Annotated in this window: 53 protein-coding genes and 1 riboswitch (1 of these 54 only partly in view); of the genes, 33 read left to right on the top strand and 20 right to left on the bottom strand. The window is 67.7% G+C overall.

From position 1 onward, the window contains the following. The 7 genes from DV704_RS08840 to DV704_RS08870 all read left to right on the top strand — a co-directional run. On the top strand, positions 1-320 hold a 320-nt coding region (locus tag DV704_RS08840), incomplete at its 5' end, for an RNA-guided endonuclease TnpB family protein (protein WP_147279602.1). A 362-nt stretch (positions 321-682) separates the two neighbouring features. After that, positions 683-2,329: a S8 family serine peptidase gene (locus tag DV704_RS08845; RefSeq protein WP_158539617.1), complete on the top strand. Its 1,647-nt coding sequence runs from the start codon at positions 683-685 to the stop codon at positions 2,327-2,329. Between the two features lie 93 nt (positions 2,330-2,422). After that, positions 2,423-3,394, top strand: coding sequence for a 1,2-phenylacetyl-CoA epoxidase subunit PaaA (paaA, locus tag DV704_RS08850; RefSeq protein WP_114799220.1), 972 nt, complete (start codon positions 2,423-2,425; stop codon positions 3,392-3,394). A gap of 2 nt (positions 3,395-3,396) precedes the next feature. Next, positions 3,397-3,969, top strand: coding sequence for a phenylacetic acid degradation protein (locus DV704_RS08855; RefSeq protein ID WP_114799309.1), 573 nt, complete (start codon positions 3,397-3,399; stop codon positions 3,967-3,969). Beyond that, the gene (gene paaC / locus DV704_RS08860) at positions 3,935-4,690 is read left to right on the top strand and encodes a 1,2-phenylacetyl-CoA epoxidase subunit PaaC (protein ID WP_114799221.1); all 756 of its coding nucleotides are present in this window, start codon (positions 3,935-3,937) and stop codon (positions 4,688-4,690) included. Before DV704_RS08855 ends, paaC begins: the two co-directional genes overlap by 35 nt. Positions 4,691-4,692: 2 nt before the next feature. Beyond that, entirely contained in the window at positions 4,693-5,175 is a 483-nt protein-coding gene (gene paaD / locus DV704_RS08865; protein ID WP_114799222.1) for a 1,2-phenylacetyl-CoA epoxidase subunit PaaD, read from the top strand. Positions 5,176-5,251: 76 nt separating this feature from the next. Continuing rightward, positions 5,252-5,836 carry a hypothetical protein gene (locus DV704_RS08870; protein ID WP_114799223.1) on the top strand — a complete coding sequence of 195 codons (585 nt, stop codon included), beginning with the start codon at positions 5,252-5,254 and terminating at the stop codon, positions 5,834-5,836. 1 nt (position 5,837) lies between these two features. On the opposite strand, the gene DV704_RS12410 is transcribed toward DV704_RS08870, so the two are convergent. From DV704_RS12410 to DV704_RS08890, 4 genes are all read right to left on the bottom strand, one after another. Then, on the bottom strand, positions 5,838-7,052 hold the full coding sequence (locus DV704_RS12410) for a hypothetical protein (protein WP_114799224.1): 1,215 nt from the start codon (positions 7,050-7,052) through the stop codon (positions 5,838-5,840). Between the two features lie 53 nt (positions 7,053-7,105). Further along, entirely contained in the window at positions 7,106-7,972 is an 867-nt protein-coding gene (locus DV704_RS08880) for a 3-hydroxyacyl-CoA dehydrogenase family protein (RefSeq protein ID WP_114799225.1), read from the bottom strand. Positions 7,973-7,981: 9 nt separating this feature from the next. Continuing rightward, positions 7,982-9,025 carry an SIS domain-containing protein gene (locus DV704_RS08885; protein WP_114799226.1) on the bottom strand — a complete coding sequence of 348 codons (1,044 nt, stop codon included), beginning with the start codon at positions 9,023-9,025 and terminating at the stop codon, positions 7,982-7,984. Positions 9,026-9,094: 69 nt separating this feature from the next. Next, positions 9,095-10,522: a DUF4127 family protein gene (locus DV704_RS08890; RefSeq protein WP_114799227.1), complete on the bottom strand. Its 1,428-nt coding sequence runs from the start codon at positions 10,520-10,522 to the stop codon at positions 9,095-9,097. 50 nt (positions 10,523-10,572) lie between these two features. Here DV704_RS08890 and DV704_RS08895 point away from each other — a divergent pair, with 50 nt between their 5' ends. Beyond that, the gene (locus DV704_RS08895; RefSeq protein ID WP_114799228.1) at positions 10,573-11,535 is read left to right on the top strand and encodes a quinone oxidoreductase; all 963 of its coding nucleotides are present in this window, start codon (positions 10,573-10,575) and stop codon (positions 11,533-11,535) included. Here the strand turns inward: DV704_RS08895 and DV704_RS08900 are convergent. After that, positions 11,532-12,956 (bottom strand): TRAP transporter large permease subunit, encoded by a 1,425-nt coding sequence (locus tag DV704_RS08900; RefSeq protein ID WP_114799229.1) that lies wholly within the window; start codon positions 12,954-12,956, stop codon positions 11,532-11,534. The genes DV704_RS08895 and DV704_RS08900 overlap by 4 nt on opposite strands. Next, on the bottom strand, positions 12,957-13,514 hold the full coding sequence (locus tag DV704_RS08905; protein ID WP_114799310.1) for a TRAP transporter small permease subunit: 558 nt from the start codon (positions 13,512-13,514) through the stop codon (positions 12,957-12,959). A 214-nt stretch (positions 13,515-13,728) separates the two neighbouring features. Between DV704_RS08905 and DV704_RS08910 the strand changes: the two genes are divergently transcribed. From DV704_RS08910 to DV704_RS08960, 11 genes are all read left to right on the top strand, one after another. Then, entirely contained in the window at positions 13,729-14,634 is a 906-nt protein-coding gene (locus tag DV704_RS08910; protein ID WP_114799230.1) for a DUF4032 domain-containing protein, read from the top strand. 103 nt (positions 14,635-14,737) lie between these two features. Beyond that, positions 14,738-15,718 (top strand): branched-chain amino acid ABC transporter permease, encoded by a 981-nt coding sequence (locus DV704_RS08915; protein ID WP_114799231.1) that lies wholly within the window; start codon positions 14,738-14,740, stop codon positions 15,716-15,718. Then, entirely contained in the window at positions 15,715-17,145 is a 1,431-nt protein-coding gene (locus DV704_RS08920) for a branched-chain amino acid ABC transporter permease (protein WP_114799232.1), read from the top strand. Before DV704_RS08915 ends, DV704_RS08920 begins: the two co-directional genes overlap by 4 nt. Further along, a complete protein-coding gene (locus tag DV704_RS08925) occupies positions 17,142-17,945 on the top strand; it encodes an ABC transporter ATP-binding protein (RefSeq protein WP_114799233.1) in 804 nt (267 codons plus the stop codon). The genes DV704_RS08920 and DV704_RS08925 overlap by 4 nt, the downstream gene beginning before the upstream one ends. Further along, positions 17,932-18,645, top strand: a complete 714-nt coding sequence (locus DV704_RS08930; protein WP_114799234.1) for an ABC transporter ATP-binding protein — start codon at positions 17,932-17,934, stop codon at positions 18,643-18,645. Before DV704_RS08925 ends, DV704_RS08930 begins: the two co-directional genes overlap by 14 nt. Before the next feature lie 17 nt (positions 18,646-18,662). After that, positions 18,663-19,004 (top strand): cupin domain-containing protein, encoded by a 342-nt coding sequence (locus DV704_RS08935; RefSeq protein WP_114799235.1) that lies wholly within the window; start codon positions 18,663-18,665, stop codon positions 19,002-19,004. Continuing rightward, positions 19,004-19,534, top strand: a complete 531-nt coding sequence (locus DV704_RS08940; protein ID WP_114799236.1) for a GNAT family N-acetyltransferase — start codon at positions 19,004-19,006, stop codon at positions 19,532-19,534. Before DV704_RS08935 ends, DV704_RS08940 begins: the two co-directional genes overlap by 1 nt. A 479-nt stretch (positions 19,535-20,013) precedes the next feature. Beyond that, on the top strand, positions 20,014-21,549 hold the full coding sequence (locus DV704_RS08945; protein WP_114799237.1) for a glutathione ABC transporter substrate-binding protein: 1,536 nt from the start codon (positions 20,014-20,016) through the stop codon (positions 21,547-21,549). Positions 21,550-21,624: 75 nt separating this feature from the next. Then, positions 21,625-22,545, top strand: a complete 921-nt coding sequence (gene nikB, locus DV704_RS08950) for a nickel ABC transporter permease (RefSeq protein ID WP_114799238.1) — start codon at positions 21,625-21,627, stop codon at positions 22,543-22,545. After that, positions 22,538-23,578 carry an ABC transporter permease gene (locus DV704_RS08955; RefSeq protein WP_114799239.1) on the top strand — a complete coding sequence of 347 codons (1,041 nt, stop codon included), beginning with the start codon at positions 22,538-22,540 and terminating at the stop codon, positions 23,576-23,578. Before nikB ends, DV704_RS08955 begins: the two co-directional genes overlap by 8 nt. A 52-nt stretch (positions 23,579-23,630) precedes the next feature. Continuing rightward, on the top strand, positions 23,631-24,683 hold the full coding sequence (locus tag DV704_RS08960) for a protease complex subunit PrcB family protein (protein WP_114799240.1): 1,053 nt from the start codon (positions 23,631-23,633) through the stop codon (positions 24,681-24,683). A 3-nt stretch (positions 24,684-24,686) separates the two neighbouring features. Here the strand turns inward: DV704_RS08960 and der are convergent, their stop codons facing one another. Beyond that, on the bottom strand, positions 24,687-26,027 hold the full coding sequence (gene der / locus DV704_RS08965) for a ribosome biogenesis GTPase Der (protein ID WP_114799311.1): 1,341 nt from the start codon (positions 26,025-26,027) through the stop codon (positions 24,687-24,689). Between the two features lie 66 nt (positions 26,028-26,093). Here der and DV704_RS08970 point away from each other — a divergent pair, with 66 nt between their 5' ends. Genes DV704_RS08970 through DV704_RS08980 form a run of 3 tightly spaced genes read left to right on the top strand, consistent with a single transcriptional unit; the run spans position 26,094 to position 28,770 of the window. Further along, positions 26,094-26,738: an SDR family NAD(P)-dependent oxidoreductase gene (locus DV704_RS08970; protein WP_233498311.1), complete on the top strand. Its 645-nt coding sequence runs from the start codon at positions 26,094-26,096 to the stop codon at positions 26,736-26,738. Positions 26,739-26,753: 15 nt separating this feature from the next. Beyond that, on the top strand, positions 26,754-27,596 hold the full coding sequence (locus DV704_RS08975; protein WP_233498312.1) for an ion transporter: 843 nt from the start codon (positions 26,754-26,756) through the stop codon (positions 27,594-27,596). Positions 27,597-27,612: 16 nt separating this feature from the next. Next, positions 27,613-28,770 (top strand): class I SAM-dependent rRNA methyltransferase, encoded by a 1,158-nt coding sequence (locus DV704_RS08980; RefSeq protein ID WP_114799242.1) that lies wholly within the window; start codon positions 27,613-27,615, stop codon positions 28,768-28,770. Between the two features lie 3 nt (positions 28,771-28,773). On the opposite strand, the gene DV704_RS08985 is transcribed toward DV704_RS08980, so the two are convergent. Continuing rightward, on the bottom strand, positions 28,774-30,006 hold the full coding sequence (locus DV704_RS08985) for a YeeE/YedE family protein (protein ID WP_114799243.1): 1,233 nt from the start codon (positions 30,004-30,006) through the stop codon (positions 28,774-28,776). Between the two features lie 160 nt (positions 30,007-30,166). Next, positions 30,167-30,299, top strand: a riboswitch (cobalamin riboswitch). 135 nt (positions 30,300-30,434) lie between these two features. Between DV704_RS08985 and metE the strand changes: the two genes are divergently transcribed. The 7 genes from metE to DV704_RS09020 all read left to right on the top strand — a co-directional run bounded on the left by metE (position 30,435) and on the right by DV704_RS09020 (position 39,126). Beyond that, positions 30,435-32,579: a 5-methyltetrahydropteroyltriglutamate--homocysteine S-methyltransferase gene (gene metE, locus DV704_RS08990; RefSeq protein ID WP_114799244.1), complete on the top strand. Its 2,145-nt coding sequence runs from the start codon at positions 30,435-30,437 to the stop codon at positions 32,577-32,579. Between the two features lie 175 nt (positions 32,580-32,754). Continuing rightward, complete coding sequence (locus tag DV704_RS08995; protein WP_199489969.1) at positions 32,755-34,050, top strand: ABC transporter substrate-binding protein; 1,296 nt, start codon at positions 32,755-32,757, stop codon at positions 34,048-34,050. Beyond that, positions 34,051-34,914: a branched-chain amino acid ABC transporter permease gene (locus DV704_RS09000; protein WP_114799245.1), complete on the top strand. Its 864-nt coding sequence runs from the start codon at positions 34,051-34,053 to the stop codon at positions 34,912-34,914. Further along, entirely contained in the window at positions 34,911-35,981 is a 1,071-nt protein-coding gene (locus DV704_RS09005) for a branched-chain amino acid ABC transporter permease (protein WP_114799246.1), read from the top strand. The genes DV704_RS09000 and DV704_RS09005 overlap by 4 nt, the downstream gene beginning before the upstream one ends. After that, positions 35,978-37,639, top strand: coding sequence for an AMP-binding protein (locus DV704_RS09010; RefSeq protein ID WP_114799247.1), 1,662 nt, complete (start codon positions 35,978-35,980; stop codon positions 37,637-37,639). The genes DV704_RS09005 and DV704_RS09010 overlap by 4 nt, the downstream gene beginning before the upstream one ends. After that, positions 37,626-38,390 carry an ABC transporter ATP-binding protein gene (locus tag DV704_RS09015; RefSeq protein ID WP_114799248.1) on the top strand — a complete coding sequence of 255 codons (765 nt, stop codon included), beginning with the start codon at positions 37,626-37,628 and terminating at the stop codon, positions 38,388-38,390. Before DV704_RS09010 ends, DV704_RS09015 begins: the two co-directional genes overlap by 14 nt. Continuing rightward, positions 38,383-39,126: an ABC transporter ATP-binding protein gene (locus tag DV704_RS09020; RefSeq protein WP_114799249.1), complete on the top strand. Its 744-nt coding sequence runs from the start codon at positions 38,383-38,385 to the stop codon at positions 39,124-39,126. The genes DV704_RS09015 and DV704_RS09020 overlap by 8 nt, the downstream gene beginning before the upstream one ends. Here DV704_RS09020 and DV704_RS09025 read toward each other — a convergent pair. The 10 genes from DV704_RS09025 to DV704_RS12490 are packed head-to-tail and all read right to left on the bottom strand — an operon-like array spanning position 39,123 to position 49,750. Further along, a complete protein-coding gene (locus DV704_RS09025; protein WP_114799250.1) occupies positions 39,123-40,682 on the bottom strand; it encodes a thiamine pyrophosphate-binding protein in 1,560 nt (519 codons plus the stop codon). The genes DV704_RS09020 and DV704_RS09025 overlap by 4 nt on opposite strands. A gap of 8 nt (positions 40,683-40,690) precedes the next feature. Further along, the gene (locus tag DV704_RS09030) at positions 40,691-41,428 is read right to left on the bottom strand and encodes an SDR family oxidoreductase (protein ID WP_114799251.1); all 738 of its coding nucleotides are present in this window, start codon (positions 41,426-41,428) and stop codon (positions 40,691-40,693) included. A 9-nt stretch (positions 41,429-41,437) separates the two neighbouring features. Continuing rightward, on the bottom strand, positions 41,438-42,196 hold the full coding sequence (locus tag DV704_RS09035) for an SDR family oxidoreductase (protein WP_114799252.1): 759 nt from the start codon (positions 42,194-42,196) through the stop codon (positions 41,438-41,440). A 1-nt stretch (position 42,197) separates the two neighbouring features. After that, the gene (locus tag DV704_RS09040; protein WP_114799253.1) at positions 42,198-42,644 is read right to left on the bottom strand and encodes a MaoC/PaaZ C-terminal domain-containing protein; all 447 of its coding nucleotides are present in this window, start codon (positions 42,642-42,644) and stop codon (positions 42,198-42,200) included. Next, on the bottom strand, positions 42,644-43,414 hold the full coding sequence (locus tag DV704_RS09045; RefSeq protein WP_114799254.1) for an SDR family NAD(P)-dependent oxidoreductase: 771 nt from the start codon (positions 43,412-43,414) through the stop codon (positions 42,644-42,646). Before DV704_RS09045 ends, DV704_RS09040 begins: the two co-directional genes overlap by 1 nt. Then, positions 43,414-44,664 (bottom strand): serine hydrolase, encoded by a 1,251-nt coding sequence (locus DV704_RS09050; RefSeq protein WP_114799255.1) that lies wholly within the window; start codon positions 44,662-44,664, stop codon positions 43,414-43,416. The genes DV704_RS09045 and DV704_RS09050 overlap by 1 nt, the downstream gene beginning before the upstream one ends. A 15-nt stretch (positions 44,665-44,679) precedes the next feature. Then, positions 44,680-45,816 carry an acyl-CoA dehydrogenase family protein gene (locus DV704_RS09055; protein WP_114799256.1) on the bottom strand — a complete coding sequence of 379 codons (1,137 nt, stop codon included), beginning with the start codon at positions 45,814-45,816 and terminating at the stop codon, positions 44,680-44,682. Continuing rightward, complete coding sequence (locus DV704_RS09060; protein WP_114799257.1) at positions 45,803-46,378, bottom strand: TetR/AcrR family transcriptional regulator; 576 nt, start codon at positions 46,376-46,378, stop codon at positions 45,803-45,805. The genes DV704_RS09055 and DV704_RS09060 overlap by 14 nt, the downstream gene beginning before the upstream one ends. A 51-nt stretch (positions 46,379-46,429) precedes the next feature. Next, positions 46,430-48,304 (bottom strand): TRAP transporter fused permease subunit, encoded by a 1,875-nt coding sequence (locus DV704_RS09065; protein ID WP_233498313.1) that lies wholly within the window; start codon positions 48,302-48,304, stop codon positions 46,430-46,432. A 27-nt stretch (positions 48,305-48,331) separates the two neighbouring features. After that, on the bottom strand, positions 48,332-49,750 hold the full coding sequence (locus tag DV704_RS12490) for a TAXI family TRAP transporter solute-binding subunit (RefSeq protein WP_369911145.1): 1,419 nt from the start codon (positions 49,748-49,750) through the stop codon (positions 48,332-48,334). Here DV704_RS12490 and DV704_RS09075 point away from each other — a divergent pair. Next, complete coding sequence (locus DV704_RS09075) at positions 49,740-50,426, top strand: gamma-glutamyl-gamma-aminobutyrate hydrolase family protein (RefSeq protein ID WP_114799260.1); 687 nt, start codon at positions 49,740-49,742, stop codon at positions 50,424-50,426. The two genes, DV704_RS12490 and DV704_RS09075, sit on opposite strands and share 11 nt — an antisense overlap. Here DV704_RS09075 and DV704_RS09080 read toward each other — a convergent pair. After that, positions 50,423-51,586, bottom strand: coding sequence for a diaminopimelate decarboxylase (locus tag DV704_RS09080; RefSeq protein ID WP_114799261.1), 1,164 nt, complete (start codon positions 51,584-51,586; stop codon positions 50,423-50,425). The genes DV704_RS09075 and DV704_RS09080 overlap by 4 nt on opposite strands. 23 nt (positions 51,587-51,609) lie before the next feature. Here DV704_RS09080 and nagA point away from each other — a divergent pair, with 23 nt between their 5' ends. Beyond that, positions 51,610-52,686, top strand: coding sequence for an N-acetylglucosamine-6-phosphate deacetylase (gene nagA, locus DV704_RS09085; protein WP_114799262.1), 1,077 nt, complete (start codon positions 51,610-51,612; stop codon positions 52,684-52,686). Between the two features lie 13 nt (positions 52,687-52,699). Here the strand turns inward: nagA and DV704_RS09090 are convergent, their stop codons facing one another. Continuing rightward, positions 52,700-53,437 (bottom strand): SDR family NAD(P)-dependent oxidoreductase, encoded by a 738-nt coding sequence (locus DV704_RS09090; protein WP_233498315.1) that lies wholly within the window; start codon positions 53,435-53,437, stop codon positions 52,700-52,702. 107 nt (positions 53,438-53,544) lie between these two features. On the opposite strand from DV704_RS09090, the gene DV704_RS09095 reads away from it, so the two are divergent. Next, positions 53,545-54,066 carry a M48 family metallopeptidase gene (locus DV704_RS09095; protein ID WP_114799263.1) on the top strand — a complete coding sequence of 174 codons (522 nt, stop codon included), beginning with the start codon at positions 53,545-53,547 and terminating at the stop codon, positions 54,064-54,066. A 35-nt stretch (positions 54,067-54,101) separates the two neighbouring features. Further along, on the top strand, positions 54,102-55,668 hold the 5' portion of the coding sequence (locus DV704_RS09100) for an acyl-CoA carboxylase subunit beta (RefSeq protein ID WP_114799264.1). Its footprint extends 92 nt past the window's final position; only the first 1,567 of its 1,659 coding nucleotides appear in the window; it begins with the start codon at positions 54,102-54,104; the stop codon falls past the right edge of the window.

Here is a 55,668-nt window from a genome sequence, read left to right on the forward strand (position 1 = left end):
CCCGCTCCCGCACCGCCAAGGGGGTGCTGGACGCGGGCTGGGGGCAGTTTCTTGCAATCCTCGCCTACAAAGCGGCAGAGGCTGGTAGGCGGGTAGTCAAGGTAGACCCAAAATACACCAGCCAGGATTGTCCGGTGTGCGGCTACAGAGAAAAACGCCCTCTCTGGGTGCGGGAGTACACCTGTCCCCAGTGCGGCGCCCACCAGCACCGGGATGTGGCTGCTGCCATCAACATCCTGGCCAGGTCGGGGCGTGCACCCGACCGCAGATGGGCTCGGACGGAGCCTGCGGGGATGGATACGGCAAGGGCCGTCCCGTGAGAACCGCGAAGCCCCGTTCTTCAGAACGGGGAGTCGTCACGTTTTTTGTCATCGCAAGGCTCGTTGCCCTCCTCCTGGGGAAAAGCTATAATCCAGGACAGCCTACAGCGAACTGCCGGGTTTGCCCTCAAGACCAGGCGGCTTGCGCAGCCTCTGTTAGGCTTGGCCCATATCCGCAAAGCTGGGAGGAGAGGATGCGCAGACTAGGGCACCTGGCCACCTTGGCATTGCTTGCTGCATGTAACGGGGGCGAGACGGGAGGCTCAATCTCGGGCCTGCTGGTTCTCCCCGGCGCGGCCCCAACCCCAAGCAGCCTAACCACACTCAACTCCGCTCAATCGGCGGGAGGGCCTCCGGAGGCGGTGCCCGGGGAGGTCATCGTCACTCTAGAGGAGGGCGTAAGCCTGCAGAGCGTTACGGCCCTGCGGGCTGCCGGGGTTGAGTTCCGCTTCGTTCGCCGGATAGCCGGCACCCGCATGGCCCTCTACCGGGCTGAGGGCCTCGACCAAAACCAGACCCTGGCCGCCGCCCAGCAGCTCAACCGGCAGGCCATGGTCGCCGAGGCCTTCCCCAACTGGATTCTCCGGGCCCAAAAAACCCCCAACGACCCCCTCTACCCCCTTCAGTGGCACTACCCGCTGATGAACCTGCCCGCAGCCTGGGACATCACCGACGGCTCGAGCCCCCCGGTCAACGTGGCGGTGGTGGATACTGGCATCATCGCCCACCCCGACTTTCAGGGGCGGCTTCTGCCGGGCTACGACTTCATCAGCAACCCCGCCGAGGCAGGGGATGGCGACGGCCGTGACAACGACCCCACCGACGAAGGGGGCGACTCGGGCTACCACGGGGCCCATGTGGCCGGCACCATCGGCGCTGCTACCAACAACGGCAGCGGGGTGGCCGGGGTGAGCTGGGGGGCCCGAATCGTTCCCGTGCGGGTGCTGGGGGTCACGGGTGGGGGCAGCTTTGCCGATATCCTCGAGGGTATCTACTGGGCGGTGGGGGGCACCGACCTGCCTCCAGGGGTGCCCCCGAACCCCAACCCGGCCCGGGTGGTCAACCTCAGCCTGGGTGGAGAGGCCGCCTGCCCCAACGAGGTTGGCCGGTATTTCCAGGATCTGGCCAACTTGGGCTTCATCCTGGTGGTGGCCGCGGGCAACGAGAACAAGAACGCGGCCAACTTCGTCCCGGCCAGCTGCCCCGGGGTGCTCACGGTTGGTGCGGTGGGGCCCCAGGGGCGGCGGGCCCCCTATTCTAACTACGGCACCCGCATCGACGTGATGGCCCCCGGCGGCGATACCAGCCAGAGCTTCACCGTGGGGGGCCAGACCTTCCCTGCTGGGGTGCTGAGCCCGGTGCTCGACGAGCGGGGCAACCCCTTCTACGCCTTCTACAACGGCACCTCGATGGCCGCCCCGCACGTGGCGGGCCTGGTAGCGCTCATGCTGGCCAGGGAGCCTGGCCTTGACTTCCAAACCATCCGCGACCGACTGCGAAACACTTCTCGCCCGCTCAGCGCCAGCGACTGCAACCGCCCAAGCGGGGACGAGTGCGGTGCTGGGCTGGTGGATGCCGCCCGGGCCCTGGGCGGCAGCGGAGGCGGGACGCCCAGCCCACCCCAGACCCGCTCCCTCACCACCTATGTGGTCGGCTTCTACTGCACCAACCAACAGGACTGCTTCCCCTACGACGAAAGGCGCAGCAGGCTCGAGGTCATCCAGACCTCCGCCAGCCGGATCCCCTTTACCCTAGCCAGCCTGGCCGCGGGGCCTTACCTGGTGGCCGCCTGGCAGGACACGAACGGCAACCAGGAGGTGGACAATGGAGAGCCCTTTGGCTTCACTGCGGACGCCAGCGGCAGGCCCAGGATCATCCCCCTGCGTGCCGGGGAAGCCCTAGCCGGCCTGGTCATCCGCATGCGGCCGGCGGAGGCGGCCCGCCTGGATCAGGCTAGGCCGGGAATCCCGGTGCAGCCTTTGGAGAAGCTGGTGCGGGATAGATTCTAGCCACCCACGGGGGTGCCCCCTTTGAAATTTGGGCACCCCCCTGCTAAGCTGTTAAAAACTAACGAGCGTTAGTTTGTCTCAGCAGGAGGCCACATGCCCGGCAGATACGGCGTACCCAGCGACCCCGATTACGAGGAACGGCTGGCCGAGTTCGAGGCCCGCATCCAGCGCGGCGAGAAGATTGAACCCGGCGACTGGATGCCCGAGGAGTACCGCCGCCAGCTCATCCGCATGATCTCCCAGCACGCCCACTCCGAGGTGGTGGGGATGCTCCCCGAAGGAGCCTGGATTACCCGCGCGCCCAGCCTGAAGCGCAAGATGATCCTCATCGCCAAGGTGCAGGACGAGGCCGGCCACGGCCAGTACCTCTACCACGCCGCCGAGACCCTGGGTATAAGCCGCGAGGCCATGCTGGAGGCCCTGCTCTCGGGGCGGGCCAAGTACTCCTCCATCTTCAACTACCCCACCCTGACCTGGGCCGATGTGGGCGTGATCGGTTGGCTGGTGGATGGGGCCGCCATCAAGAACCAGACCATGCTGGCGGCCTGCTCGTATGGCCCCTACAGCCGGGCCATGGTGCGCATCTGCGCCGAGGAAACCTTCCACCACAAGCAGGGCAAGGAGATGGTGCTCCTCTATGCCAAGGGCAGCCCCAAGCAGCGTCAGATGGTGCAGGACGCCATCAACCGCTGGTGGTGGCCTGCCCTGATGATGATGGGCCCCCACGACAAGGACAGCCCCAACACCGAGATTCTGGTGCGCTGGGGCATCAAGACCAAGACCAACGACCAGGTGCGCCAGGAGTTCATCAACGAGCATGCCCCGGAGATCCTGGACGCCGGACTCAGCATCCCCGACCCCCAGCTACGCTACGACGAGCGCACCGGCAACTGGCTTCACGGGCCCATCAACTGGGATGAGTTCTGGCAGGTGGTGGGGGGCAGCGGCCCCATGAACAAGGAGCGGCTGGAGGCCCGCCGCAAAGCCCACGCCGAGGGGGCCTGGGTGCGCGAGGCCCTGGCGGCCTACGCTGCCAGGCAGCTGAGAGCAACGGTGGCAGTATGAGCATGGACACCCAGTGGCCACGTTGGGAGGTCTTCAAGCAGGACACCCCCCAGAAGCCCCACCAGGCGGTGGGCTCGGTGCACGCGGCCGACCCCCTTCACGCCCTCCTCACGGCCCGCAACGTCTTCGTCCGCCGCCCCCAGGCGGTGAGCCTGTGGGTGGTGCGGGCCGAGGAGGTGTACGCCTGGACCAAGGAGGAGATTGCCGAGGGCCTGCCCCAGGCCCGGCTCGAGGGGAGCGCGGAGGTGTACCTGGTCTTTCGCAAGAGCAGCCACAAGCGCAGCATGACCTTCGTGGACTTCGTGGGGGAGGTGAGGGCCACTTCCCCCGAGGCCGCTTTGCAGCAGGCCCTCGAGCGCTTCACCGACGCCGAGGGCCTGGCCTGGTGGGTGGTGCCGGCCAGCCGGGTCTACAAAAGCGACGAGAGTCCCGAGACCCTGGAGAGCTGGTTTGCACCGGCCCAGGACAAGACCTACAAGCAGCAGCAGCACTACGCCACCGTGGGCAGCCACGTGAGCCAGCACAAGCGGAGGGTGAGGCATGGAAGCCCAGATGAAGAACGCGCTCATCGCTAAGCTCACCGCCCTGGCCGACGACGAACTCATCCTCGCCCACCGCAACAGCGAGTGGATAGGCCACGGGCCCATCCTGGAAGAGGACATCGCCCTGGCCAACATAGCCCAGGACGAGCTGGGGCACGCCCAGATCTGGTACGGCCTGCGCCAAGCCCTCGACGGAAGCGACCCCGACCGGCTGGTCTTTTTCCGCGACGCCTACGCCTACCGCAACTGCGCCCTGGTGGAGCTGCCCAAGGGCGACTGGGCCTTCACCATGCTCCGGCAGTACCTCTTCGACCTCTACGAGCTGCTCTGGCTCGAGGCCGCCCAGAAAAGCCGCTACACCCCCCTATCCGAGGCAGCGAGCAAGGTTCTCCGCGAGGAGCGCTTCCACCTGCAGCACACCAGGGCCTGGGTGGAGCGGTTGGGCCTGGGCACCGAAGAGTCCAACCAGCGCCTGCAAAGGGCCCTCGACTTCCAGTGGGGCTACGCCCAGCAGCTCTTCGTACCCCTCCCCGGCGAGGAGGTGCTGGTGGCCGAGGGCGTTGTGCCGGACCTCTTGCCCATCAAGGAGCGGTGGCTCGAGCAGGCCACCCGCCACCTGAGAAGCTCCGGCCTCGAGCTGCCCAAGCCCGGCTACCAGCCCAGCTCGCGCGAGCAGCACACCGAGCACCTGTGGAGCCTTCTGGCCGAGATGCAGTCCACCGCCCGCTGGGACCCCGAGGCCCAGGCCTGGTGAGTATGTGCCCACCGGTTAGCGCTGAACAACTCTGGGAAGCCCTGGCCCGGATTCCCGACCCCGAGATTCCGGTGGTGAACGTGGTGGAGATGGGCATTGTGCGGAAGGTGGAGGTGGAGGGCCCAAGAGCCACCATCACCATGACCCCCACCTTCTCGGGCTGCCCGGCCCTGCACCTGATCCGGCAGCAACTGGAAGAGGCTGCCCGCTCGCTGGGCTTCGGCGAGGTCGAGGTGAGAACCACCCTCTCACCCCCCTGGAGCACCGACTGGATTGCCCCCGAGGCCAAAGAACGCCTGCGCCGCTACGGCATCGCCCCCCCCGGGCCCGCGAAGGCCCTGGGGCTCGAGCCGCCCCCCACCCCCTGCCCGCGCTGCGGCTCGCTCAACACCACCCTCACCAGCCCCTTTGGTCCTACCCTCTGCAAGGCCATCTACGTCTGCAACACCTGCAAGGAACCCTTTGAGGCCTTCAAACCCGTCTAGCCACGTTCAAACATCACGGGCTACGGATGGGCCTCCCCCTATAATGAGAGCGCCTCAGATAAGGGGGTGATCCACTGTGAAGCGCAAAATACTTTGGGCCACATTGGCAGGGGTGGTTCTAGCTGGCTGCGGGCTCATTAGCAGCCCGCCCATCGAGAACCCCTTCGGGCTGGCGGGACAGCAGAGCCAGATTTCCCTCGGCCCAAGCAGCCAGGCCACGGGCACGCTTACCCTGAGCGCCACCTTCAACGACCAGCAGCTCAACCTGCCCACCACGCCCACCGGCTTCAACTACAACCTGGCCATCTCCAGCGTCTCCTTCACCGGCTGCCCCTCCACCCTGCCCGCAAGCGTCAGCGTCAGCATGAGCGTGACCGCCACGGTCTCGGACAACCCCGCCTCTGGACCGCGCTCGGCCACCGCCAGCGCCAGCAACGTGCAGTTCACCCTGACCCAGTCGGGCAGCAGCTACACGGTGGGCAGCATCACCGGCGGCACCCTCAGCTTCTCCAACCTGAACACCCTGCTCAGCATCCTGCAAACCGGCGGCCAGAACACGCTGAGCCTCAGCGGCACCGTGAACACCCAAAGCAACCCCGACCTGGCCGGCTGCACCATGACCATCACCTGGGGCGGGGGGCAGGGCATCCTCAGGTTCTAGGTCACCGCTGGGGCAGCTCGAAGTAGCGCCTGAGCACCTCGCGCACCTCAGGAGGCAGGGGCTCGGACTCTAGGTAGCGTTCCACCTGGCGCTGCACGTTCTCCGGGGGGCGGCCGGCCTGCCAGGGGCTGGGCAGGGGCATGGGCCGCCCCTCGGAGCTCTCGCCCCGGCGCAGGGGGGCGGTGCTAGTAGGGGTAGGGAGCCCCTCCCGCGCCGTCTGTTCCTGGTAACCCCCTTCCCCGCCCGGGCCCTGCCCCGGGGTTGGGCTTGGGCTGGGCCGGGTCCCACCGGTCCCCGGCTCTGGGCTCGGCGAGCCAGAGGGGGGGGTCCGATTCGCCCCGGGTTGAGGGGAGGGCTGGCCATTCGGCGCCAGGGCCGGCGGGCTCGTCTGCCCCTCCCCGGGCGAAGACAAGGGTTGGCCCCCGCTAGCTTCGGGGTCGGTGGTAGGGGCCCGGCCCGCCCCAGGCGGGGCGGAGGGGGGCTGCTCGCCCGGCGCTGAGGACGGCGGGCCCGCCTGCCCCTCCCCAGGCGAAGACGGGGATTGGCCCCCACCGGCCCCGGGCTCCGAGCCGGAGGGGGTCGACCCGGAGGGGGCGGACTGAGCGGGTTCAGAGGAAGGCTCGGCCGGGAAGGTCTGCTCGGGCGTGCCGGGCTGAGGAGCGTCCTCCAGGGAGGGTCCCTGCTCGACCTCGGAGGGGGCAGCCGGTTGGCTGGGGGTGGGAGGGGCTTGCCCGGGGGGCTGGCGCTCCGTGGGCGGGGGCTGGGAGCGGTCTGGAGACAGGGTCTCTGGCGGCCCCGTGACAGAAGAAGGTGTACCGGCCTCGGCCTGCGCCCGCCCCGGCGCTGGGGGCCAGGCCAGCGGGGGCAACACCCAGGCCACCCCCACCAGCAGCAGGTAGAGCAGGGCCATCCCCCAGGGAAAAGCTGGCAGGCGGGCTTCGCGCAGGCTGGCCTCGGCCTCGGCCTCCAACTGCGCCCGCCAGGGGTGGCGGGGGGGGGCCTCGAGGGCGCTGCGGTAGGCCAGGCCAAAGCGGCGGTCCAGCTCGGCCAGGGCCCGGGCCTCCTCGAGGCGGCTGGGGTAAAGCAGGCCCAGAGCCGAGAGGAGCCCCCAGGCCGGGTGCAGCCAGAGCACCAGAGGCAGCAGGAGCACAAAAAGCCCCAGGGCCAGCCCCAGGCGCACCCACCAGGCCCTTCGCGCAGCCCAGGCGCGATGCATGGCCTCAGCCTAGGCCAACCGGCACCCCGAGGGTAGGACCCAGCCCACCATGGCTAAATCCTGTTGCCCTTCTCGTCGTAGCGGTAGAAGCCCCGCCCGCTCTTGCGCCCCAGCAGCCCGGCCTCCACCATCCTGCGCAGCAGGGGTGAGGGGCGGTACTTGTCGCCCAAGCCCCGGTGCAATACCTCCATGATGGAAAGACAGGTGTCAAGGCCGATGAGATCGGCCAGAGCCAGGGGGCCCATGGGGTGGTTCATCCCTAGCTTCATCACCTGGTCGATGGCCTCCGGGGTGGCTACCCCCTCCATCACGCACTGGATGGCCTCGTTGATCATGGGCAGCAGGACCCGGTTGGAAACGAAGCCGGGGTAGTCGTTGACCTCCACCGGGGTCTTGCCCATCCGGCGGGCCACCCGCAGCACGGTCTGGGCGGTCTCGTCGTCGGTCAGGTGGCCCCGGATTACCTCCACCAGCTCCATCAGGGGCACCGGGTTCATGAAGTGCATCCCGATGAAGCGCTCGGGGCGCCGGGTGCCGGCGGCCAGGCGGGTGATGGGGATGGAGGAGGTGTTGGAGGCCAGAATGGCCCCGGGCTTGACCAGCCCATCGAGCTCGCGGAATAGCTCGAGCTTGGCGGGCTCGTGCTCCACGATGGCCTCCACCACCAGATCGCAATCCCCTAGGTCGGAAAGGTGCAGGGTGGTGCTGATACGGGCCAGGGCGGCGTCATGAGTTTCCTGGTCGAGCCGGCCCTTTTCCAGAAGCTTGCCCATGGAACGCCGGATGCTCGTCAGGGCTCGCTCGAGGTAGCCCTCCTCCAGGTCGCGCAACACCACCTCGTAGCCGGCCTGGGCCGCCACCTGGGCGATTCCTGAGCCCATCTGGCCGGCCCCCACCACGCCAATTTTTCGAACCTCCATGGCCGTATCCTAACGGGTTCGGGTAACCTTGGCCAAATACCGGGGCCGGTCGGGGTCCAGGCCGCGGGCCAGGGCCAGCCCGGCTGCGAAGGGGTAGAAGGCCTGAACGATGAGAAGCGGGTCCAGCGCGGGGTGAAGCCGCTGGGGCAGGGGCAAAGGGGTGTGGGCCAGCCCCAGCGCTTCGGGCTCGCTCGAGGCCACCAGCAGGTGCCCGCCCTTACCCCGCAAGGCCTCCAGCAGCGCCAGCATCCCCGGGAGCGGCCGGTCCTTAGGCGCCAGCACCAGCAGGGGAAACCCCGGCTCTACCAGGGCCACCGGGCCGTGCAGGAGCTCGGCCCCCGATAAAGCCTCCGCGTGGAAGAGGCAGGTCTCCTTGAGCTTGAGGGCCAGCTCCTGGGCCACCGCATAGGCGTAGCCCCGGCCCACCACCAGGCCGTTCTCGGCCTCCAGCAGGGGCTCGAGGCCGGCCTGCCAGTCGGCGGCCAGCGCCCGCTCCAGCGCCTCGGGCAGCCGGGCCAAGGCTTCCTTCAGGGCCTGGTCCTCGGCCCAGAAGGCCACGAGCTGGGCCAGGGTAGCCAGGGCCGAGAGGTAGCTCTTGGTGGCCGCCACCGCCTCCTCGGCGCCGGCCCAAAGAGGCAGGACCACCTCCGCCGCTTTGGCCAAAGGGGAGTCTTCCCGGTTCACCAAAGCCAGCGTCAGGGCCCCGTCGCGCCGGGCCTGGCGGGTAACCTCCAGGAGGTCGGGGCTCTCCCCCGACTGAGAAACGGCGACGAGCAAAGCCCGCAACACCGCGAGGGACTGGTGGTAAAGGGTGTAGACCGAGGGCGGCACCGAGGCACAGGCCCGGCCCAGCCGGGTCTCGACCAGGTATTTGCCGTACAAAGCCGCGTGGTCAGAGCTGCCCCGGGCTACGGTGAGGACAAAGGGCGGGGGATGACGGCGCAGAAAGGCGGCCAGGTGCTCCACCTCGCTCTGGTTCTCCCGCAAGGCCCGCTCCACCACCGCCGGGGCCTCCTGGGCTTCCCTAAGCATCTTCGTCTCGCTGGCCTTCATCGCGCCTAGATTTTCGCATCCCCCCCACCCCAGCGCCAGCCCGCCCCCCCAAAATTCCAGCCGGGTCGCTCAGCCCTCCCTGGCCAAGCGCAACGGGAAGGACACCCCATCCAGATAGGGCCCGGCGAGCCTGGGACGGCCCCATTCGAGCCGCACCCCGGGCAGGCTGGGGGCAAAGAAGCGCTGCCAAAGGTCCTGGGCCAAAGGCTCGAGCCGCTGGTCTATGAGCCGCTCGGCCGCCAGGACAAAACCGTCCGAACCCGGCTCCAAGACCCTGAGGTCGAGCGCCACCTGGGGGTGCACCTGGGCGGCATAAAGCCAGTCCTCCACCAGGCGGAGGAAGTTGAATTCGGCCAGCGGCACCGGATCATCGCCGAAGAGGGCACAGACCCCTGCGGCCAGGGCCACCCCCAGGCTACAGTCGGCGCTTCCCCAGGCCGCGTAGCCCGCCAGGACCGAGGGGTTGAGGGCCGAGAGCATGAGCTCCACCCAGGGCTTTTCGGCCTGGCCCAGATAGGCCACATCGGCCACCGCCACCATTCGCCCCGCAGCCTGGTCCACCACCAGCCGGTCCGCCAGCTCGGGCAGGTAGCGCTCTGGGGTATCCACCCCTTCGGGGTCGGGCTGCCGCATCCCCTGGCGCAGCCCGGGGGCATTCACCGCCAGCACCAGATCGGCCTCCTCCACCCCCTGGACCCGCACGCAGCCCGCCGCCCGCAAAAGCGGGGGCAGAAGCGCCCCCAGGGAGCGGTCCAGCTCGAGCAGCCTGGCCTCCTCGGCCTTTGGAAACGCGAAGCGCAGGAACACCCGGGTCCTGCGCCCGGCGTGGTTCACCAAAGCCCGGGCCAGCAGGAGCAAAGGGGCCACCCGGGCACCGGGGAACACATCGGCCTCACCCCAAAGCCCCAGCTCGCCCAGGCGGGCTGAGAGGCGGCGGGCCTCGCGGGCCGGCAGGCCGAAGGGGGTGGGCTGCTCCAGGGCAAAGGCCAGGTACTCCAAAACCCCTTGGTGGAGCAGCTCTAGGGCAGCCAGGTGCAGCCGGTGGTTCCGCTCGCGCTCCTCCTGCCAGCGCTGCACCACCTCTTTAGGCAGGTGAAGCCGCACCCGGTCGAGCTCGATCTGGGCTGGGCGGGTGTCCTGGCCCAGCGCCTCTGCACAGGCCAGGCGGTCGCTCCACTCGGAAAAGCGGCGCCACTCGCGGTAGTAGGGCTCCGAGGGCCCTACGCTCGGTCCAATCCGGCCGTAGGCCAGAATGCGCAGGTGGGGATGGGCGCGCTTCAGGTCGCGCAGAAGCTCGAGCCGAACCCCAGTACCCGAGCCAAGGGCCTCTATGGAGGCCAAAAGCACATCTGCCGCCGGTGCCTCCCGCCAAAGCCACTCGGACCGGGCCGTGGGTGGGGGCAGCCGCAGGACCAGCCCGGCCACCCGGGCCAGCCGCTGGGGCAGCTCGAGCAGCGCCGGCTGGGCCTCCTCGGGCAGGAGCAGCACGCGCCTCATCGCTCCACTCTACTACGCAGCCCCCCGGCCGACGCTATAAACTGCAAAGCATGAGGACCATCCGCGTTCACCAACCCGGCGGCCCCGAAGCCCTGGTGCTCGAAGACCTGCCCGTGCCCACCCCGGGCGAGGGCCAGGTGCTGGTGCGGCTCCAAGCGATTGGGGTCAACTACATCGACACCTACAAGCGCGCGGGTCTCTACAAGGTCCCCACCCCCTTCACACTAGGCGAGGAGGGGGCCGGGGTGGTGGAGGCTGTAGGTGCTGGGGTCACCAGCGTGGCCCCGGGCGACCTGGTGGTCTACTGCAACGTGCAGGGCAGCTACGCCGAGTACGCCCTCGTGCCGGCTGAAAAAGTGGTGAAGGTACCCCCGGGCCTTTCGGTCAAGACCGCCGTCGCCGGCATGCTCCAGGGCCTCACCGCCCACTACCTGGTCAAAAGCACCTACCCCCTCAAGGCAGGCGAGACCTGTCTGGTGCACGCGGGGGCTGGTGGGGTGGGGCTGCTCCTCATCCAGATGGCCAAGATGCTGGGGGCCCGGGTGATTGCTACGGCCTCGAGCGAGGAGAAAAGACGCCTGGCCCGGGAGGCCGGGGGCGATTTCGCCCTGCCCTACGAGAGCTTCGACCAGAAGGTGCGCGAGCTCACGGAGGGCCGGGGGGTGGACGTGGTCTACGACGGGGTGGGGCAGGCCACCTTCGAGGGCAGCCTGAACAGCCTAAGGGTGCGGGGCATGCTGGTGCTCTACGGCCAGAGCAGCGGCCCGGTACCCCCCTTCGACCCCCAGGTGCTCAACCAGAAGGGCGGGTTGTACCTCACCCGCCCCTCCCTCTGGCACTACACCCAGACCCGCGAGGAGCTCCTTTGGCGGGCCTCCGAGGTGATGGGCTGGGCCCTGGAGGGCCGGCTCAAGATCCGCATAGGGGCCGAGTTCCCCCTGGACCAGGCCGCCGAGGCCCACCGCGCCCTGCAGGGCCGGGCCACCACCGGCAAGGTGCTGCTCATCCCCTAACCGCCCGGCACCCCCCTGAGCGAGGGCAGCCAGCTGCTCAGACCGGGGAAGGCAACGGTGATGACCAAAACGATGAGCTGGACGAGGATGAAGGGGATAACCCCTTTGTAGATGTCGCTGGTCTTGACCTCTGGGGGTGCTACCCCGCGCAGGTAGAAGAGGGCAAAGCCGAAGGGCGGGGTGAGGAAGCTGGTCTGCAGGTTCATGGCCAGCACGATGCCGAACCAAAGTAGCTTCTGCTGCACGAAGCCCTCCACCGAGAGGTCGTACTGGCCGGCCATCTGCAAGGCCTCGGCCTGAGCAGTCCAGATCGCCGTGGCCGCCGGCAGAATGAGCGGAACCACGATGAAGCAAATCTCGAAGAAGTCGATAAAAAAGCCCAGGATAAAGACCAGCACCATCACAAAGATGAGGAAGCCCAGCTCCCCTCCAGGCAGGGCCACCAGAAGATCCTTGACCAGCTTGTCCCCCTCCAGCCCCCGGAAGATCAGGCCGAAGGCGTTGGCCCCGATCAGGATGAAGATGACCATGCTGGTGAAGCGGGCTGTCTCCACCACCGCCTCGCGGAAGACCCTCCAGGTGAGCCGCCGGTAGAAGGCGGCCATAAGGAGGGCCCCTACCGAGCCCACCGCCCCGGCCTCGGTGGGGGTAGCGATGCCAAAGAAGATGCTCCCCAGCACGAAAAGAATGAGCAGCACCGGCGGCACCAGCGCCACAAAGGCCCGCCGGGCCATCTCCCAGCCCTTGTAGGGCCGGGCCTCTGGGGGCAGGGCCGGGGCCAACTGGGGCCGCACCAGCGCCACCAGCCCCACCAAAAGCATCAGCCCCCCCGAGAGGATCAGCCCCGGAATCAGCGCCCCCAAGAAGAGGTCCCCCACGCTCACCCCAAGCTGGTCACCCAGCACCACCAGCACGATGCTGGGGGGGATGATCTGGCCCAAGGTCCCCGAGGCCGCGATGACCCCGGTGGCAAGCGGCTTGCTGTAGCCGTACTTGAGCATCACCGGGAGGGAGATGAGCCCCATCGCCACCACGGTGGCCGCCACCACCCCGGTGGTGGCCGCGAGCAGGGTGCCCACCAGCACCACCGCAATGGCCACCCCTCCACGCACCGGGCCGAAGAGCTGGCCCACCGTGTCGAGGAGCTGCTCGGCCAGCTTGGACTTCTCCAAAATCAGCCCCAGGAAGATGAAGTAGGGGATGGCCAGAAGGGTGTAGTTGGACATGATGCCGAAGATGCGCTGGGGCAGGCTACCCACGAAGCGCAGGTCGAACTCCCCTATGGCGATCCCCACAACCCCAAAGATCAGGGCCACCCCCCCCAGGGCAAAGGCCACCGGGTAGCCGGTAAAAATCAGGGCCAGGGCCGCGATGAACATCGCCCCGCCCAGAAGTTCAACCCCACCCCCTGTCAGGACCATCTAGGCCACCTCCCCTTCTGGCTCGTAGGGCGGGCGGGGCAGGTATCCGCGCAGATAGGCCAGATTTTTTACAAACTCGGAGAAACCCTGCAAGGCCAGCAGAATGAAGGCCGGCAGCATGGCCAGCTTGAGGGGCCAGCGGGGCAGCCCCCCCGCATCCGGCGACATCTCCCGTATCTGCACGGAAAAGGACACGGGGGCCAGCGAAACGTAGAACAGCATCAGGGAAAATGGGACCAAAAAGAGAATCGAACCGAGCATATCGACCCAGGCCCGGCCCCGCTCCCCCAAGCGGGCGTAGACCACGTCCACCCGGATGTGGCCGTTGTGCTTGAGCACGTAGCCCACCATGAGCAAGAAGATGAGCGAGAAGAGGTACCACTGGAGCTCGAAGTAGGTGTTGGAGGCCAATCGGGTGCCCAGCGATTTGTCCAGGCTGCGGCCTATGGCGTTGTAGGCCCCCACCGCCACCATGGGCACCACCAGCCAGAGCACCACCCGGCCCACCCCCTCGTTGAGGGCGTCGATCCAGCGGGAGAGGGTCAGCAAGAACTTCACCACAGACCTCCTCGAGGTAAACCGCGCCGTCTGCGCACCATGCACTTCACCTCTCTTGGCAAACTCGAAATATCCTAACCACCTCTTCCGCCTACGTCAATCGGAAACACGGCTATGCCCAGCCTAACCAACGGGCTCCATCCCCAGCGTATAATGGCGGCGGGCCGCGGCGGCAAACGGCCTAACCCCGCAAAACCCGGCCTGGGGAGGAAGCATGAACCCTGACCGCCAAGCCCAGTTTGAGGCCGAGGCCCTGTCGCGCCGGGTGCTCGTTCACGACATCCTGCGGCGGCTGCGCGGCCAGCCCAACGACCTGCTGCCCTATAGCGTCATCGCCTCGCTCAGGCCCAGAGGCGAGTCCTACCGGGGCCTGCAGACCATCGAGGTGGACAAGATTGTGGGCAGCGTGGACCGATACGGGGATTTCGACGCCGAGTTCCTGCCCAAGGAACCCCACACCCTAGACCGCTGGGCCCAGCTTCGGCAGGCCCAGCTTCAGGGGGCTGAGTTCCCGCCCATAGACGTCTACAAGGTGGGCGAGGCCTACTTTGTCAAGGACGGCAACCACCGCACCGCCCTGGCCAAGGCCCTGGGCCAGCGCTACATAGACGCCTACGTGATCGAGCTCGAGGTACCGGTGGAGCTGGCCCCAGGCGACACGCTCAAAGATGTCATCCTGAAGGGCGAGTACGCCCGCTTCCTGGAGCAGACCCGCCTCCCCCAGCTCCGCCCCGGCCACGAACCCATTCTCTTCAGCAAACCTGGCCGATACGATGTCTTGCTGGAGCATATCCGAACCCACCAGTACTTCATGGGCCTCGACCAGAAGCGCTCGGTGAGCTGGGAGGAGGCTGTGGCCGACTGGTACGACCAGCTCTACCTCCCCACCATCCTGGAAATCCGGGAAAGCGGGGTGCTCAAGGACTTCCCCGGCCGCACCGAGGCCGATCTGTACCTCTGGATCTCCGACCACCGCTACTTTCTCTCCAAGGCCCTGGGCCACGATGTGGGCCCCGAAGAGGCCCTTCGCTCGGCTCAGCGCCAGGCCCACAACCCCCTCCGCCGGTGGCTCGAGCGGCTCTCGAGCTGGCTGCTGCCCAAGAGCCTTCAGCCGCAGTAGGGGAGGATGCCCCGCCCCGTTGTCAGCCCCCAGGTGAGCCCGTATACTCTTGCAAACTAGATAAGGGTACGCCAGCGTACCCTCTCCGTCAGGGAGGTTGTGCTTGGGGTTTTCCGAACTGCTCATCATCCTGCCGCAGACCGTGCTGGAAGGGCTGCTGCTGGGTTTCGTGTACGCCATGGTGGCCCTGGGCTACACCATGGTCTACGGGGTGCTGGGCCTCATCAACTTCGCCCACTCCGAGGTCTTCATGATCGGAGCGGTGATCGGGCTCGAGGTCTTCCGCTTCTGGGGCAACCCCCAGGCCCCGGTCATCGCCAACCCGTTTTTGCTCCTCCTGGTGGCCCTCCTCTTTGCCGCCATCGGCTCGGGCATCATGGCGGTGCTGGTGGAACGCTTCGCCTACCGACCCCTGAGGAAGCGGGGCAGCAAAAACATCCTGGTGCCCCTTATTACGGCCATCGGGGTCTCGTTCTTGCTGCAGGACCTGACCCGCATCTACGCCGCCCTCCGCCACAACGAGTTCAACATGCAGTACCGCACCTACGATGCCCTAAACACGGTAATCGAGCTGCCCCTGCAGACCACCATCCAGGTCAAGGGGCTCATCATCATCGTGGTCTCGGTGATCATGCTCCTCGCCCTCACCTACCTGGTCAACCGCACCCGGCTGGGCAAGGCCATCCGCGCAGTCTCGCAGGACATGCAGACAGCCTCCTTGATGGGCATCAACCCCGATGTCATCATCTCCCGTACCTTCCTGATCGGAGGGGCGCTGGGGGGGGTGGCGGGCGTGCTCTTCGGTCTGCTCTACACCAACGTCACCCCCTACTCGGGTGTGCTCCCCGGGCTCAAGGCCTTCACCTCGGCGGTGCTGGGCGGCATCGGCAACATTCCCGGGGCCATGGTGGGGGGGCTCATCCTGGGGCAGCTCGAGACCATCTCTGGCACCTACCTGCCCTTCCTCACCAACGGCAACTTCGGCACCGAGTACAAGGACGTCTTCGCCTTTTTGACCCTGGTTTTGCTGCTCCTCTTCAGGCCCCAGGGCATCTTCGGCCAGAATGTGAGTGAGAAGGTATGAACGGCCTAGCCCTCCCCTTCACCCTGGCCTTTACCGCCCTCTCCATCCTCGGGGCCGTCCTGGCACCGGAGAACAGCCTGGTGAACCTGGCCCTTCTGGCCTCGGTGGCCCTGGCGAGCCTGGGGAGAATCCCCACCGCCTGGCGCTCGGGCCTGCTCGCGGTGCTCACCCTAACCCTCACGCTTCTGCTGCGCCTCAACCCCAGCGACAAGCTGGCCTTCTACGGCCTGCTCGGCGTGCTTGTGGCCTGCTTTTTGCTCCCCAATCTTTCCACCCTGGTGCGGGTGGCCCTCGGCGCGGCCATCCTCTTCATCGCCGTGCCCATCGCCGGGCTCACCAACTCCTTTCTGTTCGAGCTGGGCATCCAGATCGGCATCTTCGCCGCCTTGGCCCTGGGTCTCAACGTGGTGGTGGGGCAGGCCGGGCTTCTTGACCTGGGCTTCGCCGCCTTCTTCGCCATCGGGGCCTACACCTGGGGCATCTTCGGTTCTCCCCAGGCCGCCCAGTTCATCCAGGGCTACCCCCCCGGCGGCCTACCGGGCAACTACCTCTACCTCTTCATGGCCCTGGCCATCATCACCGCGGCCATCACCGGCGTCCTGATCGGCCTGCCAGCCCTGCGGCTCAGGGGCGACTACCTGGCCATCGTCACCCTGGGGCTGGGCGAGGTGGTGCGGATTCTGGCCAACAACCTGGACAAACCCGTCAACATCACCAACGGCCCCCAGGGCATCACCCCCGTCAACCGGCCGGAGGTGGGCTTTCTGACCGAGTTCTTGCAGTGGATCGGGGCCGACAGGATCTACGGCAAGCCCATCGACAGCTACATCACCTACGCCTTTTTCTTCTACCTGCTGGTGCTGATGGTCATCGGGGTGGTGATCCTGGTCAACATCCGGCTGGCCAATTCCCGCTTTGGCCGGGCCTGGGTGGCCATCCGCGAGGACGAAATCGCCGCCAAAGCCATGGGCATTCCCCTGCTGCCCACCAAACTTCTGGCCTTTGCCACCGGTGCGGCCTTCTCCGGCATCATGGGCGCGGTCTTCGCCGCCAAGCAAACCTTCGTCAGCCCTGAGTCCTTCACCCTGCAGGCCTCCATCAACATCCTGGCCTTCGTAATCCTGGGAGGAATGGGCTCCATCAGCGGAGCGGTGGTAGGGGCGGCTGCGGTGACAGTCCTCAACATCGGCATCCTGAAGGACTTCTCTGACCTGTTGAACACCTGGCGCCAGACCGGGGTCACCATCCTGGGCTACAACATGGCCAACCTGCCGCCGCAGCTCAACCCGGCCAAGTACGAGCGGCTGGTCTACGGCCTCATCCTGATCCTGATGATGATCTTCCGGCCCGAGGGCCTCGTCCCCGAGCAGCGACACCGGGTCGAAATGCAGGAGGCCCGCCAGGAGGCCAGGGAGGGAACAAGATGAGCGAGCTGGCCCTAGAAGTGCAGGGGGCCACCAAGAAGTTCGGCGGGCTGGTGGCGGTGAACAACGTGAGCCTGGAGGTGCGCGCCCGGGAGATTTTCTCCGTGATTGGCCCCAACGGAGCAGGCAAGACCACCTTTTTCAACCTGCTCACCGGCATCTACAAACCCGACGCCGGGCGGGTCCTCTTCTTCGGGCAGGACATCACCGGCCGTTCCCCCGACTGGGTGGCCCGCAACGGCATCGGCCGCACCTTCCAGAACATCCGGCTCTTCAAGGCCATGACCGTGCTGGAAAACGTGCTGGTGGGCCACCACACCCACACCCACCAGAGCTACCTGGACGTGCTCCTCCACACCCCGCGCTTTTTCGCCTCGGAGCGGAAGGCCAAGCAGCGGGCCATGGAGCTTCTGGCCTATATGAACCTAGACAAGCGGGCCGAGGAGCTGGCCTCTTCCCTCTCCTACGGAGAGCAGCGGCGGCTGGAGATCGCCCGGGCGCTGGCCCTGGAGCCCAGGCTGCTCTTCCTGGATGAGCCCGCCGCGGGGATGAACGAGCAGGAGACCGAGGACCTGAAGATGCGGGTGCGCAGGCTGCGCGACGACCTGGGACTGACCATCGTGCTTATCGAACACGACATGGCCATGGTGATGAGCATCTCGGACCGAATCGCGGTGCTCGAGTACGGCGCCAAAATCGCCGAGGGGCTGCCGCACGAAATCCGCAGCAACCCCCGGGTCATCGAGGCCTACCTGGGCCGGGGGGCCGCCGGCCAGGCGGGAGGAACCCATGCCCCTGCTTGAGGTCAAGGAGATCCACACCTACTACGGCCATATCCACGCCCTCAAGGGCATCTCGCTCACGGTGGAGGAGGGCGAGATTGTGACCCTGATTGGGGCCAACGGGGCGGGCAAGAGCACCACCCTGCGCACCATCAGCGGGCTGAACAAACCCCGCAAGGGAGAGGTGCTTTACCAGGGCCAGCCCATCCACAAGCTTCCGGCCGACCGCATCGTGGCCATGGGCCTGGGGCACGTGCCCGAGGGGCGGCGCATCTTTCCCCGCATGAGCGTGGAGGAGAACCTGGACATGGGGGGCTTCCTGATCCGCGACCCCAAGGTCTTGCAGGCCCGCAAGGAGCAGGTCTTCGCCCTCTTCCCCCGCCTGGCCGAGCGACGCCACCAGAAGGGCGGCACCCTCTCAGGGGGCGAACAGCAGATGCTGGCGATTGGCCGCGCGCTGATGCAGGACCCCAAGCTGCTGCTGATGGACGAGCCCTCGATGGGCCTGGCCCCGGTGCTGGTGGATTTCATCTTTGAAATCATCCAGCAGCTCAACCAGCAGGGCAAGACCATTCTGCTGGTGGAGCAGAACGCCCGGCTGGCACTGCAAATTGCCCACCGGGGCTACGTGCTTCAGACCGGCACCCTCACCCTGAGCGGCCCGGCCAAAGAGCTGGCCGCCCGGCCCGAGATTCAGGAAGCCTACCTGGGTGGCCGCTAGGGCGGTAGAATCCGGGCATGAAACCCAGATTCGCCCACAGCGCTGCCCTGCCGGGCTTTGAGACCCCTGCGGCCTTTTTGCGCCCTTTTGCCGGGGAGGCGCTGATGCTGGTGCGGGCCGAGGCCAAGGCCGGGAGCGCCCTACCCGCGCATGCCCATCCCCACGAGCAGATTACCCTGGTCTTTTCAGGACGGATGCGGCTTAGGCTGGGGACGGAGTGGCTCGAGCTGGGCCCGGGGGATATCGCCTATGTGCCCCCCAACCTCGAGCACGAGGCCCTGTTCCTGGAGGACACCGTGGCCTTCGACGCCTTCCATCCCTTGCGGGAAGACTTCCTGGCAAAGCTGGCCTCCTCCTGATGCGGCTCGAGGTCACCACCTACTACCTGGAGATGACCTCCCCCATGGCCCTCCGGCCCAAGCGGGAGGCCCCGGAGGGATTTTTGCTGATGAAGGCCGAGATTCCCAGCGCGGAGTTCCAGCGCTTTCTCTACCGCAGCGTGGGGGGGCCGTGGTACTGGTACGAAAAGGCCCACTGGGGCTACGAGGAGTGGCTGGCCTACGCCCAAAATCCCCGGCTCCACACCTGGGTGGCCTACCTGAGGGGCACCCCGGCCGGGTACTTCCAGCTCGAGCTCCAGCCCGAGGCCAACGTGGAGATCGTCTACTTCGGCCTCCTGCCGCAGTTCTGCGGGATGGGCCTAGGCGGGCACCTGCTTACCCGCGCGCTGGAGGAGGCCTGGCGGCTTGGGGCCGGGCGGGTCTGGGTGCACACCTGCTCGCTCGATAGCCCGGCCGCGCTGGCCAACTACCAGGCCCGGGGCATGCGGCTTTACCACAGCGAAACCCGCCTCCTAGAACTCCCCGACGAGAAGCTGGGCCCCTGGTAGCCAGGCCAGAAATCAAACCCCGCCCGCGAGGCTTTGCGGCGTACAAATCCGTGGGAGCGTCAAAGACTCCCTAGACCTAAACCGAGTCGCCACCAGTTTCGGAGCCAGCCCTTTGGCGGCAGGTGCAGAGTGTGTTGATGACCGGACGCCCCAGGCCGGTTGCGCCGACCTCTTCCCCTACCCGGGCGACCCTGTAGGTCCACCGGCACGGTCGGGACGGTCAATGTCTGGTGTGCCGAATCTGGTAGAGATGGTGTGGCCAGCCGCACCGCTGGGGTTGAGCTTTCGTGAACCTCGTGGAACACCTCGACAAACTTCCCCGTCGTCACCCCTCCACCCCAGAATGTAATCTAGATTGCAAGAGGCGGCGACCCAATTTCCGTATTGTGGACGCACCAAGAAGCACCCTGGACCTTTGGTCGGAGGTCTCCTGGTACCCTGTGACCAAAGGAGGCCATGGGTGCTGCGAAAGGAGGCTTATGCGAAAGCTGCTCGCCCTTCTACTCCTGGGCCTGTCGGTGGCGCTCGCCCAGGGCCGTACCCTGGTCATCGCCCAGGGCACCGACCCCACCACCCTCGATGCCCCCCTGGCCACCGACTCGCCCTCGGCCACGGTGGTCAACCACGTGGTGGAGACCCTTTTCGAGTACACCCCCGACGGCAAGATTCAACCCCTCCTGGTCGAGCGCTACAGCTTTAGCCCGGACCGCAGGGTGCTCACCCTTTTCCTGCGCAAGGGCATCAAATTCCACGACGGCACCGACTTCAACGCCGAGGCGGTGAAGTTCAACCTGGAACGCCTCATCTCACCGGAGCTGGCCTCGGCCTTCGCCTTTTTGCTCCGGGGGCGGGTCTCGGCTTTTGAGGTGGTGGACAGCCACACCCTGCGGCTGCGCATGCCCGAGCCCTTCGCCCCGGTACTGGCCCACCTGACCCACAGCTCCACCGGCATCCAAAGCCCCGCGGCCATCCGTCGGCTGGGCGCAGGGTACCGCGACAACCCCGTGGGCACCGGCCCCTACAAGTTCGACCGCTGGCAGAAGGGGCAGTTCGTGGAGCTGGTGCGCAACGACGAGTACTGGGGGAAGAAGCCGGCCATCGAGCGGCTACGCTTCCTGGCAGTGCCCGAGGCCGCCACCCGTATGGCCCTGGTCGAGACCGGGCAGGCCCACGTGGCGGTGCGGGTACCCCCGCAGGACGTCCAGCGCTTGAACGCCCGGCCCGAGATCGAGGTGGTGACCACCCCCAGCGTGCGCACCATCTTCTTCTACTTCAACCACACCAAGAAGCCCTTCGATGACATCCGGGTGCGCCGGGCTATCAACCACGCCATCAACAAGGAAGAAATCGTGCGGTTCGTGCTCGGCGGGTTTGGCCGCCCCTCGGACGCCCCCATCAGCCCGGGCATCTTTGGCTACACCAGGGTGGGCACCTACGAGTACAACCCCGAGCTGGCCCGCCAGCTCCTGGCCCAGGCGGGGTATACCGCCCAAAACCCCCTGCGCATCACCATCCACAGCCCCAACGGCCGCTATTTGCAGGACATCCGGGTAACAGAGGCGGTGCAAAGCCAGCTCCGCGCGGTAGGGGTGCAGGCCCAGATCCAGACCCTCGAGTGGGGCGCCTACCTGGCCGCCACCAACCAGCCCCGCGAGCGCAACGAGATCCAGATGGCCATGCTGGGCTGGGGCACCGTGACCGGCGATGCCGACTACGGTCTCTACGGCCTCTTCCACAGCTCGCAGCAGGCCCCCAACGGCTTCAACCGCGGCTTCTACACCAACCCCAGGCTGGACCGCATCCTGGACCAGGCCCGGGTCGCCACCAACCCCCAGGCCCGCCAGCAGCTCTACCGCACCGCCATGCAGATCATCTACAACGACGTGCCCTGGGTCTTCCTGCACTCCGAGCAGCAGGTCACGGCCATCCGCCGTGAGGTGCAGGGCTTCGTGGTGCACCCCACCGAGCGCCTTATTGCCAGCGGGGCCAGCTTCCGCACCTCGGCTGAGCGCTAGACCTCAGGACCCACCCCGCCACTTTCGTGGCGGGGTTCAGCAGCGGGGTGGACCCCCGGCCTTGTTAGAGGCTTCATGAGCACATACATCGTCCGCCGACTTCTGGCCGTGCTGCCCACCCTGCTCGGGGTCCTTCTGGCCGTGTTCCTGATGGTGCGGCTGGCCCCCGGCGACCCAGCCCAGCTTCTGGCCGGGGAGTTCGCCACGCCTGAGGCCCTGGCCGAGATCCGCCAGCGCTTCGGCCTGGACCAACCCTGGCACGTGCAGCTCGGGCTGTACCTGGCCAAGGTGGTCCAGGGCGACCTGGGCGAGTCGGTACGCACGCGCAAGCCTGTTGCCTACGAGCTTTCCACCTACTTTCCCAACACCCTACAGCTAACCCTGGGGGCCATGACGGTGGCCCTCTTGGTGGGCATTCCCGCCGGCATCCTTGCGGCCATAAGACCCGGCACCGTCTTCGACCTCGTAGCCATGCTGGGGGCCCTCGTCGGGGTCTCCATGCCGGTCTTCTGGTTTGGGCTGATGGCCATCCTGATTTTCGCCGTCCAGCTCGGCTGGTTTCCGGTGGCCGGCACGGGCAGCCTTTGGCATCTGGTGCTACCAGCCGTCACCCTGAGCACCGGCACCACCGCCATCCTGGCCCGCATGACCCGCAGCGCCATGCTCGAGGTGCTCTCGCAGGACTACATCCGCACCGCCCGGGCCAAGGGGCTCGCCGGGCGGGTGGTAATCTTCAAGCACGCCCTGCGCAACGCCCTAATCCCGGTGGTCACCGTCGCCGGGCTGCAGTTCGGCACCCTCCTGGAAGGGGCGGTAATCACCGAGACGGTCTTCGCCTGGCCCGGCATCGGGCAGCTCCTGGTGGGCTCCATCCTGGCCCGCGACTACCCCGTGGTCCAGGGCGCGGTGCTTTTGATTGCGGTGGCCTTCATCCTCATCAACCTGGTGGTCGACCTGCTGTATGGGGCCATCGATCCCCGGATCCGCTATGACTGAGCCTCCCAAACGCACCACCCCTCGCTGGCGGCGGCGCCTGCTGCGAAGCCCCCTGGCCCTAGCAGGGCTTACCTTTATAGGGCTTTTTGTGCTGGTGGCGGCCTTCGCCCCCTTCATCGCCCCGTATAGCCCGGTGGAGCAGAACCTGCGCGGCACCTACGTGCCCCCCATGCGGGTGGAGTTTCGGGGGCCCAACGGGGAGCCAGGCCTTTGGGTGCGGGAGGTAAGCCGCACCCCCCTGGGGGAGCTCGAGGTGGGCAGCGAGCTCTACCCCCTGCGCTTTCTGGTGAGGGGTGAGCCCTGGGAGTGGTGGGGCGGCCTCCTCAAAAGCGACCTCCACCTCTTCGGGGTCGACGGCCCCATTAAGTTCTACCTGCTGGGGGCCGACGAGCAGGGGCGGGACATCCTGAGCCGGCTCTGCTACGGGGCCTGGATCTCGCTTTCCATCGGGCTGATTGCGGTGGCCATAGGTCTGCTGGTGGGGGTGCCGGTGGGGCTTTTCTCGGGCTACTACGGCGGCACCTTCGACCTCCTGGCGCAGCGGGTGGTAGAGGTGATGCTGTCGTTTCCCGGCATCCTTCTGGCTATTGTGCTCGTCGCCACGCTGGGCACCGGCCTCACCAACGTGATGATTGCGGTAGGCATCGCGGCCATCCCGGTCTACGCCCGGCTGGTGCGGGGCTCGGTGCTGGCTTTGCGCGACCGGGAGTTTGTGGAGGCCAGCCGGGCCCTGGGCAGCCGCGACCTGCGCATCCTCTTCCGCCACATCCTGCCCAACGCCCTCTCCCCCATCATCGTGCAGTCCAGCCTGCAGATGGCGGTGGCCATCCTGTTCGCTGCCGGACTGGGCTTCCTAGGGCTGGGGGCCAGACCCCCCGAGCCCGAGTGGGGCCTGATGCTGGCCCGGGGCCGGGAGTACCTGGCCACCGCCCCCCACGTGGCCACCTTTCCGGGGCTGGCCATCATGTTCGTGGCCCTGGGTTTCAACCTGCTGGGCGATGCTTTGCGGGATGCCCTTGACCCCCGCAGTTGAGCAAAGCTTTATCCGGGCCCCAGGCCGGCCCGGCTGGGGCTAAGATGGGTACATGAACGCGCGTTGGGGCCTCCTACCCCTGAGCCTCCTCATCCTGACGGGCTGCCTCCCCCAGCCAGGCGAGCGGACCTACAGGGTGAGCGAGGTCCAGCTCCTGTTCAGCGAGAACACCGAGCGGTGGGTCTACTTTTACGGCGAGCCCCAGGCCGTCCTCCTGGAAGGGCGCAGCCTGAGCCTGACCCCAGGCACCCACCCAAGCCCCCTCAGCGTGCCCGAGGCCCTGCTGGTGGGAGGCGAGCCGCTTTACCGCGAGATTGGCCCGGCCCTGCCCCGTACAGCCCGGCTCAACCGGGGCTTTCCCGGCGGGCAGCTCCTCCTGCGGGCCGAGCGCCGGGTGCAAAACGCCTGGCTTTTTGAGGGGGGCTGGCTGCGGCTGGCGGGGCCCTTCTCCGAAAACAGCCTCCAGAGCGTGGTTGCCCGGGCCGGCCGCCCCCAGTTTGAAAACCTGAGCCCAGCCGAGACCGAGGCCGTGCTGGCCGAGGTGCTGAACCGTCGGGGTGGGCGCCCGGTGGTGCTCTACGAGGTGGAAGCCCCCCTGCCCCCTCTCCGCCTTCAGCCTACACCCACCCAGGCCCGCACCACCGCCCTGGCGGTGCAGTATGGCCTCGAGAGCGAGCTCGTGCTTATGCCCCCTACCCCCCCCAGCCCCCGGGTAATGCTCCAGGGCAGCCTGGCCGCCTACGCCGAGCCCGGCCCTGCCGCCTACCTGGCCGCCAGCCCGGGCCAGATGCTCTCGCTTTGGCGGCTGGCCACCGGCAACCAGCTACCCCCGCCCCCCGTCCCCCCGGTGGACTTCAACCAGCACCGGGTGGCGGGGTTCTTCTGGGGCCAGAAGCCCACCGGGGGTTACAGCCTGCAGTACGTGGGCAGCCAGGCGGTGGGCAACACCCTGCGCATCACCCTGCGGCTTAGCAGCCCGGCCCCGGGGGCCATGGTGACCCAGGCCCTGACCAGCCCCTTCGTGCTCCTCGAGGTGCCCGGCCGCTTTACCCGGGTGGAGTTCCTGAGCACCGACGGGCAGGTGCTGGCCAGCGCGGGCAACTGAACCCTAGGTGGAGGCCCGTTCCCTGCGGCCCCGGAAGACCAGCCGGAAGGGGATCTCCCGCAGGCCCAGGTCCTCTCCGATGCGGTTGCGCAGGTACCCCTCGAAGGCCCGGGTCACGAACTCGGGGTAGTTGCAGAAGAAGACGAAGGTGGGCGGGGCCACCTCGGGCTGGGTGAGGAAGAAAAGCTTGAGGGGCTTGCCGCGAAAGTTGGGCAGCTGGGTGCCCAAGCTCCACACCGAAAGCCAGCGGTTGAGCTCGCTGGTCTCGAAACGCGTCCGGGCCAGCTCGAAAAGCCGGGCCGCCTCGGCAAGGAGCTTGTGCAGGTTTGCTTTGGTAACCGAGGAGACGTAAACCCGGGGCAGGTGCTGGATGTGGACCAGCTTAAGAGACAGCTCGGCCCGCAGGCGCTTGGCCTCCTCCCTGTCCTTGACCCGGTCCCACTTGGTGATGGCCACCACCACCGGTTTGCCGGCCTCCAGCGCCTCCTGGGCCAGCTTGAGCTCGTGGTCGCCCAGAGCCCAGGGGTCCACCACCAGCAGGACCACATCGGCCTCCCGTATAGCCTGGTGGGCGCGCAGGATGGCCTGCTCCTCCACCCCGCTCTCGGGCCGCTTGCGAATTCCGGCAGTGTCCACCAGCAAGAAGCGGGTGCCCCCGTAGTCGAAGGCCACGTCAACGGCATCGCGGGTGGTGCCGGGGATATCGGAGACAATCACCCGCTCCTCTCCTAAAATGGCGTTCAGCAAGCTCGACTTCCCGGCATTGGGGCGGCCCACGATAGCCAGCCGGATGGGCACCACCTCGGGCTCGCTCTCCTCCTGCCGCACGGGCAGGTGGGCCCAGACGCGCTCGATGAGCTCCTCAATCCCCCGGCCGTGGGCCGCGCTGGTGGGCAGGGCCTCGCCGAAGCCCAAAGCGTAGAGCTCGCCCAAGTAGGCCTCGTGCTTGGGGTCGTCCACCTTGGTGGCCACCAGGAGCACCGGTTTTCCCTGGCGGCGTAGGAAGTCGGCCACCTCGAGGTCGGCCGGGGCAAGGTCGGCCCGCCCATCCACCACGAAGAGCACCAGGTCGGCCTCCTGAATGGCCTTTTCAACCTTCTGCCGGATTTTTTCCTCCCACCCATCCCCCGACCAAAGCCCGCCGGTGTCCACCAGCTTGAAACGGCCCTGCTCGCTTTCCACCACGCCCTCCTTGAGGTCGCGGGTAACGCCCGGGACGTTGGCCACCACGGAGAACTGGCTCCCTGCCCAAAGGGCCCGGGTGGGCTGGCGAAGGCCCAGCAGCCGGTTGAAAAGGCTCGACTTGCCCACGTTGGGGCGGCCTACGATTACCACGCGATGCATACCCCTTACCCGCTGCCGTGCCATTTGAACGGCAAAACAGCATTCCTGATGTTACCATGCACCCTTGTGGGGGTGTGCCTGATCGTGGGCGTGGGGCGGGGCCTGGGGCTCAGCCTGGCCCGGCGTTTCGGCCAGGGAGGGTACGCCCTGGCGCTGGTGGCCCGCCGGGCGGAGAGGCTGGAAAGTTATGCCGGGGCTTTGGAGCTGGACGGCTACACCGCTCGAGCCTACGCGGCCGATGCCGCCTCTGCTGGCGAACTCACCCGGGCCGTGCGCCAGGCGGAAAGGCAGCTAGGCCCGGTGGAGGTGCTCATCTACAACGCCGCGGCCTCGAGGGAGGGAAGCTTGGCTGAGCTGGCACCAGAAGCGCTCGAAGCCACCCTGCGGGTCAACCTGCTCGGGGCCCTCACCGCAGCCCAGCTCGTCCTCCCGGGCATGCGCGCCCGCCAGCGCGGCACCCTGCTCTTCACCGGCGAGGGCCTGGCCCTCAACCCCGAGCCCCACCAGGGGGCCCGGGCCATCGGCAAAGCGGCGCTGCGGACCATGGTGGGGGTGCTGAGCAAGGAGCTCTACCGGGAGGGCATCCACGTAGCCACCGTGACCATCGCCCCCCATGCCCCCATCGACCCCGACCGAATTGCCGAGCAGTTCTGGGCGCTGCACAGCCAGCCACCCGGTCGCTGGCAAACCGAGGCAATCTACCGGGGCTAGGTTAATCTAAAACCTGTGCGGGAGCCCAATTTCCTCAAGCGACTGGTGGAGTCGGCCCCCTTCAACCGGGTGGTCACAGCCCTCATCCTCCTGGCCGCAGCCCTGGTGGGCCTCGAGACCTACCCCGAGCTGCTGGATCACCCTGCCCTAACCACCCTGAACCAGCTCGTGCTGGGGCTTTTCGCCCTGGAGGTCCTGCTGCGCTTTGGGGCCGAGTGGCCCCGGCCAGCCCGCTTCTTCCAAAACGGCTGGAACCTCTTCGACCTGGGAATTGTGACCCTGAGCCTGCTGCCGGACCTGGGCGGCTATGCGGTGGCGGCGCGCATGCTGCGCCTGCTGCGGGTGCTTCGGCTCATCCGCACCCTGCCCGACCTGCAGGTCATCCTGGGCGCCCTGTTGCGCAGCATCCCCTCCATTGGCTACGTGCTGGTGCTGATGCTCCTGTTGCTCTACCTCTACGCCGTGGCCGGGGTGTTCCTCTTTGGCCGCAACGACCCCTTCCACTTCGGCAACCTGCACACCGCGCTGCTCACCCTCTTCAGCATCCTGACCCTGGAGGGCTGGGTAGAGGTCTTCCGGGCGCAGTACTTCGGCTGCCAGCGCTTCACCCTGCCCGAGCCCGCCCTCTGCACCGAGCCCCAGGCCCAGCCCTTGGTGGCCACCATCTACATGCTCTCCTTTGTGCTTCTAGGCACCCTGATCTTCCTCAACCTGCTGGTGGGCATCGTGGTAAACAGCATGGACGAGATGCGCAAAACCCTGCAGAAGCAAAGCTCCACCCAAAACAACGCCATAGAGCTGCTAGAGGCGAAGTTGCGGGAAGCGCAGGCCCTGCTGGAGCGGATTAAGCAGGGTTAGACCCTATGCTGGAAAGGTGCAGAGGGTTGTCGCCAAACCAGGCAAGGAGAAAAAGGTGCGCAACTTCTACCCCGGCCTCTTCGCCGACGAGCTGGCCGAGGCGCCCCCAAACCCCGGGGTGGTGCGGGTGTGCTCGAGCCAGGGCGAGCCCCTGGGCACGGGCTACTACGACCCCCAGAGCCGGGTAGCGGTGCGGGTCTACCGCTTTGAGGAGGGTCCCCTCGACCGCGCCTTCTTTTTCGGCCGCTTCCAGCGGGCCCAAAAGCGGCGGGCCGGGCTTGGCCCCTGCCACCGGCTGGTGCACGCCGAGGCCGACGGCCTGCCCGGGCTGGTGGTGGACCGCTTCGGTGGGGTGCTGGTGGTCCAGGTGCGCAACCGGGCCATGGAGGCCCTGCGCGGGGTGTGGCTCCCCGCCCTGATCGAGGCTACCCAGCCCGGGGGCATCTACGAGCGCTCGGATGTGGAGGCCAGGCGGCTGGAGGGGCTGGAGGAGCGGGTCGGGGTGCTCTATGGGGTGGTGCCGCCGGTGCTCGAGGTGGAGGAGGACGGGCTTCTCTTCCCCATTCCCCTGGCGCTGGCCCAGAAGACCGGCTTTTACCTGGACCAGCGGGAGAACCGGCAGCGGCTGGAGGCTATGGTGCGGCCCGGGGAGCGGGTGCTGGACGTCTACAGCTATGTGGGGGGGTTCGCCCTGCGGGCCGCCCGCCAAGGGGCCTATGCCCTGGCGGTGGACAAGGACCTGGAAGCACTCGGGGTGCTGGACCGCACAGCCGCCCGCCACGGCCTGCGGGTGGACATCCACCAGGGCGAGGCCCTGACGGTGCTAAAGCGGCTACTGGCGCAGAAAACTCCTCCCTTCCACCACGTACTGCTCGACCCCCCCACCCTGGTCAAGCGGCCCGAGGAGCTGCCCCGGGCCAAGCGCCACCTGGTCGAGGTCCTGCGCCTCGCCCTGAGGCTCTTGGCACAGGAGGGGTGGCTCTGGCTCTCTAGCTGCTCTTACTACATCGGCCCCGAGGAGCTGCTCGAGGTGGCCCGCCGCGCCGCCGCCGACGAGGGCCGCCGCCTGCGGGTGCACGCCCTCACCCACAACCCCCCCGACCACCCCTGGAGCCTGCACGTACCGGAGTCACTTTACCTCAAGACCCTGATCCTCCAGGACGACCCCCTATAGACCCTAGCACACCGCATCGGTGGGCTTGGGGTTCGCCAGACCAAACCAGGGGCGCAGCCAAAGGCCCACCCCGGTGCCCAGCAGGGCCATGCCGAGCCATACCCAGCCATGCAGGCTGAAGGAGGCCACCCCACCAATGTAGGCCCCGATGTTGCAGCCGTAGGACAGGCGGGCCCCATAACCCATCAGCAGTCCACCCACCACGGCGGCCAGCACCACCCTGCCGCCCAGGCGGGGATTCTTACCGAACAGCCCCGCCAGCGAGGCGCTCAAAAAGGCCCCCAGCAAAATGCCCAGGTTGGTGAGGGTCGTGGGATGGCCCAGCGGGGTGAGCGCCAGGGGCGACTGACCGTTCCAGTAGGTCCAGAAGGCCGGCTCGGCCAGGCCCAGGGCCTCCACCGCCTGCGAACCCCAAAGCGTAAGCCCGGCCGTTACCCCCCAGGGCCGCCCGCTCACGTAAAGCACCGCCGCGTTCAAAAGGGCCAGCACCAAGGCTGCTACCCACAAGGGCCAGCTTCCCCGCAGCACCCGGGCCCACCCCACGGCCCCCTCAGGGGCCTTCAGGGGCGGGGGCTGCCGCCTGCGAATTACCCACTCGGCCAGAAGAGCCAGGCCCCCCACCAAAGCCAGGGTCAGGGCCAGCGCCCCCCCAAGGCCCAGGTGCTCAGCCAGGGAGATGGGCGGAAGGCTGCCCGTTGCACCAGGCCCCATCGCCCAAAACTCCCAGTTCCAAGCCCCTATCACCGAGCCGGCTATAAAGCTGACCAGGGCGATAAAACCCACCAGGCTGCCGCTGCCGGTGGCATATAGCGTTCCTGAGGCACAGCCTCCGGCCAGTTGCATGCCTATGCCGAACAAAAAGGCCCCTATAAGCAGCCCTGGCCCAATGGGGGCCAGGTACCCCGCCAGCGGCTGGCCCCCAAGCCCCTGGCCCAGGGCAAAGAGCAGGGCAAAAAGCGAGGCTGTGACCGCCAAAAGCAGCATGTGGGCCTGCAAAGCCCGCCCCTGCCCCACGCTCAAAAGCTGGCGGAAAGCCGAGCTGAACCCAAAGCGGGCATGAAACAGGGTGAAGCCAAGCCCCACCCCCAAAAGCAGCAACAACCCCTGAACCGGTGGTAGCTGGCTCAACCCCCAGCCCAGCCCCAGCAGCCCTAGGGCCACCAGGCCGTACTGCGGCCGAAGTCCCGCTTGCCCCGGTAAAGTGCGTACCTCTCCGCTTCTGCGCAACAAAGACATACCCTAAAGCCCTCCTGGCCACTTTCCGCCCCGCGCGAGGCGGCAGTGGAAGACAGGCTAGCATAAATGACAAACTTTGTAAACTTATGGCCTTCTCTTGACCCCCACCCCAACCCGTGATAGCTTCCCTCGCAGGACACACCGCGTGTCCTGGCTGCTTTGCCAGGTCGACAGGCCTGGACGCTTCCGCTAGGAGGCGTTGGGGGAAGACCGGTGCGAGTCCGGCGCTGTCCCGCAACGGTAACCGGCCCCGTCCGGAAGCCCGAGTACCCACCCAGCAGCCCTCCCCCCAAGCCCTCGAGGTAAGGGCAAAGGTGGTGATGCCTGTGGACCCCTAGGAAGACACCGTAAAATCTGCGGCCCGCACCCGGGCTGCTTGGCTGGCGTTTCGGCGTAGTTGGTTCTCTTTTCTTAGAGGAACGAGGAAGATGCAGGTAAGAAGCCTAGCCTTTGGTCTGCCCCGCCTGGGCCCAGAAAGGGAGTACAAGGGACTTTTAGAGGGCTACTGGTCCGGGAAGAAAAGCCGAGAAGAGCTGAAAAAGGGCCTGGAGAGCCTGGAGGCCCGCCGTCTGGAAGCCTACCGCGCCCATGTGGACCTCTACCCCGTGGGGGAGATGAGCCTCTACGACCCCCTCCTGGACCTGGCAGTGATGACGGGGATTTACCCCATAGACCCCGGGGACCCAGAGGCCTACTATGCCCTGGCCCGGGGCAGGGAGGCCCTTCCCCTCAGGAAGTGGTTTGGCACCAACTACCACTACCTTTCCCCCCGCCTCCCTGAAAGGCCCAGCTACCGGCCCCACTGGAACAAATCCCTGGAGGCCTACCGCCGCCACCCAGAGGGCCTGCCCCACCTCCTTGGGCCCTACACCCTCCTGCGCCTGGCCCAAAATCCCCCAGAGGACCCCAGGACCCACCTGGAGGCCCTGGCCCAGGCTTACGCCCACTTCCTGGCGGAGCTCCGGGAGGCGGGCGCCCCCATGGCCCTTCTGGAGGAGCCTGCCTTGGGCTTAGACGGGGCCGAGGCCCATCTGGCCCACCTGGAGGGGGCTTACCGCCGCATGTTGGAAGCCTTGCCCCTGGTCCTCCTCACCCCCTACCTTTCCCCCAGGGCGGCCCTTGGGGAAAGGCTCTACGCCCTGCCCTGGAGGGGGGTGAGCCTGGACCCAAAGGAGGTGGCCTGGGAACACCTGCCCCGCCTGGGCCCCACCCCGGTCCTGCAGGTGGTGGAGGGGCAGGGGGTATGGCGCACTCCCCTTCTGGAGCTGGCCGAGAGGATTGGGAGGGCTTTGGAAGGCGGGGCTAAAGAGGTCTGGCTTGCCCCCCGGGCTCCCCTCTACCACCTGCCCTGGGCGGTGGGCGCCCCGCCCATGGGCCTTCAGGGCCGCCTGGCCTTTGCCCTGGAGCGCCTCCACGAGCTTTCCCTCCTCTCCCGCATGCTCCGGGGGGAGGAGGCGGCTTGGGAGGAGGCCCGGGCCTGGCGCCCCCCAGGGGAGCCTCCCCGCTTCCCCAAGCCCACCCTTCCCCCAAGCCCCAGGCCGCCCAGGGAGGAGAGGGTCCGAGCCCAAAAGGACCTGGCCCTGCCCCCCTTCCCCACCACCACCATCGGCAGCTTTCCCCAGACCCAGGACCTCAGGGCCCTGAGGGCCAAACGCCGGGAGGGGAAGGTGGGCGAGGAGGCCTACCAGGAGGCCATCCGCCAGGCCATCGCCCGGACCATCCGCTTCCAGGAGGAGCTGGGCCTGGATGTGCTGGTCCACGGGGAGCCTGAGCGGAGCGACATGGTGGAGTTCTTCGCTGAGCGGCTGGAGGGCTTCTATACCCACCCCTCCGCCTGGGTCCTTTCCTACGGGAGCCGGGTCTACCGCCCTCCCATCCTGGCGGGGCCGGTGCGCCGGCGGCGGCCTTTGGTGCTGGAGGAGCTGCGGTATGCCCAAAGCCTCACCCCGAAGCCCGTGAAGGCTATCCTCACAGGGCCCATCACCCTGGTGGGCTGGAGCTACCTCCCCGAGGGCGTGAGCTTTGCTGAGACGGTCCTGAACCTGGCTGAGGCCTTAGGGGAAGAGGTGGCGGAACTGGAGCGGGCGGGTTTCCGCTTCCTGCAGATAGACGAGCCGGCCCTCCTGGAGAAGATGCCCCTCCGCACGGAGGAGCAGCCGGCCTATTTGGAATTGGTGCGGGAGGCCTTCTGGCGCACCGCCCGGGTGGGGCCCGGGGTGCAGGTGCACCTCCACCTCTGCTACTCGGACTACGCCGCCCTGAGGCCCTTCCTGGAGGCCATGGAGCCCGATGTGGTGAGCCTCGAGGCCGCCCGCCAGGACCCCCGCTTCCTGGAGGTCCTCTCTGGCCTAGGGCTGGCCTTGGGCCCAGGGGCCTTTGACGTGCACTCCCCTCTTCCCGTCTCCCCAGAGGAGATGGCGGAGCGCCTGCGGGCCTACGCCCGCTACTTCCCCCGGGGGCTTTGGGTTAACCCCGACTGCGGCCTCAAGACCCGGACCTGGCCCGAGGTGGAGGCCAACCTCAGGGCCATGGTGGAGGCCGCCCAAGCCCTGCGGTCTCGCTCGCAGAACTGAAATCCGGCCTACTCCTGCCCCGGCGCTCGTCGCTGGGGCCTCTTCCTCTTGACACAGAGAAAACTCTGGAATAAGTTAGGGCCAACCGACTGGTCAGTAGCGATGGGGTTTGCTGGGCAGGCAAAGGCCCGCACAAGCAACCCCCAGCAGAACCCATCCAGGAGGAGGTTCGGCCATGAGCAGGGTTTGGATAGCAGCTCTCTCGGGTTTCGCGCTTTGGGCGGGAAGCACAGCCTCCGCCCAAACCCTCCGCATCGGTGTGGTGGGGCCCATGGCCTTCGTACAAGGTGAGCACACCTGGCACGGGGCCACCCTGGCGGCGGAGGAGCTCAACCGGGCGGGCGGGGTGCTGGTGGGCAACCAGCGCTACCGGATTGAGTTGGTGCGGGTGGACACCAACGAGATGACCAGCGTCACCGATGCCGCCACCGCAGTGGAGAGGGCCATCACCGCCCAGCGGGTGGACTTCCTCATCGGGGGCTTCCGCAGCGAGGCGGTGCTGGCCATGACCGAGGTGGCCGCGGACTACAAGAAGCCCTTTATCATCACCGGGGCCGCCCTGGACGGCATCCTGGCCGGCCGGGTGGACCGCAACTACGAGCGCTTCAAGTACCTCTTCCGGGTGAGCCCCACCAAGTCCAGCGACCTGGCCCGTACCTCCCTCCTCCTCCTGGGGGAGGTGGTGCAGGCGGTGCGGCGGGACCTGAGGATTGAGCGGCCCAAGGTGGCCATCCTGGCGGAGCGGGCCGCCTGGGCGGACCCCCTGGTGGAGACCGCAAGCCGCCTCATCGCCGCCCCCCCGCCCCAGGGGTACGGGGCGGAGGTAGCGGGCACCTGGCGGCCCTCGGCCACGGCCACCGACGTGACCCCGGAGCTCACCGCCATCCAGCGGGCAGGGGCCCAGGTGATCTTCACCGTGCTCTCCGGCCCGGTGGGGGTGCCCTTCGGGCGGGATTGGGGCCGGCTCAAGATCCCCGCCGCCGCCGTGGGCATCAACGTGGAGGCCCAGCAGGAGACCTGGCTCAAGGCCACGGACAACCTGGGGGCCTACGTGGCCACCCTGAACACCCTGGCCCCGGCCGTGGCCATAAGCCCCAAGACCATCCCCTTCATCTCCAACTTTCAGGCCCGCTTCAAGCAGTTCCCCATCTACACCGCCAGCGGGGCCTACGGGGCGCTTTACATCCTGGCCGAGGCCCTGAACCGGGCGGGCACCACCGCCGCCGATGCGGTGGTGCGGGCCCTCGAGGCCACGGACTACACGGGTCCTGCGGGGCGCATCGTCTTTGACAAGACCCACGACGTCACCTGGGGGCCCGGGTACACCACCGGGCTTGGGGTGCAGTGGATCGGCGGGCGGATGCAGGCCTTCTGGCCCAGGCAGTGGCGGGTGGGGAACCAGACGGTGAGCTACGCGGGGGTGCAGCCCTACCAGCTTCCCCCCTGGGTGGTGGAGGCCTGGAGGCGGTAGATGCTTTCCGCCATCCTGGTCAACGGCCTGGTGCTGAGCGGCATCTACGGCATGCTGGCCCTGGGCTTCGCCCTCACCTACGGGGTGGCCCGCATCCTGAACCTGGCCCACACCGCCTTCTACATGGCGGCCGCCTACGGGCTCTTCTTCTTCCTGGGGCGGATGGGCTTTGCCCCTGCCGCCCTTTTGGCCTCCTTGCTGGTGCTCCTCATCGCCCTGGCGGCCTACAAGCTCCTCCTGGAACCCCTGAGGGAGCATGAGGCCACGGTCCTCATCGTCACCATCGCCCTGGCCCTCCTCCTGCAGGAGGTGGTGCTCCTCCTCTTCGGGGCCCACTTCCGCTCCGTGCCCGCCCTCCTGCCGGGGTTCGTGGAGGTGTTTGGGGTACGGGTGGCAGAGCAGGCCCTTCTGGCCCTCCTCTTCGCCGGGGTGGTCCTCCTCCTGGCCTGGGTCTTCCTGAAGGGGACGCGGCTTGGCCTGGGCATCCGGGCGGCGGCCCAGGACCAGGAGGCGGCGGAGCTGGTAGGCATCAGCCTCTCCCGGGCAGGGAACTGGGCGGTGGGGCTTGGGGGCCTCCTGGCCGCCTTGGCCGGGCTGGCGGTGGCCCCCATGGCCACCCTCGAGCCCCACATGTGGAACGCTCCCCTGCTGGTGGTCCTGGCGGCGGTGGTCCTAGGGGGGCTAGGGAGCCTGCCCGGAGCCCTCCTAGGAGCAGTGGTCCTGGCCTTCGCCGAGGTGATGGTGGTGAACCTGGTGCCGGGCGGGGCCTTTTTGCGCACGGCGGTGGCCCTCCTCATCCTGGTGCTGGTCCTGGTCTTCCGGCCCGAAGGGCTCTTCGGGACGGCCTTCGCGGAGGAGCGATGACGAGCCCCTTGCGCATCTGGTCCCTTCCCTGGACCCTGCGCTACCTAAGGCACGAGGTCCTGGCCCTTCCTGGGCGCACCGCGGCCCTCCTCTTCGTCCTCTTCCTCCTCCTCTTCCCCCTCTTCAGCCAGGACCCCTACCTCCTCAGGGTCCTCACCCTCACCGCCCTCTTCGCCCTTTACGCGGCGAGCTGGGACCTGCTTTCCGGGTATACCGGCCAGGTGAGCCTGGGGCACGCCTTCTTCTTTGGCCTGGCTGGCTACGCCTCCGCCATCCTGGGCCGGGAGCTGGGCCTTCCCCCGGCCCTCACCATCCCCTTGGGGGCGCTTCTCGCCACCCTGGCGGGGGTCCTGGTGGGCCTCCCCTCCCTGCGGCTTCGGGGGCCCTACCTCTCCCTGGTCACCCTGGCCTTCCCCATCATGGCCACGGGGCTCATCTTCCTCTTTCCCCGCTTCACCGGGGGGGAGCTGGGGCTTTCGGGCCTGCCCCGCCTGGGGCAGAGCCGGCTGGAGGAGTACTACCTGGTGGTGGGGATTTTCCTCCTTTCAGTCCTCTTCCTGTGGAAGCTGGCGGGCTCCAGGGTGGGCCTCTTCTTCCACGCCATCCGGGAGGACGAGGTGGCGGTGCGCATGGTGGGGGTGAACACCGTGCGCTACAAGCTCCTAGCCTTCGCAGTAAGCGCCTTCTTCGCGGGGCTGGCCGGGGGCCTGCACGCCCACTACCTCCGGGTGGCGGGGCCGGATAGCCTCTCCCTCTTCAACTCCATCCAGCCCGTAATCTGGTCGGTCTTCGGCGGCATCGCCACCATCTATGGTCCGGTGGCGGGGACCTTCCTCCTCTTTCCCTTCCTCGAGGCCCTGCGGGTGGCCGAGGAGCTCCGCATGCTGGCCTTCGCCCTCCTCATCCTCCTGGTCATGCGCTTCCTGCCCCAGGGGGTGGTCCGGGGGGCCTTGGAGCGGCTGGAGGAGGAGTGCCCCCGGTGCAAGGTGAAAAACGCCTTCACCCGTAAGGCCTGCCGGGCCTGCGGGGTGCCCATGCACCTGGAGACTAGGGAGGTCAAGCCATGACCCAGACCCTCTACTGGGAAAGGCCCTGGCTCCGCTTCTACCCCGCCGGGACCCCTGAGGGGGTGGAAGTACCCGGGGGAAGCGTGAGCGCCAGGGTGGCCGAGGCCTTCCATGCCAGGGCAAAAGAGGTGGCCCTCCTCTACTACGGCAGGGCCTACCGCTACGGGGAGCTTCTGGAGGGCATCCAGCGCTTTGCCGGGGGGCTTAGGGGCCTGGGGCTTAGGCCAGGGGACCGGGTGGGGCTCTATCTGGCCAATAGCCCCCAGTTCGCCCTGGCCTACCTGGGCGTCCTCTGGGCCGGGGGGGTGGTGGTGCCGGTGAGCCCCCTCTACACCTCCCACGAGCTCCGCCACCAGCTCACGGACTCGGGGGCCCGCTTCCTGGTGGTGCAGGACGCCCTCCTGGAAAACGCCCTGAAGGCGGGGGTAAGCCTGGAGGGGGTGATCGTGGCCTCCCCCAGGGAGGCCCTGCCCGCCTGGCAGCGGCTTTTCGTGCGCCCCCTCTCCGTGCCCAAGGGGCCGGGCATCCTCCCCTTTGCCCACCTCCTGCGGGCCGACCCCCTTCCCGTCCCGGAGGCCCGCACCGGGGAGGACCTGGCCGCCTTGCCCTACACGGGGGGGACCACGGGGCTCCCCAAGGGGGTGGAGATCACCCACGGCAACATCCTGGCCGCCCACCGCATGGTCCAGAGCCTGAACCCCTTCACCCAGGGGAACACCCTCCTGGCCTTCCTGCCCTTCTACCACATCTACGGCCAGGTGGTCCTCCTCCTGGGAGGGCTCCTTTCCGGGGCCCGGCTGGTGGTCTTCTCCACCCCGGACCCCGACTGGATCCTGGAGGCCATGGTGCGCTACCGGGCCACCCACTTCTTCGGGGTGCCCTCCCTCTACGAGGTCCTGCGGGACCACCCCAAGAGCCACTGGGTGGACTGGAGGCGGCTAGAGGTGGTGGTGAGCGGGGCCGACACCCTGCACGAGGCCACGGCGGAGGCCTTCGCCAGGCGCACGGGCCGGGAGATCGCCGAGGGGTACGGGATGACGGAGACCACCTCGGTGAGCCACATCAACCCCCGGGACCGGGTCAAGCGGGGTTCCTTCGGCATCCCCCTCCCCGGCATCCAGGCCCTGGTGGTGGACCCCGACACCCTGGAGCCGGTGCCCGTGGGGGAGGTGGGGGAGCTGGCCCTGGCCGGGCCCAACGTGACCCGGGGGTACTGGCGGCGGGAGGAGGAGAACGCCCGGAGCTTCTTTACCCAGGAGGGGGTGCGCTTCTTCCGCACTGGCGACCTGGTGCGCATGGACGAGGAGGGGTACTTCCACTTCTACGACCGGGCCAAGGACATGATCAAGTACAAGGGCCGTCCGGTCTTCCCCCGGGAGATTGAGGAGGCCCTGCGGGCCCACCCCCTGGTGAAGGCCGCGGGGGTGGTGGGGGTGCCCGACCCCAGGGTGGGGGCCTACCCCAAGGCCTACGTGGTCCTGGAGCCGGAGGCCCGGGGCAAGGTAACGGAGGAGGACCTCCTGGCCTTCTTAGCGGAGCGGCTTGCCCCCTACAAGCTCCCCAAGGAGATTGAGTTCCGGGGCGAGCTTCCCAAGACCGACGTGGGCAAGGTCTCCCGAAGGGAGCTCAGGGAGGAGGTGGAGGGTGGGGCTGCTTGAGGCCCAGGGGCTTTCCAAGCGCTTTGGGGGCCTCCAGGCCCTCTACAAGGTGGACCTAAGGGTGGAGGAGCGGGAAATCGTAGGCCTCATCGGCCCCAACGGGGCGGGCAAGACCACCCTATTGCGGCTTCTCCTGGGCATCCACCGCCCGGACGAGGGCCGGGTGGTCTTCAAGGGGCAGGAGATCACCCACCTGCCCACCTGGGAGCGGGTGGGGCTGGGCCTGGCCGCCACCTTCCAAAACCCCAGGCCCCTGCGGCGCCTGCCCGTGATCGCCAACGTGCTGGTGGCCGCCTACGGCCCCCGGGGAGGGCGGAAGGGGGACTGGGTGAAGCGGGCCGAGGCCCGGGCCCTGGACGCCCTGGAGTTCGTGGGCATCGCCGACAAGGCCAAGGAGCCCGCCTCGGTCCTCTCCCAAGGGGAACTGAAGCGGCTGGAGATCGCCCGGGCCCTGGCCACGGAGCCTGAACTCCTCATCCTGGACGAGCCCTTTGCCGGGCTGACCCCGGTGGAGACCGAGCTTCTGGCCAAGTCCTTGGCCCGCCTGAGGAAGGGGGGGCGGTTTGGCCGGCTCCACAGCGAGGGGTGCGCCATGGTGATCATTGAGCACAAGCTCTCGGAGCTCTTTAAGATCGCCGACCGGGTGGTGGTGCTCAACTTCGGCCAGGTGCTGGCCGAGGGGCGGCCGGAGGCCATAGCCCAAGACCCGCGGGTGATGGAGGCCTACCTGGGGGAGGGGGCCCATGCTTGAGGTGAAGGGACTTTCCCTGCTCTACGGCAAGGCCCAGATCCTCTTCGGGGTGGACCTGGAGGTGCGGGAGGGGGAGCTGGTCTGCCTGGTGGGGCCCAACGGGGCGGGCAAGACCAGCTTCCTCCGGGCCATCTCCGGGCTGGTGCGCCTCGAGGCCTGGCTCCACCGGGGCACCAAGGCGGGGGACATCCGGCTTATGGGGGAGGTGCGCTTCCTGGGCCAGCGGATAGACCCGCTCCTCCCCCACCAGATCGCCCGGCTGGGCCTGGTGCTCTGCCCGGAAAGGCGGCGCCCCTTCAAGGAGCTCACCGTGGAGGAAAACCTCCTGGCGGGAGGGCTTCTCCTGCCCAAGGGGGAGGTGAAGCGGCAGCTTAGCTTCGTCTACGAGCTCTTCCCCAGGTTGGCGGAAAGACGGGGGCAAAAGGCGGGCAACCTCTCCGGGGGGGAGCAGCAGATGCTGGCCATCGGCCGGGCCCTCATGGGCCGCCCCCGGCTTCTGGCCATTGACGAGCCCTCCACCGGCCTGGCCCCCAAGGTGCGGGCCCTGGTGTTTGAGCAAATCGCCCGCGTGCGCCAGGAGGGGATCACCGTGCTCCTGGTGGAGCAGGAGGCGGCCCGGGCCCTGGCCCTGGCCGACCGGGCCTACGTGCTCTCCAATGGCCGCCTGGTACGCCAGGGGCCGGCGGCAAACCTCCTAGAGGACCCCCAGTTCCAGCGCACCTACCTGGGCCTTTAGAAGACGGGGACCGGAGTGGGGTCCAGGAGGACCTCCAGGAGGAAAGGCCCCCGGGGAAGCCCCGCCAGGGCCTCCTCTAGCTCCGCCTGGGTGGCCACCCGCCGGGCCGCCACCCCGAAGGCCTGGGCCAGGAGGACGAAGTCCACCCCCGTGGGGGCCAGGCCCGGGACCTCCGCCCCCCGCCCCGGGTAGAGGCCCTCCGCCAGCCCCTTGAGGATGCCGTAGCCCCGGTTGTTGAGCACCACGAAGAGCACGTCCAGGCCCTCCGCCTGGGCGGTGTGGAGGGCCTGGGGGGCAAACAGGAAGGAGCCGTCCCCCACCAGGGCCGCCGCGGCCTCCCCCGCCAGGGCCGCTCCCACCGCTGCCGCCGGGGCGTAGCCTAGGCCCCCGCTGGCCGCGTGCAGGTACCCCCCCTCCCGCCTCAGGACCCGGCGGAAGGGGGGGCTTAGGGAGATGGCCTCGTCCACCAGGAAGCGGCCCGACAGGGCCTGGGCCAGCCGGGCCACCGCATAGAGGGGGTTCAGGCCCAAAGGCCCTTCAGCGGGGGGAAGGGAGGAGGGGGGCCTTGGGGAAAGCTCCCCTTCCCGGGGGGCTACCCCCCGGGCCAGGAGGCGGAGGGCCTGGGCCACGTCCCCCAGGTAGACCCCCTGGGCCTCGGCCTTGGCCGCCTCCCAGGGGTCATCGGTGAGGAGAAGGACCCGGGTGCCCTGGGGAACGGGGGAGGCCGGGGAGTAGGGGTAGCGGAGGAAGCAGGGGGCCCCCACCACCAGGACCAGGTCGTGGGGGGCCAGGAGGGCCTGGAGCCGGGCCGCCACCGGGGGCAATACCCCGCGGTAGAGGGGGTGGTGGGTGGGAAAGGGGTGCCGGGGGCTGATGGGGTCGGAAAAGACGGGGGCCTTGAGGGCCTCGGCCAGGGCCAGGGCGGCTCCCCGGGCCAAGGGGGTATCGGCCCCCGCCCCCAGGACCAGGGCCGGGCTTGCCGCCTGGGAAAGGGCTGCCAAAAGCTCCTCCAGGCCCTGGGGAGGGCCGGGGGGGTGCAGGGCTCTGAGCCTGGGGGGCGGGGCCTCCTCCTCCCAGAGGTCCATGGGGAAGACCACCACCACCGGCCCCTTGGGTGGGGTGAGGGCCAGGTGGTAGGCCCTCTCCAGGGCCTCGGGCACCTCCTCCGCCCGCTCCACGGGGAAAGCGGCCTTGACCACGGGGCGGGCCATCTCCACCAGGGGCCCGGCCAGTAGGGGCTCGTGGAAGAGGTGGCGCCGGTCCTGCTGGCCCACGGTGACCAGGAGGGGGGAATGGTTCTTCCAGGCGGTGTAGAGGGCCCCCATGGCGTTGCCCAGGCCAGGGGCCGCGTGGAGGTTCACCAGGGCCGGCCTACCGCCCGCCTGGGCGTAGCCGTCCGCCATGGCCACCACCACCCCCTCGTGGAGGCCCAGGATGTAGCGGGCGGTGGCCTCGAGGCCCAGGAGAAAGGGAAGCTCCGTGGAACCGGGGTTGCCGAAGACCAGGGAAAACCCCCGCTCCCGAAGCCAGAGGTGGGCACTCTCCCGCGCTTTCATCTGGCCCCCTAAGCCGGAGCGGCCCCGATGGTGCGCCCCCCGTCCACGAAGAGCACCTGCCCGGTGATGAAGCTGGACTCGTCCGAGACCAGGAAGAGGGCCGCCTGGGCCACCTCCAAGGGCTTCCCCGCCCGGCCCAAGGGCGTGGCGGCGATGGCCTTCTCCCGCACCTTCTCCGGCACCTTGGCCGTCATGCGCGTCTCAATGAACCCCGGGGCCAGGGCGTTCACCCGGATGCCAAACCGCCCCAGCTCCAGGGCCAGGGTGCGGGTGAGCCCCACCACCCCCGCCTTGGAGGCCACGTAGTTGGCCTGCCCCAGGTTCCCCAGGTACACCCGGGAGCTGGTGAGCACGATGGACCCCGGGTTCCGCTCCCGCATGGCCTCCGAGGCCGCCTGGGCCACCAGGAAGCTCCCCGTGAGGTTCACCCTGAGCACCGTTTCCCAGTCCTCCAGGGGCATCTTCCAGTGGAAGTTGTCCCGGGTGATGCCCGCGTAGTGCACCACCCCGTCCAGCCGGCCGAAGGCCTCCAGGGCCCGCCGGAAGCCCTCCGCCACCGAGGCGGGGTCGGCCACGTCCATGGGCAGGGCCAAGGCCCCCGTGGCCTCCGCCGCCTCCCCCAAGGGGCCTTCCTCCAGGTCGCAGGCCACAAGCCGCGCCCCTTCCTTGGCAAAAAGCTCCAGGGTGGCCCGGCCGATCCCGTGGGCCGCCCCCGTGATGAGCACCACCTTGTCCTTGAGCCGCATCCTACCCCCCTAGAGGGCGGTGGCCCCCCCGTCCACGGGCAAGACCACCCCGGTGATGTAGTCCGAGGCCGGGCTACAGAGGAAGAGCACCGCCCCCCCGAGCTCTCCCGGCTGCCCGGGGCGGCCTAAGGGGAGGGTGGCCTTCAGGTACGCCTCCGCCCGGGGGAGGACCTTCTCCGTCATGCGGGTGGGGAAAAAGCCTGGGGCCAGGGCGTTCACCCTAATCCCCCACCTGCCCCACTTCACCGCCAGGTCCCGGGTGAGGGCAACAAGCCCCCCCTTGGAGGCGGAGTAGCCCACGGCGTCCAGCACCTCGGGGAACTCCCCCTTGAGCCCGGCCACGGAGGCGATGTGCAAAATCTTGCCGTAGCCCCGCTCCTTCATGCGCCGGGCCGCGGCCCGGCTGGCCAGGAAGGCCCCCACCAGGTTCACCTCCAAGACCTCCCGCACCTTCTCCGTGGGCATCTCCAGGCTGGGGGCCCCCCAGCTGATGCCGGCGGCGTTCACCAGGATGGAAAGGGGGCCAAGCTCCCGCTCCACCTGCTCCACCACCCCCTCCACCCGGGCCTCGTCCCGCACGTCCCCCTCCAGGTAGAGGGCTTCCCCCAGGGCCCTCTGGGCCTCCTCAAAGAAGCTAGCCCGCCGGGCCAGGACCGCCACCTTGGCCCCCGCCTCCTTGAGGGCTAAGGCGGCCTCGAGGCCAAGCCCCCGGGAACCCCCCGTCACCAAGGCCACCTTTCCATCCAGGCGAAACTGTTCCAGGTACACGTCAATCTCCTCCTCGCCGGATCATGGTCACGAACTCCCCCTCCTGCACCACCTCGCCCCGCTGGTTCAGCACCCGCACCCGCTGCACCACCACCCCCCGGTCGGGCTTGGAGGTCTCGTGCTTCTCCAGGATCTCGCTTTCCCCCCGCACGGTGTCCCCGATGAAGACGGGCTTCAGGAACTTGTAGTTGCGGATCTCCATCCAGGCGATCACCGTACCCTCAAAGTGCCCCGAGCGCTGCCGCAGGCCGGTGAGCATGGAAAGCACCAGAAGCCCATGGGCGATGCGCTGGCCGAAGGGGGTGGTCTTGGCGAACTCCGCGTCGGTGTGGATGGGGTTGTAGTCCCCCGAGACGCCGGCGAAGTTCACCACGTCCGCCTCCGTCACCGTACGGGCTGGGGTCTGGAACCGCTGGCCGACCTGGAAGTCCTCAAAGTACATGGGCATCACGCCACCTCCTTGCCACCAAACCCCGGGGGAAGCCCCGGGGGTCCCACGATGGAACGGCCCCCGTCCACGAAAAGGGCCTGGCCGGTGATGAAGCTGGCCTCATCGGAGAGGAGAAAAAGCGCCGCCTGGGCCACCTCCAAAGGCCGCCCCGGGCGCTTTAGGGGGGAGGCCTCCACCTCCTGGGCCCAGGACCACTCGGGAAGCCCCGCGGTCATGCGGGTCTCAATGAGGCCGGGTACCAGGGCGTTCACCCGGATTCCCTTCCGGGCCAGCTCCAGGGCCAGGGTGCGCACCAGGCCCACCACCCCCATCTTGCTGGCCGCGTAATGGGCCACGCCCAAGGCCCCTAGGGCGGCCACAGAGCTGGTGAGGACCAGGCTTCCTTCCGTCATCACCTCCCCTGCCTTTTTGGCCACCAGGAAGCTTCCCGTGAGGTTGACCCTGAGGACCTCCTCCCACTCCTCCAGGGGCATCTTCCAGAGGAGGCGGGAACGCGCCACCCCGGCGAAGTGGGCCACCCCGTCCAGGCGGCCGAACTCCTCCAGGGCCTCGGCAAAGGCGGCCTCTACCCCCTGGGGGTCGGCCACGTCCGCGGGGATGGCCAGGGCTTCCACGTCCAGGGAGCCCACCGCTTCCGCCAGGGGCTCGGCCTCGAGGTCCACCCCCACCAGCCTGGCCCCCTCCTTTGCGAAGAACTCCAAGGCCGCCCGCCCAATCCCATGGGCCGCCCCCGTGACCAGGATGACCTTGCCCTCTAGCCGTCCCATCAGCGCACCAGGCTGGCGTAGACCGCGGTGCGGAAGAGCTGGGCGTAGTAGGCCCGCCCCCCAGGGTTCTGCATCATCCAGACCGCCACCAATCGCTCCTTGGGGTCCACGAAGAAGCTGGTGCCAAAGAGGCCCCCCCAGTTGTACTCCCCCGCGCTCCCCATGAGGGGGCTACCCCCATCCGCCAGGCGCACCGCCACTCCCAGGCCAAACCCGTAGCCAGGCCCCGGTAGGTAGGGAGCCCCTCGCTGGAGGGAGGGGAGGTAGAGGGGGCCCAGGTGGTCCGCGGTCATGAGAGCCACGCTCTTGGGGGAAAGGATGCGCCTGCCCTCCAGCTCCCCCCCGTTCAGGAGGGCCTGGAGGAAGCGGAAGTAATCCAGAGCTGTGGACACCGCCCCCGCTCCGCCGGAAAAGCGCTTGGGGGTCTCCCGCACGTTGAGGGCCTGAGGGGTGGGGCTTCGGGTAAAGGGGTCGGTGGCAAAGGGCTCGGCAATCCGGCCCCACTTCTCCCGCGGTACCTGGAAACCCGTATCCCCCATACCCAAGGGGCGGAAGATGCGCTCCTCCAGGAGTTCAGCTAGGCTCCGGCCCGTGACCCGCTCCAGAAGATGACCCAGGAGGTCGGTGGCGTTGCTGTACTCCCAGACCGTGCCTGGCTGGAACTGCAGGGGAAGGCGGGCCAGCTTGCCCACGAACTCCTCCGCCGTCTGGTCTATGGCATCCGCCCCTACCCGGCGGTACTCCTGCTTGACCAGAGAGTCAAAGAAGATGCCGTAGGTGAACCCCGAGGTGTGGCGGAGGAGGTCGTAAAGGGTGATGGGCCGCTGGGCCGGCACCAGTTCCAAGGTGGTCCGGCCCTCCGCCGTCCGCTCCACCCCTACCCGCACCTCGCGGAACTCGGGAAGGTAAAGGGCGATGGGGTCGGTGAGGAAGAGCCGCCCCTCCTCCGCCAGGCTCAAGGCCAGGACCGAGGTGAGGGGCTTGGTCATGGAGTAGATGCGGAAGATGGCCTCCCGGGTCATGGGGGTGCGGGCCTGGGGGTCCAGGTATCCCACGGCCTCGTGGTAGACCACCTGGCCGTTTCTGGCCACCAGGAAGACCGCCCCAGGAAGCCTACCCTGGGCCACCTCCACCTCGAGGCGAGCCTTGAAGGCGGCAAGCCGCCCCAAGTCCACCCCCTCCTGGACCTGGGCCAAGGCCGCCGTGAGCCCCAGGAGCAGGAATCCCAACCCTCTGACCAAAATCCGCATTCCCTACCACCTCCCTCAGGCAAACCCTTTCATCCCCGTGAGGTGCGCCCCGATGATGAGCCTTTGCACCTCGCTGGTGCCCTCGTAAAGGGTGAGGATGCGGGCGTCGCGGTAGAGCCTCGCCACCTCGTACTCCTCCAGGAAGCCGTAGCCCCCGTGGACCTGGATGGCCCGGTAGGCCACCCGGTTGGCGGCCTCGGAGGCGTAGAGCTTGGCCAGGCTGGCCTCCAGGGTGTACCGCTCCCCCTTCTGCTTCTTCCAGGCCGCCTGGTAGGTGAGGAGGCGGCTGGCCTCGAGGTCCAGCTTCATCTCCGCCAGGTGGCTCTGGATGAGCTGGAAGGAGGCCACAGGACGGCCAAACTGCTCCCGCTCCCGGGCATACCGCAGGGAGAGGTCCAAGGCCCGCTGCATGAGCCCCACCGCCCCCGCCGCCAGGGAGATGCGCCCGGTGTCCAGGGTGGCCATGGCGATGCGGAAGCCCTCCCCCTCCCGCCCCAGCACCCGGTCCCTGGGCACCCGCACCCCGTCCAGGAAGACCACCCCGGTGTCCGCCGCCCGGAGGCCCAGCTTGCCCTTCAGGGGCTGGGTCCTCACCCCGTCCCCCCGCTCCACCAAAAAGCAGGTGATGCCCCGGGCCCCGGCCTCGGGGTCGGTCTTGGCGAAGATGAGGAAGACCTCCGCCACGTTGGCGTGGGAGATGAAGGTCTTCTGCCCCTCCAGCACGTAGAACTCCCCGTCCCGATGGGCCCTGGTCCGAAGGCTTGCCGCATCCGAGCCCGAACCCGGCTCCGTGAGGCCAAAGGCCCCCAGAACTTCGCCTCGGGCCAGCCTGGGAACGTAGCGCCGCCGCTGCGCCTCGCTACCAAAGGTGAGGAGAGGGGTGAGGACCAGGCTCTGCTGCACGGAGAGGATGGAGCGGAGGGAGGAGGCCCCCCCAAGCTCCTCCAGGAGGGCGATGTAGGCCCAAAAGTCCAGCCCTGCCCCCCCGAGCTCCTCAGGGACGAAAACCCCCAAAAACCCCAGCTCCGCCATCCGCTCCACCAGGGGCCAGGGAAAGGCCTCCTTGCCCTCGTACTCCCAAAGGACGGGCCGGGCCTCTTCCAAAAACCGACGGGCCAACTCGCGGATTTCCCTGTGCTCAGGCACTTCCATCCTCAAGCCCCCTCAGGATCAGGTCAAAGTACCCCCGGGCCACCTCCTCGGCCCGCAAGGGTCCCCCGGGGTGGAACCAGCGGATCATCCAGTTGAGCATGGAGAGCACCGCCCGCCCCGCCAGGGCCACGTCCACGGGGCGGAAGACCCCCTGGGCCACCCCCCGCCGCAGGATTTCCCGCAGGTTGGCCTCGTGGCGGTCCCGGAGGGCCACGGTCCTGGCCCGGTTTTCCGGGGAGAGGCTTTTGATGCCCTGGAGCAGGGTGACGAAAAAGGCATAGTTCTCCTCAAAGTAGCGGGCGTGGGCCTCCATGAAGCGCAGGAGGGCCTCCTTGGGGTCCTCCACCCGCAAGGCCCCTTCCCCCGCCCGCAGGAGGCCCTCCAGGGCCAGAAGGCTCACCTCAAAGAGGATTTCCTCCTTGCTGCGGAAGTGGTGGTACAAGGCCGCCTTGGAAAGCCCCAGGGCCTGGGCGATGTCCTGAACGCTGGTGGCCTCATAGCCCTTCTCGGTGAAAAGCCTTGCAGCCTCCTCCAGGATGCAGTCGCGGGTGGTGGTTACCATAGCTCACCGACCGGTCGGTAAGCACACAATACCGCCATCCCCCTTCCCCCGTCAAGCTCTTCGCAGGCTTGTCCTCCTCCTGAACCAGATCCAGCCGGTGGCTCCCAGGAGAAGGGGCAAGGCCAGGAGGCTGGTAAGCGTTTCGGGCAGGGCAAGAAGGATGCCCCCTACGACGTAAAGGGGACGGCTCCACAAGGGCAGATGGCCCAGTCCCCAAAGGTAGCCCTCGAGGCCCGCCACCAACAACAGGATGCCCACCGCAGCCAAGGCCAAGTGGTAGGCCACCGAAGCCAGGCTGTCCTGAAGGATCAGAGCTGGCTCAAAGAGGAAGAAAAAGGGGATGAAATAAATCGCCAGGCCTAACTTGACCGCCTCCCAGCTTGCCCCCATAGGGTGAGCCCCTGCCAAACGCGCCGCCAGAAATGCCGCCACCGCTACAGGCGGTGTAATGGCGGAAAGCATCGACCAATAGGCGATGAAAAGGTGCACCCCCAGGGGAACAAACTCCCCCAAACGCACCAAAGCAGGGGCTAGGGTTACAGCTAGGAGTATGTAGGCGGCCACCATTACTCCAGCCATCCCCAGAAGAAAAGCAATGAGCACCCCAACCAGAAGAACCAAATAGAGGTTGGCCTGGCCCGTCTGCACCAAGGCCCCGGTGAGCGCAGGGGCCACACCGGTACCCATGAGGCCAGCCAGGATGAGGCCCACGGGCAGAATGAGGGCAAGCGTCTGGCTGATGAGGGAGGCAGAGGCGACGATCCCTTGGTGCAAGTCCCTAAGACGCACCTGTCCCCGAAGGAGCAAAAGGAGGAAAAGGGCGCCGAGGGCGTAAAAGGGAGCTAGGCGCTCCAAGCGCAGGTAGAGCAGGGCGAAGACCAGGAAACCCAGGACCACGACGAAGGGCAACCCTTCCCGCAGACTATGCCCCAGGGGCGGCAACTCCCCAGGCGAAAGCCCCTTTAGGCCATGCTTGGCCGCGTAGAGGTCCACATGGGCAAAGAGGGAGAGGTAGTAGAGGAAAGAGGGGATGACCGCCGCAACCACCACCTGGCCGTAAGGGACACCCAGGAGGCTAGCCATGACAAAGGCCACCGCACCCATGACTGGAGGCATGAGCACGCCCCCTGTGGAGGCACAGGCCTCCACGCCCGCGGCATAGGCCCGGGGAAACCCCGAGCGGATCATGGTGGGAATAGTGAGCGTCCCCGTGCTGGCCACGTTGGAAAGGATGCTACCGCTTAAACTGCCAAAGAAAGCGCTGGCCACCACGCTCACCTTGGCCGCTCCACCCCGCGTCCAGCCGAAAAGGGCGGAGGCCACCTGGAGGAAGACCTGGCCGGCGCCCATGGCTACCAAAAAGGCCGCTAGAACCAGGAAACCGATGAGAAGTTCCCCTACCGTGCGCACGGGCAGACCCAAAAGGCCTTGAGGGGAGTACAGGGCATAGCCCAAGACCTCCCTCCACGAAAGGGGTGGACCCCATAGGAACCCCGGCATATAGGGGGCGAGGAGCGGATAGGCCGCTAGAAGAACTGTCACCACGACAAAGCCCACACCCCCTACCCGCCTTGCTCCCTCCAAGACCGCAAGGAGCAAAAAGACAGCAGCCGCCAGTTGCCAAAGGGCCTGGGGGTTGGTCCAAGGGCTTAACACCATGGCCGGGCCGTGCCAGGCCAGGAGGACCCCTATCCCCAGGGTGCCTAGACCCAGAAGATAGTCGTACCAACCGGGCCGGCGGTCGGCAGCCCGGGCAGGAAAAAGGAGAAAAGTCAGGGGAAGAAAGAGGGCCAGGAGAAGCCAGTAATAGCTGAAGTCCAAGAGGGCCCTTCCTGTGAGTGGGCTACCGAAGAAGTAATAGGCCACCAGGCCCAGGCCCAGCACCGAGGCCAAGACTACCCAGCCCTTGGCCCAGGCAGGAAGCACACCCCAACGACCTTCCATCCCCATGGCTTAGGGTCTCCAGGCCTCGGAAAAGCGGGGTACACGGTTTTGCTCCAAGAATCCCCGCCAGAACTGTTGCCAAGCCGAGTTAGCGGGATCCACGGGAATACGGCGGGGCTTAGCCACTTCTGCCGCCCGCTCGTAAAGGGTAGCGTACTGATCTGCCAGGCGCAGCGTGGCCTGTTGCTTGCGTTCCATCTCCGGGGTCCAAAGGCCCTTTTCCTTCAGGTAACGGACGGTACCTGGGTGCCAAGGGACAGCCATGTTCTCCGCAATGAACTTGAGGCTTTCCAAAGATTGGAACCGGGCCAGGGCATGTTTTTCACGGTAGAGGGCGAGGTTCTCGTCCCACCATTTGACCAGGTGATAAACCAGCCCCTCGTCCACATCCGCGCGCGTGTAGTAAACGCTAGGGATGACAAACATGCGCACGTTACGGGCAGACTGCACCCCTATGTCGGCTGGACGCACCAGGTTGAGAAGGGGATAGGCCCGTTGCCAACGCGTCAAGCAGGTACGATCCTCCTGAGGGGTGGGAACGGACAGCCAGCGGATCCCCCGAGGGTTGCCCTCCACTTCCACGTTTACGTCCGAGACAGGGGAGGTGAAGGCGATATCGGCTCCGCCCTCTGCGATGACCCGGGAATTGGCGCTGTAGTTGGCCACCGGAACCAGCCGCATCTGCTCCCGGGTAAGGCCACGGCAAAGCAAAAGCCCATCCAGAATGCGGTGGAAATAGGAAAAGGGAGGCCAGGCTATCCTCACTCCAGGACCAACATCCTGAACCCTGCGGTAGGGTGTATCACCCCGGGTCATGAGGCCCCAAGGGGTTAGAATCGCAGGATAAACTACCCGAAGAGGGCCAGGACGGTATCCAGGTTCCCCATCCAGAGCCTCAACCATTACAGTAAGGGGTGCGGAGGTGAACTCCACCCGTCGCTCAAAGAGCCAGGCGGTGATGGAGGGTGTGGCCCCCGGGGAGACGCGAACTTGGACACCCGTGGCCGCTGTGAACTCGGCCGACCAGGCCACTAGGAGAGAGTAGCCAGTGGTTCCCACCTCCGTGGAGCCAAAGAGGATTTGGCGAGGCCAGCGGAAATCCCCTTGGGCTAAAGCGGGCAAGGCCAAAAAAACACCTAGGAACCAAAGCTTCCTAAGCATCCCTACCTCCTTGCCGACCGGGCCACTAAGGCCACCTGGGGCTAGGATTGCACAGGGGATGGATTCCCCACTGACCGGTCGGTAAGCCCACGATACCCTTATTCCGACATCCTCGTCAAGCTGATCGAGGCCTAAAGGCCCCCAACAAGGCTCCAGACCCAGCGAGTCCAAACCCCAACTTCCCCTTTGTGAGGGGCTAGCGCGCAGGACCCTCTCCTCCTCAAAGGAATGCAGGTATGGGCTAGACTCTGAGGCGATGCGCCTCATCGGGGTTGCCACCCAGTTCCGCCTGGGGGAGGGTGTCCCAAGGGCAAGGTTTTGGGGGGTGCTGGAGCCCTATTTGGAAGCCCTCTCCTCCCAGGGCCTGGCCCACGTCCTCCTGCCTCCCCAGCCAAGGGAAGCCCTGGAACGGATTCTCTCCCATCTGGACGGCCTCCTCCTGCCCGGGGGTGGGGACCTGGACCCCGCCCTTTATGGGGAAGAGCCCCACCCCAGCCTAGGGGAGGTAAGCCCGGAACGGGATGACCACGAGCTGTTCCTGGCCCGGTATGCGGCGGAGCGAGGGCTTCCCACCCTAGGGGTCTGCCGGGGCCTGCAGGTGATGAACGTGGCCCTGGGGGGGACGCTTTACCAGGACCTCGAGGCCCAGGGCCTAAAGGGCGTGCAACACTACCAGAAAAGCCCCCCTCCCGCCCTGGCCCACACCCTGCAGCAGGTGGAGCAAAGCCCCCTGAGCAACCTCTTCCCCGAGGGCTTCCGCGTCAACTCCTACCACCACCAGGGGGTCAAGACCTTGGGCCGGGGGCTAAGGCCCCTGGCGGTGGCCCCAGACGGCCTGGTGGAGGCGGTGGCCCTGGAGGGGCATCCCCTCTTCCTGGGGGTACAGTGGCACCCGGAGCTTTTGAGGGGGCATCATCCCCTTTTTGGCCTCTTGCGAGCCTAGCTTTCACCGTCCCAGAGGTTTTCCAGTAAATCCCCTTCCCGCAGCACCTCCCACCCCTCCCCCGTCCAGAGGAGCTCCTTGGGCCTAGGGGTGTCCAGGTAGGTGAGGGCCATGCTCCCCCCGTAGGCCCCAGCCTGGAGGATGGCCAGGGCATCCCCCTCCTGGGGTATGGGAAGACGCACGCCCCGGGCCAGCACGTCCCCCGCCTCGCAGGCCGGGCCTGCCAGGTCAAACTCCCCTTCCGCTTGGGAAGCGTAGAGGGGCAGGACCGGGTGGCGGGCCCCATACAGGGCGGGGCGGAGCAGGGTGGTCATCCCCCCGTCCAGGAGGAGGTACCGCCGCCGTGTTTCCTTGGTGCCCACCACCCGGACCACCAGCACCCCCGCCTCGGCCAGGAGGAAGCGGCCAGGCTCCAGCCAGACCTGGGCGCCGTACAGGCGGGCAAGCGCCTGCATGGGGTGGGAGAGGGCCTTTAGGTCAAGCCCCAGGCCAAACCCACCCCCCAGGTCCAGCACCGCCACCGGCCCCACCTGGGGTAAAAGCCTCTCCAGTACCCGATACCCCTGGAGGAAGTCCTCCACCCTCTCCAAGGCCGAACCCAGGTGCAGGTGAAGGCCCAAAAACCCAAGCCCCCTCTCCCGCAAGGCCCGCACAAGCCCCGGCACCGCCTCAGGCAGGACGCCAAACTGGCTCTCCCCGCGGCCCGTGGCCAGGTGGCTGTGGGTGTGGACGGGCAGGTCCGGGTTCACCCGCAGGAGGAGCTGGGCCTTGGGCAGGTGGCGGGCCACCCGCAAAAGGTCCCCCTCGGAGTCCAGGACCACCACCGGCGGACGTTCCCGCAGGGCCAAAAGGGCCTCTACGGGTTTTACCGGACCATTCCAGACCACTTCCTCGGGCCCAAACCCCGCCCGGTAGGCCCGCAAAACCTCCCCCAAGGAGACCGCCTCCGCCCCCAAGCCCAAGCTCCGAAGGCGGCGAAGCAGGCCCAAACGCGGGTTGGCCTTCAGGGCATAGAAGAGGCGGGCAAAGGGGAAAGCCCGCCGCATGCGGGCCACCTGGGCCACCACCCGGGTCCAGTCGTAGGCGTAAAAGGGGGTGGGCTGGTCCGGAAGGAGAGCGTGCAGGGCCTGTAAAAAATCGGGGTTCAGGGAAGCCTCCATCCCTTTAGCCTAGGCTAAAGGGGATGAGTGAGGTCCTGGAAGGCCGCCTCCTCCTGGCCCAGGGCTGGATCAGGGGCCGGATTTACTTTGGAGAGCGCATTAAAGCCCTGGAGGAAGCCCCCGTGGAAGGCCCCCTCATCCTCCCCGGCTTCCTGGACCTCCACGTGCACGGGGGCGGGGGGCACGAGGTGATGGCCGGAAGGGAGGGGGTGGAGGGCACCACAGCTTTCCACCTCCGCCACGGCACCACCGGCCTCCTCCCCACCCCCCTCACCGCCCCCCTCCCCCACCTGGAAAGGGCCCTCCTGGGCATCCGGGAGGCCATGGCAGGCCCCCTGGGAGAGGCCATCCTGGGGGCCCACCTGGAAGGCCCCTTCCTCAACCCCAAGCGCCTGGGAGCCCAGCCCCCCTTCCCCCTCCCGCCAGACCAGGAGGTGGCCCAGCACCTCCTCTCCCTGGCCCCCGTGCGCGTCCTCACCCTGGCCCCCGAGCTCCCCGGGGCCCTGGGGCTCATCCGCTTCCTGGCCCAAAGGGGGGTCAGGGTGCAGCTGGGCCACACCGCGGCCACCTACAGCGAGGCCCTGGCCGCCCTGGAGGCGGGGGCCTCGGGCTTCACCCACCTCTACAACGCCATGACCGGGCTGCACCACCGGGAGCCCGGGGTGGTGGGCCTGGCCCTGGAGCGGGGGATGTGGGCGGAGCTCATTCCCGACGGCCTCCACGTGCACCCCGCCGCCCTCCGGCTGGCCCTGAAGGCCATCCCCGGGCTCTACTTCGTCAGCGACGCGGTGGCGGCCGCGGGGATGCCGGACGGGGAGTATCCCCTGGGGGGGCACCGGGTGGCCAAGCGGGGGGAGGGGGTGTGGCTGGGGGCTTCCTTAGCGGGGAGCGTCCTCACCCTGGACGAGGCCCTGCGGCGGCTGGTGGCCTGGGGGGTGCCCCTGGAGGAGGCGGCCTGGCGGATGAGCCTCTACCCGGCCCGCTACCTGGGCCTTTCCGACCGGGGGGAGATTGCCGTGGGGAAGCGGGCGGACCTGGTGGTGTTGGACGAAGGGCTCAGGGTCCAGGCGGTCTACCTAGGGGGGAACCGGGTGGGGTAGGCCCTGGCCCAGCTTAAAGGGGCGGCACAAACCGCCCGTCCACCGCCGTCCACCCCCCGTCCACCAGGAAGAGGGTGCCCGTGACGTAGCTGGCGGCCGGGGAGGCCAGGTAGACCACGGCCATGGCCACCTCCTCCGGCCTCCCCCAGCGGCCTAGGGCAGTCTTTTCCGCATAGGCCCGGTACCAGTCGGGGTGGGCCTTGATGGGGGCGGTGAGGGGGGTCTCAATGGGCCCCGGGGCCACGGCGTTGGCCCGTACCCCATAGGGCCCAAGCTCCGCCGCCAGGGCGCGGATGAGCTGGAGAATCCCCGCCTTGGTGGCGGCGTAGACCCCCTGGCCCGGCTCCACCACCAGGGCCCGGATGGAGGCAAAGGCGATGAGGCTACCCCCACCCTGGGCCCGCATGGCCCTGCCCCCGGCCTGGAGGAGGCGGAGGGTGCCTTTCAGGTTCAGGTCCACCACCCGATCCACCTCCTCCTCCGTGTAGTCCAAGAGGGGCTTGCGCACGTTGATGGCCGGGGTGGAAACCAGGGTGTCCAGGCGGCCGTGGGCCTGCACCACCCCTTCCACCAGTCGGGCCGCGGCCTCCTTGTCCCTGAGGTCCAGGGGGTGGGTCTCCGCCTGGCCTCCAGCCCCCAGGAGGGCCTTTGAGGCCTCCCCCGACACCTCCCAGTCTACCAGCACCACCTTGGCTCCGAAGGCGGCCAAAACCTCAGCCAAGGCCCTGCCAATCCCCGAGGCTGTCGCCACCGAATGTTGGCTGATCCCAAGGTGGTGTGCAGCAACGCCAATCCCAGCACTCAAGCGCGTGCAAACATCACAGCCAGGGGTCAGCGTCCCTGGTAAAGTACGGAGCGATGGCCCAGCCCGAAATCCGAGCCGAGATCGAACGGGCCAGGACCCACCTGGCTCGAGGGGAGCCGCTTCGGGCCTTGAGGGTTCTTGACCAAACCTCCTGGGCCGACCTGCACTGGCCGGAGTACTGGCAGCTACGGGCGGAGGCTTTCTTGAGCCTGGGCGAGTTCCGCCACGCGGCCAGCAGCGCCCGAGAGGGCCTGACCGACACCCCAGACCACCTACCCCTGTTGCAGCTCTACACCCAGGCCCTCCTCGAGCTCAAGCAGTGGGATAGGGCCCAGGAAACCCTGGCCCAGGCCTTAGAGCTCTACCCCCACGACTCCAGGCTGCAAGAGCTGGCCCAACAGCTCAAAGAAGGCCTGAAAGCAGGGCCAGAAGCAACCCCTATACCGCGTAAATCCCCCCGCCGGCCCGACCCCGCCCGGCCTGCACCTCCTGAGGGCTGGCTGGTGCCCCTTGTGCTGCTGCTGCTGGCCGCTGGGGTCACGGTCTTTTGGTTATGGCGATACCTGTATTCGTAACGGATTTGCACACGCGAAAAAGTTAGACTTTGGGCATGCACAACCCGATTGGCTCGAGCGAACGGGATTCGGCCCAGTTCAAGCAGAACAAGGACAGCTGGGTGCGGCGCATCGCTGAGTTTCAGGACACCCTGAGCCAGATTCGCCAGGGCGGCGGGCCCAAGGCCATCGAGCGCCAGCACGCCAGGGGGCGGCTCACCGCCCGCGAGCGCATCGCCCGCCTGGTGGACCCCGGCACCCTACCGGAGGAACTCTTCAGCTACGCCGGCTGGCAGATGTACCCCGAGTGGGGGGGAGCACCCGGGGGTGGGGTGGTGACGGCCATCGGGCAAATTGCCGGGCGGGACTGGATGATTATCGCCAACGACGCCACCGTCAAGGCCGGGGCCTTCTTCCCCATCACGGCCAAGAAGGTGATCCGGGCCCAGACCATCGCCCTGGAGAACCGGCTGCCCACGGTCTACCTGGTGGACTCCGCCGGGGTTTTCCTGCCCCTACAGGATGAGGTTTTTCCCGACCAAGACGATTTTGGCCGCATCTTCTACCTGAACGCCCGCATGTCGGCTTTGGGGATTCCCCAAATCTCGGCCATCATGGGCAACTGCGTGGCCGGAGGGGCCTACCTGCCCCTCATGACCGATGCCCTCATCATGACCGAGGGGTCCGGGCTCTACCTGGCCGGGCCCGCTTTGGTCAAGGCGGCCATCGGCCAGGAGGTGAGCTCGGAGGCGCTGGGCGGGGCCCGGATGCACGCCGAGGTCTCGGGCAGCGTGGACTTCTACGAGCCCTCGGACGAGGCGGCCATCGAGCGCATCCGCAGCCTGGCCGCACTCTATGCCAGGCCCACGCTGGCCCCCTGGGCCCAGGAGCGCGCCCCATCAGCCCCTCCCATCTACCCCTCCGAAGACCTCTACGGCCTGGTCTCGCCCGATGGCAGCAAGCCCTACGACGTGCGGGCGGTGATCGCCCGGCTGGTGGATGGCTCGGTCTTCCATGAGTTCAAGGCCGCCTACGGCCAGACCCTGGTCTGCGGCTACGCCCGGCTGGGAGGGTTTCCGGTGGGAATAGTGGCCAACCAGCGGCTCATCATCAAGAAGCCGGGGCGGATCGAGGTAGGGGGGGTCATCTATGCCGAGGCCGCGGACAAGGCAGCCCGCTTCATCCTCGAGGTCAACCAGCGCTTCATCCCCCTCCTGTTCCTGATGGATGTGAGCGGCTTCATGGTGGGGCGGGAGTCGGAGGAGGCGGGCATCATCCGCCGGGGGGCCAAAATGGTCAACGCGGTGGCCAACTCGGTGGTGCCCAAGATTACCCTTATCCTCGGCGGCTCCTTTGGGGCGGGCAACTACGCCATGGCCGGCAAGGCCTATGCCCCGCGCTTCATCTATGCCTGGCCCTCGGCCCAGTACGCCGTCATGAGCGGCAACGCCGCGGCCAAAACCCTGATGGAAATCGAGCTATCCAAGCTCGAGCGGGAGGGGAAAAAACCCAGCGAAGAGGACCTGCTGGCCCTTTACGAGCAGATCAAGGACCGCTACGAGGAGACCCTCGACCCCCGCTACGCCGCCGCACGGCTTTGGGTGGACGAGGTTATCTTCCCCC

It is taken from the genome of Meiothermus sp. QL-1, from assembly GCF_003351145.1.
Taxonomy (GTDB): domain Bacteria; phylum Deinococcota; class Deinococci; order Deinococcales; family Thermaceae; genus Meiothermus.

Coding starts and splice junctions, on each gene's coding strand:
- DV704_RS09000 (WP_114799245.1), top strand. CDS start 34,051: ATGCTTTCCGCCATCCTGGTCAACGGCCTGGTGCTGAGCGGCATCTAC.
- DV704_RS08880 (WP_114799225.1), bottom strand. CDS start 7,972: ATGGAGGTTCGAAAAATTGGCGTGGTGGGGGCCGGCCAGATGGGCTCA.
- DV704_RS12410 (WP_114799224.1), bottom strand. CDS start 7,052: ATGCATCGCGCCTGGGCTGCGCGAAGGGCCTGGTGGGTGCGCCTGGGG.
- DV704_RS08925 (WP_114799233.1), top strand. CDS start 17,142: ATGAGCGAGCTGGCCCTAGAAGTGCAGGGGGCCACCAAGAAGTTCGGC.
- DV704_RS09010 (WP_114799247.1), top strand. CDS start 35,978: ATGACCCAGACCCTCTACTGGGAAAGGCCCTGGCTCCGCTTCTACCCC.
- DV704_RS08910 (WP_114799230.1), top strand. CDS start 13,729: ATGAACCCTGACCGCCAAGCCCAGTTTGAGGCCGAGGCCCTGTCGCGC.
- paaA (WP_114799220.1), top strand. CDS start 2,423: ATGCCCGGCAGATACGGCGTACCCAGCGACCCCGATTACGAGGAACGG.
- DV704_RS09025 (WP_114799250.1), bottom strand. CDS start 40,682: ATGAAAGCGCGGGAGAGTGCCCACCTCTGGCTTCGGGAGCGGGGGTTT.
- DV704_RS08885 (WP_114799226.1), bottom strand. CDS start 9,025: ATGAAGGCCAGCGAGACGAAGATGCTTAGGGAAGCCCAGGAGGCCCCG.
- metE (WP_114799244.1), top strand. CDS start 30,435: ATGCAGGTAAGAAGCCTAGCCTTTGGTCTGCCCCGCCTGGGCCCAGAA.
- DV704_RS08895 (WP_114799228.1), top strand. CDS start 10,573: ATGAGGACCATCCGCGTTCACCAACCCGGCGGCCCCGAAGCCCTGGTG.
- DV704_RS09050 (WP_114799255.1), bottom strand. CDS start 44,664: ATGCGGATTTTGGTCAGAGGGTTGGGATTCCTGCTCCTGGGGCTCACG.
- DV704_RS09030 (WP_114799251.1), bottom strand. CDS start 41,428: ATGCGGCTCAAGGACAAGGTGGTGCTCATCACGGGGGCGGCCCACGGG.
- DV704_RS08855 (WP_114799309.1), top strand. CDS start 3,397: ATGGACACCCAGTGGCCACGTTGGGAGGTCTTCAAGCAGGACACCCCC.
- DV704_RS08955 (WP_114799239.1), top strand. CDS start 22,538: ATGACTGAGCCTCCCAAACGCACCACCCCTCGCTGGCGGCGGCGCCTG.
- DV704_RS09045 (WP_114799254.1), bottom strand. CDS start 43,414: ATGGGACGGCTAGAGGGCAAGGTCATCCTGGTCACGGGGGCGGCCCAT.
- DV704_RS08930 (WP_114799234.1), top strand. CDS start 17,932: ATGCCCCTGCTTGAGGTCAAGGAGATCCACACCTACTACGGCCATATC.
- der (WP_114799311.1), bottom strand. CDS start 26,027: ATGCATCGCGTGGTAATCGTAGGCCGCCCCAACGTGGGCAAGTCGAGC.
- DV704_RS09080 (WP_114799261.1), bottom strand. CDS start 51,586: ATGGAGGCTTCCCTGAACCCCGATTTTTTACAGGCCCTGCACGCTCTC.
- DV704_RS08945 (WP_114799237.1), top strand. CDS start 20,014: ATGCGAAAGCTGCTCGCCCTTCTACTCCTGGGCCTGTCGGTGGCGCTC.
- DV704_RS09075 (WP_114799260.1), top strand. CDS start 49,740: ATGCGCCTCATCGGGGTTGCCACCCAGTTCCGCCTGGGGGAGGGTGTC.
- DV704_RS12490 (WP_369911145.1), bottom strand. CDS start 49,750: ATGAGGCGCATCGCCTCAGAGTCTAGCCCATACCTGCATTCCTTTGAG.
- DV704_RS09020 (WP_114799249.1), top strand. CDS start 38,383: ATGCTTGAGGTGAAGGGACTTTCCCTGCTCTACGGCAAGGCCCAGATC.
- nikB (WP_114799238.1), top strand. CDS start 21,625: ATGAGCACATACATCGTCCGCCGACTTCTGGCCGTGCTGCCCACCCTG.
- DV704_RS09095 (WP_114799263.1), top strand. CDS start 53,545: ATGGCCCAGCCCGAAATCCGAGCCGAGATCGAACGGGCCAGGACCCAC.
- DV704_RS08890 (WP_114799227.1), bottom strand. CDS start 10,522: ATGAGGCGCGTGCTGCTCCTGCCCGAGGAGGCCCAGCCGGCGCTGCTC.
- DV704_RS08920 (WP_114799232.1), top strand. CDS start 15,715: ATGAACGGCCTAGCCCTCCCCTTCACCCTGGCCTTTACCGCCCTCTCC.
- DV704_RS09005 (WP_114799246.1), top strand. CDS start 34,911: ATGACGAGCCCCTTGCGCATCTGGTCCCTTCCCTGGACCCTGCGCTAC.
- DV704_RS08960 (WP_114799240.1), top strand. CDS start 23,631: ATGAACGCGCGTTGGGGCCTCCTACCCCTGAGCCTCCTCATCCTGACG.
- paaC (WP_114799221.1), top strand. CDS start 3,935: ATGGAAGCCCAGATGAAGAACGCGCTCATCGCTAAGCTCACCGCCCTG.
- paaD (WP_114799222.1), top strand. CDS start 4,693: ATGTGCCCACCGGTTAGCGCTGAACAACTCTGGGAAGCCCTGGCCCGG.
- DV704_RS09055 (WP_114799256.1), bottom strand. CDS start 45,816: ATGGAAGTGCCTGAGCACAGGGAAATCCGCGAGTTGGCCCGTCGGTTT.
- DV704_RS08985 (WP_114799243.1), bottom strand. CDS start 30,006: ATGTCTTTGTTGCGCAGAAGCGGAGAGGTACGCACTTTACCGGGGCAA.
- DV704_RS08900 (WP_114799229.1), bottom strand. CDS start 12,956: ATGGTCCTGACAGGGGGTGGGGTTGAACTTCTGGGCGGGGCGATGTTC.
- DV704_RS09060 (WP_114799257.1), bottom strand. CDS start 46,378: ATGGTAACCACCACCCGCGACTGCATCCTGGAGGAGGCTGCAAGGCTT.
- DV704_RS08940 (WP_114799236.1), top strand. CDS start 19,004: ATGCGGCTCGAGGTCACCACCTACTACCTGGAGATGACCTCCCCCATG.
- DV704_RS09040 (WP_114799253.1), bottom strand. CDS start 42,644: ATGCCCATGTACTTTGAGGACTTCCAGGTCGGCCAGCGGTTCCAGACC.
- DV704_RS08995 (WP_199489969.1), top strand. CDS start 32,755: ATGAGCAGGGTTTGGATAGCAGCTCTCTCGGGTTTCGCGCTTTGGGCG.
- DV704_RS08935 (WP_114799235.1), top strand. CDS start 18,663: ATGAAACCCAGATTCGCCCACAGCGCTGCCCTGCCGGGCTTTGAGACC.
- nagA (WP_114799262.1), top strand. CDS start 51,610: ATGAGTGAGGTCCTGGAAGGCCGCCTCCTCCTGGCCCAGGGCTGGATC.